Origin of the sequence: Polaromonas sp. LjRoot131 (assembly GCF_964252805.1) — a bacterium.
Lineage (GTDB): Bacteria > Pseudomonadota > Gammaproteobacteria > Burkholderiales > Burkholderiaceae_C > Polaromonas.
Genome location: NZ_CAXUPF020000004.1, coordinates 166,802 through 220,727, shown reverse-complemented (window position 1 = coordinate 220,727; position 53,926 = coordinate 166,802). Strand labels below are relative to the sequence as shown.

Here is a 53,926-nt window from a genome sequence, read left to right as displayed (position 1 = left end):
GCGCGGCCGCACGGCTGAAACAAAAAGCGGTTGACGTCCCGGCCCAGCGTTGCACAATGAAGACGCGAGCCGGGCCGTCCAGCCGCCCCGCTTAGCCGCAATCACGCACAACATGCCAGGAGACATTCATGAGTGACGCAGACAATTCTTCTTTCCCCGGTTTCGGCAAGCTGGTGCCCGGCTTTGATTTCCTGCAGAACCTGGCCAAGCAGGCGGCCGGCAGCGCCACGCAGAGCATCCCGCAGCTGCCCAACCTCGGCAACTGGGTGGCGCCCACGCTCAATGTCGAGGAGCTCGACAAACGCATCGAGGAGCTCAAGGCCGTGCAGTTCTGGCTGGACCAGAACGCCACGGCGCTCAAGGCCACCATCCAGGCGCTGGAAGTGCAGAAGATGACGCTGGCCACGCTCAAGGGCATGAACTTCAACATGGGCGACGTGGCCAATGCCTTCAAGCTCAAGGTTGCCGACAGCGTGGCCGGCGGTGTGCAGCGCGTGGCCGACAAGGCCAGGACGTTTTCGGGACTGGAAGTGCCGCCCACGAGCTTTGGGACGGGCAAGCCCGCCGCCAAGTCCACGGCCAGTAAGGCCAAGACGCCCGCCGCCGCCCCGGCCGGCGTGGTCGACCCCATGCAGTGGTGGGGCGCGCTGACCCAGCAATTCCAGGCGATCGCCACCGACGCGATGAAGGATGCGGCCAAGAAGACCGCCATGGACACCACCAAGAGTCTGGCCACGGGCCTGGCCAAGGACGCTATGAAAACTGCGACCGGCATGGCGACGGGCATGGCTCGCAACATGGCCGAAACGGCGGGCAAGACCGTGGCGGGCGGCGCGCGCGCGGCCATGAACACGGCGCTGCGCAGCAGCCAGGGCTGGCCCACGCCGGCCGCCGGAAAAACCGCCGCCAAGCCCGCCGCCAAAACGAAACCCAAGGCCAAGGCGCCGGCGCGCAAGGCCGCGCGCAAAACCTCGCGCTGACGTTTCCCCACCTTCGATCAGGCTCCCATCGACTTTTTCACCGGAATCCCATGAAGCTTTTCCCCTACGGCCACGCCACCCATCCGCAATGGCAGATGGCGGCCGGCCTGGTGCTCGCGCAGCTGCGCGCCTACCTGGCGCTGCCCGGCTATGCCAAGTCGCCCACGCTGGCGCTGCTCTACATCACCGACCACTACGCGCCCCATGCGCAGGACATCCTCGACCACCTGAGCGCCGAGCTGCCCGACGTCACCGACTGGAGCGGCACGGTGGGTGTGGGCATCGCCTCCAACAACGTCGAGTATTTCGACGAACCGGCCCTCACGGTGATGCTCTGCGAATTGCCGCACGACCAGTACCGGGTGTTTTCCGGCGTCTCGCCGCTGCCGCCGGCCAGCAGCGGGCGCTTCAAGGCGCACACCGCGCTGGTGCATGCCGATGCCGGCACGACCGATGTCGCCGAGCTGATCGCCGAGATGGCCGAGCGCACCGACAGCGGTTATGTGTTCGGCGGCCTGGCTTCCAGCCGCTCCGGCACGCTGCAGTTCGCGCTCAGCGGGCACGGCAACGTCAAGGGACAGGGGGCTGCCGGCGGGGTGTTCAGCGGCGGCCTGAGCGGCGTGGCTTTCGGCCGGGGCGCGGCCCTGATGTCGCGTATCACCCAGGGCTGCCGGCCGGTGTCGGCGGACCATGAAATCACCGCCTGCGAGTCCAATGTGGTGACCGGGCTGGACGGCAAGCCGGCCCTGGATGTCATGCTGGCGGACCTCGATGTGTCGCTGGACCAGCCGCGCGAGGCCCTGGCCAAGGTGCGCACCACGCTGGTCGGCCTGAGCCGGCCTGCAGACATTCCCGATGACGCCGCAGTTCATGCCCCCAGCCGCCGTGCGGGCCAGTTCGGTGCCGAGGTACGGGTGCGCCACCTGATAGGGCTGGACCCGGCGCGCCGCGGCATCGCGATCGCCGAGGTGCCGGCCGTGGGCATGAAGCTGGCTTTCTGCGAACGCAATATGGAAGCCGCGCGCGCCGACCTGGTCCGCGTCTGCGCCGAAATCCGCGAAGAGCTGGAGCCGGAGGAAGTCACGCTGGAAGTCGCCAGCGCCTTGAGCGCATCGGAAGCCGAATCGGCCCCGCATGCCGCGCGCCGCATCGCCGGCGCGGTGTACGTAAGCTGCTCAGGCCGCGGCGGGCCGCACTTCGGCGCGCCCAGCGCCGAGATGCAGATCGTGCGGCGCGCGCTGGGCGATGTGCCCTTGGTGGGGTTTTTTGCCGGCGGCGAAATCGCGCGCCACCACCTTTATGGCTATACCGGCGTGTTGACGGTGTTTACTGCGCCGGCCTAGAGAACCTGCGCTTCCAGCAACTCGATCGGGTCACCGTAGCGGGCTGCCAGCGCCACCACCGACGGGTCGCGCAGCGCGCACAAAAAGCCGTCCTTGATCAGGATCTGTTCGCCGGCGGTGACCGTCGCGTCCAGCGTGATCAGGTCCATGTGCACCGGCGGCTCCTCCCAGTCGGGCATCACGCGGCGTATGTAGTCGCTGGGCTGGGCCAGGTCTATGCCGAAGTGCAGCGCGCCGGGCGCGTTGGAGCCGGCCGGGTAGACCGTGTGGCGTGGCGCCTTGGGGTTGAAGCCGCAGCCGCCGCCTTCAATCATGCGGCCGCCCACCAGCATCTCGCGCAGGATCTGGGCTTCTTCCGAGATGCCGTCGACCGAGGAAATCGTGTCGCCCTCAAAATGCACGGCGATTTTTTCCTCGAAGGGCTTTGCAAAACCGACCGCCCACTGCGGGTACAGCACGCCGGCCATGGGCACCACGGCCTTGAAGTCGTTCTTGACCGAGTTGTGGTCCCAGAGGTTGGGGCCGTGCGTCGGCAGGTAGTGCACATAACAGCCGTCTTCCTCGGCCGTCATCTGGCCGCGCCAGCGGTTGGTGGCCAGCTGGTTGGCGCGCATTTCCTGCGTGAAGCTGATGCGGAAGTCGCTGCCGCGCGGGTCGGTGAAGCGCAGGTCGAAGCCACCTTCGGTCGGGTAGCGGGCGGCCGTGCCGCGAATGATCTCGCCGATGAGGTCGACCGGGAAACGCGCCTGCGGCGTGTGCAGCAGATCAAGATTGCGGAAGTAGGTGATCTTGACCCAGCGCTGGCCGCCGCGGCGCAGGTTGATGCACAGCGGATCCAGGATGGAGCAGAACCAGGTCGAGACGACAAAAGTGGCCTTCTTCAGCATGGCATGCACTTCTTCGGGCACGGCCGTCACCTGCGTGCTGGGCTCCATATAGATACGCACCTCGGCGCCGCGCGACTTGGCGATGCCGATCACCGCGTCGATCACTCGCGGGTCAAGCAAGGGGTCCGCCAGCATCAGCACCCGGTCCCCCGGGCGTATCGCCATCACGCGCGAGAAGTTGTCCAGCGCCTGGAAAAAGTACTTGGTGTCGGTCAGGTTGGCAGCCACGGGGACGGGCAGGCCGACATAGGTGGGGGTATGTGTCATCGCAGGTCCGAGGTAAATTGCATGCACGGAAGCCTTGTTTCAGACTTTGCATCGCCGAATATTAGCAGTAAACACGATATTTGCTTAGCTAGCTAATGTAATTGCATGCAATTGTCCCGCGCACGAAGATGCAAGTGGGGGCCGCGGGACTGGCTTTGCCAGACCGCAGGCGCCCGCCCCCTTGAGGGGGGAACAGGCTACACGCAGTGAGCCTGGACGGGGGTGCTATCGACGGAGCGCGGCAAAAGCCTCAAATTCCCAGCTGCGCATGGCCAGCAACAGGGTGAAGCCCTCCCGGTCCTTGTCGCCCAGCTTCTGGTCGGTCTGGTGTTGTTGCGCGAAGTCCTGAGCCACGCGCTGCATGCGTTCCAGGAAAGAGGGCGCCAGGCCGCGGCTGATGGCGCCATGCACCAGCAGCATGCCTTCGCCGGCGCCATCGAAGCCACCGGCGAAATAGTCGAGCAAGGCGTTTTCGCGGAAGTAATCCATCACCGCGCCGTGCGGGCGCCAGCGGAAGGTCTTGGCCAACTTGAGCCGGTAGCGGTTCAGGGGCTTGAGTTCGATGATGCCGATGCGGTCCAGTTGCGCCAGGTACTTGATGCACTCGACCTCGGTCAACCGGTAGGTGCTGGTGATCTGCTCCAGCGTCCATTGCGAGAGCACGCAGATGGCGGTCAGCAGCAGCTTTTTGTCGGCCACCACGGCTTTTTCCTGCGCCTCGCCCAGCTCGGCCAGCAGCGGCTGCGTGTCGGCAATGCGCCTGGCGAGGTCGGCAAAGTCCAGCTTGAGGGCGCGGCAGATCGCGTCGATGCGCGACAGCGGCATGTCCCCCTTGGCCAGCATGCGCTTGACGCTGGACTCGGCCATGCCCAGCTTGGCGGCCAGGTCGGCATAGGTCATGCGCGCGGCCTTGAGTTCTTTTTTGAGGACGGTGACGAGGTCGGCGGTGGTGCTCATGGGTATCGATTATGGGTACTTCCAGTCCAGATTGGGGCCACCGCATTGAATTTTGATGCCTTTGGACCTTTCCCGCCCGCACAGTGCGCTCACCCATATAGATAGACAAGGAGCTTCAGCATGCAGACCACCCCCTCCACGTTTCACCGCCGGGTTGAGCCGCTTCCCTGGCACGCGCGGCCGGCCGCCTTAGTCTGGCGCCGCGAATGCGCGCTCACCGGCGTCTTCTTTCTGCTGCTGGCCGCTGCGCTGCTGGGGCCTGCGGTGGCGCAATCCGCGCATTACCACGCCTTTGCCGACCAGCGCAGCTGGGGCTGGCTGCCGCACGCGATGGACGTCCTCAGCAACCTGCCCTTCGCGCTGTGGGGCATGGCCGGCGTTTGGGTGCTGTTGCGGGCTGTGCGTGAAGGGGCCGTCAGCGCCGCGGCTGCGGCCATGGCCGGCATATTTTTTGGCGGCCTGTGGGTGACGGCGGCGGTGTCCGCGGCCTACCACCTGCAGCCCGGCGACGCCGGCCTGGCCTGGGACCGCGGCGGCATGGTGCTGGCGTTTGCCGGTGTGCTGGGCCTGGCGGCTATACGGGCCGTCAGCACACGCGCCGGCATGGCGCTGGCCAGCGCCGTGCTGGTACTGGGACCGCTCTCGGTGTATGCCTGGTCGCTGACCGGCAATATGCTGCCCTGGGCCGTGTTGCAGGGCGGCGGCATGCTGCTCATCGTGGGTTTTGCCTGCCTGCGGCCTGCCCAGGCAGGGGAGCTGCCCGTCCGCTGGGCGCTGCTGATCGCGATCTATACGCTGGCCAAGCTGCTGGAACTGGGCGATCACGCGGTCTATGAATGGACGGGCCAGCTGGTGTCGGGCCACAGCCTCAAACACATGGTGGCCGCCTTCGCCGCCTGGCCTGTGGTCACGGCTCTGCTGGCCGCGCGCGAAAGCAAGGCAGAATCCAGTGCACCGTCCAGAAACAGAGCGGGTCCGTCGCTTAGGCGCGCAGCCCGCCGCACAACCACCGAAACGAGGAGTCAAGCATGAGTGTTGATAGGGCCATACCGGTGTCGCCACCGCCTGTGCAGGGGCACCCGAACCAGTTCGCGCTGCTCAAGCAGCGCCGCTTCGCGCCTTTTTTCTGGACGCAGTTCTCCGGCGCGGCCAACGACAACCTCTTCAAGTTTGCCTTCACCGTGATGGTGACCTACCAGCTCAGCGTGAGCTGGCTGCCGCCCGCGCTGGCCGGGCTGGCCATAGGCGCGCTGTTCATCCTGCCGTTTCTGCTGTTCTCGGCCACCAGCGGCCAGCTCACCGACAAGTTTGAAAAAACGCGCGTGATCCGTTTCGTCAAAAACCTCGAAGTGGTGATCATGCTGATCGCGGCCGTCGGCTTCATGAGCGACAACGCCAACGTCCAGGTGCCGGTGCTGCTGGGCTGCACCTTCCTGATGGGGCTGCACTCCACCATCTTCGGCCCGGTCAAGTTCGCCTACCTGCCGCAGGCGCTCAACGAGCGTGAGCTGACGGGCGGCAACGGCATGGTCGAGATGGGCACTTTTGTGGCCATCCTGCTGGGCCAGGTCGTGGGCGGGCTGATGGTGGCCGTGCCCCAGGTCGGGCCCGACTATGTGGCGATTGCCTGCGTGGCTTTAGCGCTGGTCGGCCGGCTGGTCTCGCAGTTCATCCCGCTCACGCCGGCGACCGACCCCGGCCTCAAGATCAACTGGAACCCGGTGACGGAAACCTGGCGCAACCTCAGGCTCGCCAGCGACAACGTGGTGGTGTTCCGCTCCATGCTGGGCATCAGCTGGATGTGGTTTTTCGGCGCCGTGTTCCTGAGCCAGTTCCCGAGCTTCGCCAAGGAAGTGCTGCACGGCAACGAACAGGTCGCGTCCCTGCTGCTGGTGGTGTTCTCCATCGGCATCGCCACCGGATCGCTGCTCTGCGAGGTGCTCAGCAAGCGCCACGTGGAGATCGGCCTGGTGCCGGTGGGTGCCATCGGCATGAGCGTGTTCGCGGTGGACCTGTATTTCGCTTCGCGCGGCCTGCCCGCCGTGGCCATCATGAGCATTGGCGAATTCATGTCGCAGCATGCGCACTGGCGCGTGATGATAGACCTCGCGCTGCTGAGCCTGTTCGCGGGCCTGTACAGCGTGCCCATGTATGCCTTGATCCAGCTGCGCAGCCAGCCCACGCACCGGGCCCGCATCATCGCGGCCAATAACATTCTCAACGCGCTGTTCATGATCGTCAGCGCCATCCTGGCCGGCGGCTTGCTCAAGGCCGGCTTCAGCATCCCGCAGATTTTCCTGTTTGTGGGCCTGGCCAACGCCGTGGTGGCCTTCTACATCTTCATGCTGGTGCCCGAGTACCTGCTGCGCTTCATCGCGCTGATCGCCTCGCGCCTGGTCTACCGCTTCAAGATCACCGGTGACGACAACATCCCGGCGCAGGGCGCTGCCGTGCTGACCTGCAACCACGTGAGTTTTGTCGACCCGGTGCTGCTGATGGCCGCCAGCCCGCGCCCCATCTACTTCGTGATGGACCACCGCATCTTCAAGATGCCGGTGCTGGGTTGGCTGTTTCGCCTGGCCAAGGCCATTCCGATCGCACCGCGCACCGAAGACCCGGCGCTGTACGAAGCGGCTTTCGAGGCGGCCGCCAAGGTGCTGCGCGACGGCGACCTGCTGGCCATCTTCCCGGAAGGCGGCATCACCAAAAACGGTGAACTCCAGGCCTTCAAGGGCGGCATCATGAAGATCCTCGAAAACGCCGAACGCGACGGGCTGCAGGTACCGGTCGTGCCCATGGCGCTGACCAATCTCTGGGGTTCCTTCTTCAGCCGCGTTGAAAAAGGCACGGCCATGGCCAAGCCCTTCCGGCGCGGGATCTTCAACCGCGTGGGCTTGAATGCCGGCACCGCCCTCGCGCCGGCCGAGGTGCAACCCGACGCCCTGCGCGCGCGCGTCGCCGCCCTGATGGAGGCCTGAAGTGCTAAAAAGTATCGAATTTCGATGCTTGATGGCCATTTGAAGGGAACTGTATCGCTATCTGTATAGGTTCGGGTTGGGGCGGCCGCACATTAGGGCCTCCTCAACAACCGCAAGGTTTTCTATGCAGACGCTGATACACCGTGACTCCAAACCCTGGCAATTGCAGGTCTGGATTTCTTTCCTGATCGCCGTTTTCCTCTGCGCCGTGGGCCTGTCGTGGCTGCCCGGCAAGGACCTGGACCGCGCCTTCATGGTCATGGGGTATTTCTTCTGCCTGTCAGCGGCCTTTGTGCTGGCCAAGTATGTGCGCGACCAGGAGCAAAGCAAGGCTGAAGGCAAGCTGGCCGACACGCCCATGTTCAAGTTGGTGGTATGGGGCGGCTTCTTCCTGGCCATGTCGCTGACGGGCTGGGGCCTGTGGCGCATGGAGATCAACGAAACCTACAAGGCTTTCCTGGGCGTGAGCTGGCTTTACCTGATCACCTGCAGCTTCACGCTGGCCAAGACCCTGCGCGACCGCCATGAGGCCGACCTCAGCGAAGCCCGCCTGGGCCGCGCCGCCCGCAGCCATGCGGCCAATGAATAAACACAGCGCCCCCCAACAAGGAGTCATCATGAAAAACCGATTTGCCGCATATGTGATCGCCGCCAGCCTCACCCTGGCGGGAGCCGCTGCTTCGTTCAACGCACAGGCCCAGTCCGAAGCCTCGGCCCTGAGTGCCGTCTCGGCCTTGCCGGTGGCCTCCGTCGTGGTCGGTGCCAGCGCCGCCGCGGGCGCCGTAGTGGCCATTCCGGTCGTGCTGTCCACGGCGGGCACGGTGCTGGTGGTCAAGGCCGTGGAAAGCACGGCCCGCGGAACCCTGTATGTGCTGGAGCGCGCTTCCGATGGTGCCCGCGCCAGCATCGAGGTGGTAGGCAGGGGTGTGGCCGGTGTGTCCATGATCGCCGGGACGGTGGTGGTGGTCAGCGTGGTGGGCGCGGGTGTGGTGCTGTCGGCGGCCGGGGAGGCGATTGCCTTTATTCCCAACGCCTTGGGCCGCGCCTTGTTGCACAACGAACGCCTGACGCAATAAGCCGGAGCCATCCCATGAAAATCTTTTTACCCTTGCTGCTGGCGGCAGCCGTTCTGGGCGCGGCGCCGGCCGCCCATGCCGGCCGTTCCTGCGAAGTGCGCAAGACCACGCCGCAGACCGTCGAACGCGCCATGGTGCTGGCCGAAAAGACGCTGGCCTCGCTGAACGCCAGCGGCGAGAAAGTCGTGCTGCTGGCACGGGCTGGGCAAGACCTCAGCAAATACGGCCTGCGCTATTCGCACCTGGGGCTGGCCTACCAGTTGCCCGACGGGCAGGGCGGCATGACCTGGCGCGTGGTGCACAAGCTCAACAGCTGCGGCACCAGCGAATCGGCGATCTACCGCCAAGGGCTGGGCGAGTTCTTTCTTGACGACCTGTGGCGCTTCGAGGCGGCCTGGGTCGCGCCCTCGCCGCAAGCCCAGACCCAGCTGCTGGCGCTGTTGCAGGACCCGGCCCGGCTCACGGCCATGCACCACAAGCCCTACAGCATCGTGAGTTATGCCTGGGGCCGCAAATACCAGCAGTCCAACCAGTGGGCCATTGAAACCCTGGCCGCCGCCGCGGAGCCCGGCGTGACGACACGCGAAAAAGCCCAGGCCTGGCTGCAGTTCAAGGGCTACGAGCCCACGGCGCTCAAGCTCGGCCCCTTGACCCGGCTGGGCGGCCGCATGACGGCCGCGAACGTTGCCTTTGACGACCACCCCGACAGCAAGCGCTTTTCCGACCGCATCGAAACCGTCACGGTGGACTCGGTGTTTGACTGGCTGCAGCGTGCCCGCATGACGGACGGCAAGCCCGTGACGGTCGTCAAGCTGTGATCCACTCGCTCGCCACTCTCACCAAACGGAGATAAGCATGGCCAATACCTTGCGATTGACGGAAAAATGGATGCACCGCGGCCTCTGGCTGGTGGCCTTTGTGTTCGCCGGTTTCCTGATAGGGCTGGGCGGCACCGTGGTGGGCGACCTGCCCAAGGTCGAGAAGCAGCTTTCGCTCGACGACTACATGGATGCGAATGCCAGCACTGCGCTGCGCAATACCATCAAGGCTGCCGATCGCGCCGGGCAGGATGCCCAGACGGCGCTCGAGCAGGCCCAGCTCAAGCGCCGGGTGGCGCAGGCCGACTCGGCCGCGGCACGCGAAACCTTTAACAACTGGCTGTCGACACGGCAGGCCACGCAGCTGGCCGACCAGAACCCGGAACTGCTGTCGCGCACGCGGGCACTGGATGCGCTCAAAGACCGTGAACGCGCGGCCGGCGTCGCCGTCGAGGCCCAGCAGCAGGCCGCGCTCGATGCGCGCCAGGGCGCGGCGCGCGAGCGCCGCAAGCTCAGGGAGATGGAGGAGGCCGCGCAAGTGCTGCTCAACGCCGAATACCGGCGCGTGGAACTGCGCGTCTTTTTGTACCGCCTGGCCTTGACGCTTCCGTTGCTGGTCGCGGCCGGCCGGTTGTTCGCGAAAAAACGCAAAAGCACCTATTGGCCATTTGTCTGGGGCTTTATCTTCTTCGCCTTGTTCGCCTTCTTTGTAGAACTGGTGCCCTACCTGCCCAGCTATGGCGGCTATGTGCGTTACATCGTCGGCATCGTCATCACCGCGCTGGTGGGCCGGCAGGCCATCATCGCGCTGAATCGCTACCTGGCAAAACAGAAACTCGCCGAGCAACTGCCCGACGCGCAGCGCCGAGAGGAACTGAGCTACGACACGGCCCTCACGCGCCTCTCAAAAAGCGTGTGTCCGGGTTGCGAGCGGGCGGTGGACCTCAAGAACACCGGGATCGATTTCTGCCCGCACTGCGGTATAGGCCTGTTTGACCACTGCTTCAAGTGCACGACGCGCAAGAGCGCCTTTGCCAAGTTCTGCCATGCCTGCGGCACCATTGCCGATAAAAAACTCAGGCTGCCGCAGACCAGCGCCGACGACGCGCCGACGCTCTGATCGCCGACTAAAGTGGGCGGCCGAAGAAGGGGTAGCCCGGGTCGTTGTAGCCGTGGCTGGATGCGTGGCCGGGCACCACCAGCTCGTTGACAAAGGCCTCGTCTTCCTTGTCCAGCACCAGGTCCACCGCGCCGTAGACGTCTTCCAGATGCGGCAGTGTGCGCGGCCCGACGATGACTGAGCTGACCAGCGGGTTGGCCAGCACCCACGCGGCGGCGAACTGGCCGGGGACCTGGCCTTTGGCTTCGCAGCGTGCCTTGATTTTTTGCGCGATCACCAGGGACTCTTCGCGGAACTCGGTCTCCAGGATGCGCTTGTCGCCGCTGCCGGCGCGCGTGCCTTCGGCCGGCGGCTGGCCGGGCGGGTATTTGCCGGTGAGTACGCCGCGCGCCAGCGGGCTGTAGGGCACGACGCCAAGGCCGTAGTGGCCGCAGGCCGGCAGGATCTCGACTTCCGGCCCACGGTTCAGCAGGTTGTAATAAGGCTGGCACACGGCGGGTTGCGGCACGCCCAGTTCCTTGCACAAGCGCACCACCTCGGCAATGCGCCAGCCGCGGAAGTTGGACAGCCCAAAGCTGCGCAGCTTGCCCGCGCGTATCAAATCACCGAGCGCGCACACCGCTTCCTCGAGGTTTTCCTCGTGGTAGTCGCGGTGCAGGTAGAGGATGTCCAGGTAGTCGGTCTGCAGGCGTGCCAGGATGGCGTCGGTCTGCTGGATCAGCCAGCGGCGCGAGTAATGGCTCTCGTTGACGTTCTCGCTGACCGCGTTGCCCAGCTTGCTGGCCAGCACCCAGTGCTGCCGCTGGCCGGCCAGCAGCTTGCCCACGTCTTTCTCGGACTGCCCCTGGTTGTAGACGTCGGCGGTGTCGATGAAGTTGAGCCCGTGCTCACGGGCCGAAGCCACGATGCGCGCCGCGTCCTCAAATGGCGTCTGCTTGCCGAACATCATGGTGCCCAGGCACAGGACGGAGACTTTGAGGTTGCTGTTTCCGAGGCGGCGGTATTGCATGGTGATCTTTGCGCGGAGGGAAGGAAGTTCTGATGGTGCCTGAGCCTGGATTTTTACGCTGTGCCTCGGCTATTCGCCGGCGGCCAGCCTCGGAAAATTTCGATGAAGTATCTTAATTTGATGCTTTTTGTATCTGTAATTTGATCTTGTGTCTTTTAATGCAACCTTTTGGGTCCATCGCCACACACTGCCGCCACAAGCATGTGCTTGGGCCTTCGGGTTATCTATGAAGATCAATTCTTCCCTGTTCCTTTTGTCACGCTTCACGCGCCGCACGGCTCTGGCCGCCGCGGTGCTGGGCGCCACGGCCTTGACGGGCTGCTACGTCGTGCCGGTCCAGCCCGGCCATCCGCCGGTCTCCTCCACGGTCTACGTCACGCCGGCCATGCCGGCCAGCACGACTTTTGCGGCGCGGCTGTACCCGGCCAACGACCTGGCCCGAAGCTACGGCATGGTGGGCGCGGTGGTGACCAACGACATGAACGGGCGCGGCACCTTCAGCACCAACATCAATGGCGAGAGCTTTACCGGGGAGGCTACGCGCATCGCGGGTTCACCCGTACGCGAAGGCGTCGCCAACGGAACCGGCAACCGCGGCAACTACATCAGCTGCCGCTACCAGATGAATTCGTCCACCCTGGGCACCGGGCAGTGCAAGCTGTCCAACGGCGCGCAGTTCACCATGCACGTGGGCGGTTAACGCTCCAGCTGCTCCGAGGCCACCACCTGCGGAGCGGCCTTGAGGTGGCCCACATACCGTAGCGGCTTGTGAATCATGATGGAGGGCACGTCGCCCTCCCGCATGTGCAGCAGGTCGCCGGGATTGATCAGGCGCGGGTCGGCGTCGGTGAGCGGCAGGCCCGCGCTGCGGTAGGCTTCCAGGATGAACTGGGAGCAGAAGAACTGGTCGTTGCGCCCCAGGCCCAGCTGCACGGCCGCGATGCCGCGTATGCAGAAGTCCCGCACCATGGACGGCACCAGCGGCAACTCGCACAGGCGCCGCTCCAGCGCGAACGGGGCCTGCAGCATCACACCGACGTAGTTGTATTTCTTGCCTTCGTGGCTGGCCACAAAGGTGTTGATCTTGACGGCCTGCCCGGCCGTGAGGTCGGGGTGGCGAAAGGCCACCACCGTCGCCTCGTCTTCCAGCAGGGCATTCACGCTGCGAATGCGTATGCCCGATCCTACGGCTTCGGCGATCTGCCGGTTGCCCATGTAGACCGCTGCATGGCTCACGGGTGAGAGGGTGATCAGGCGGATACCGACGGAATTCAGGCCGTTTTCGGCCGTGAGGATAATGTCGCCCGGCAGCAGCGCGTCGGCGGCGACCAGTTCCCCGCCATTGCCGGGATTGAGCGCCATGTTCTGGAAACCCAGCGTGGGTGCGCCGCTGGTTTCATGCGGCTTGATGGCCGTGGCGCAGCCGCCCAGCGCCAGCATGGCCACCAGGGCCAATGCCCCTGCAAGTCTCTGGAGTCGGGGCATGGGTGTTTCCTCAGTGAAGTTGCAGGGGTGAGATCAGGAATGGATTACGGCGCGGCCCGCTCAACCAGGTACTCTTTGGCGTACCAGAAGGTCTCGGGCGATTTGAACGCGCCGAGCGTACCTTCTTTTTCGTCCTGGCGCGAGCGCAGGTCCCAGCGCTCGTCGATGACACGGCATTGCTCGCAGGGCTTTTGCCCGGCGCGGCGCTGCACCAGAGCGTAGCGCGTGTTCTTGAAGAGCGCGTCCACGTCCTGGTAGTCCACCGGCTGTGCGGCGAAGTAGGGAACAATTTTGGCGCCGGGGATGATGAACTCGTAGCGCTCGAAATGCCCGTTGAAATTGCTGGGCACCGAGACGGCCTGGCCTTTGAGCAGTGCGCCGGTTTCCGCACGGAAGCGGCCCATGTCGCCGTTGAACGGTGCGGTGACCCAGGCCAGCGCGAACAGCACCGCAAAACTGCTGAGCGCGGCGACGGGACGCGTCCAGCCGGGCTTGGCCATGCCCGCGACGCAGGCGGCAGCCAGCACGCCCAGGAAAATCCAGTACAGCGGCGAGAACAGCCAGGCATCCTGCGTGGCGCGCACGCCGCCGTAGCCGATCAGGCCCATGGCCAGCGCACCTATGAGGCAGATCGCCAGGGTCAGGCTGAACCAGATGCGCGCGATGCGCTCCCAATACAGCGCGATCAGCACGGCCAGCGCCGGCATGGCGGGAATCAGGTAGCGCGTGGAACGCTGCGTGGGCACCATGAACACCAACGCGAAGGCCAGCAGCCAGATCCACAGGGCTTTTTCGGTATCACTGATGGACTGGCCTGTGCCTTTGCGCTGGCGCCAGGCTTTCCATGCCGCCCAGGTGCAGCCGACCGCGACGGGCAGCAGAAACAGCGCGTTGGAGTAGTAGCCCGTGAGAATGGTCAGGATGCCGCTGCTGCCGCTGAAGGCGATGGCGAAGTAACCTTTTGATGAATTCATCTTGCCGGCGTTCTCGCCGACGACGAATTCGCGCCAGACCTCACCCGGCTGAGGGTCTATGGCAAACCACAGGCCGAAAATCGCCAAGGCCAGCAAGCAGATGGCGACCACCTTCACCCCGTCGATTACGACGCCGCGCCGGAAAACCTCCCACGGCGCCTTGCGCGCGCCCAGCACCTGGTAACACAGCGCCAGCGCAAAGCCGACCGGCACCACCATGACGAAGGACTTGTAAAGGCAGCCTATGCCGATGGCAATGCCCGCCAGCAGCGGAAACGCCCAGCGCGAGGCCAGCAGCTTTGCCGGCGACCAGGCAATCGCGAACAACACACCGAACAGCCAGAAAGTTTCGGGGGCGCTGGTCAGGTAGGGCCGGCCGTAGCGGTAGGTGCTGAAGAAGGACAGGTAGACGATGGCCGCGATGGCGCCCATGGCCAGCGCGTGGCGGCGGCGGTCGGCCGGTGCGGTTTCGCCCTGGACGGTCTTCCAGGCCAGCAGCGCCGTCATCAGGGCGATGCCCCAGGTGTAGGCAATGCTGGGCAGGCGCAGATTGAGCAGCGTCCAGTGCTCGCCCCAGCCGCCGGCCACCATGGCCTGCCAGAACAGCACGGGCGGCTTGGTGTTGCGCATGAAGTCGTAGGAACTGACCAGCGGCAGCCATTTACCGGTTTCTGCGGTCAGCCGCGCAATGTGGGCGTAGACCAGCTCGTCGCCGTTGCGCGGGATGTGGTCGCCGCCCAGGCCGAACAGGTAGCCCAGGGCGACCAGGATGGCCAACCCTATCCAGATGCGGTGGGCGGGAAGGCGTGTTTTCAGGGGCTCAGGGCTTGTCATGGACGTCGTTGGGCGGTGGGTGCGCGGCGGCATCGGCCTCGATTTTGGCGCGGCGGCGGCGGAAAGTCATGCGGTCGTTGGCCACAAAATTGCAGACGCTGGACAGCACGATGGCCAGCACGTTGGCCAGCAGGTAGTGCATGTGCAGGGCCAGCCACTTGGTCAGAAGCGACTGCAGCACGATGGCCAGGCCGGCGGCCATCACGTACTTGGAAAACAGGAACAGCGCCGAATGGTGGACTTCGTGCTTGCGGTCGCGCCAGGTCAGGCGCCGGTTCCAGTAGAAGTTGCTGATGGTGGCGACGGTGATCGCCAAGGCGATGGAGTAGTTGAGCCGGTCATGGAAATCCGCGATCCAGTTGAACAAAAACTCCTGCGCGAGATACAGCACCGCGACGTTGACCACCGTGCCGCTGGCGCCCACCGCGCCGAACTTGATGAAGCGCCAGCGCACCATGGGCTGAAGGCGTTCGGGCAGGCGCCGGATCACGGCCTCGGCAAAGGATCGGAGTGTGGGCATCAGGGGGTGTGGGTCAGGGGGCTGCCAGGCACTCGCGCGCCTTGGCCAAAACGGTGTCCGGTGCGATCACTTTGAGGCACTGGTTGTCGCCGTCGCAGTAGGACGAGCGGTGGTTGTAGGCGGTCAGGCAGGGCGAGCAGGGCCACTGGCTATAGAAGGAGTGGCACTGCGGCGTGAGCGGCGCGTACAGGCCCGGGGTTTCGGGGCCGAACAGCATCAGCGTCCAGATCGGCGTGAGCGCCGCGAACTGGCCCGGCCCGCCGTCGTTGGTGACCAGCAGGCGCGCCACATGGAACAGCGCCAGCAGCTCGGAAATCGAGCGCGTGTAGCCCGTCAGGTCTATGACGGGGCCGGCCGGGAAAGCCGCCTGCACATTGGCCACCAGCTGCCGCGCCAGCGCCTGGTCGTCCTTGAGGCCGATCACGGCCACGGCGCAGCCGTCGGCCACCAGGCCCTGGCACAGCGCGGTATAGGAATCCAGAGGCCAGGCGCGTATCGGCAAAATGCCGCCGCCCGGGTAGACCAGCACCAAGGGCTTGCCGGCAATCGCGGGGAAGTCCTGGGAGAGGCGGGCCTCAATGCCGGGCACCAGCGACGGGTCCAGCCGCACGTGCGGCGGTGGCTTGGCGGTAGCGGCCGTAAGGTTGGCCGGCAGTTTGGACTTGGGCACGGCGGTCGAATCAATCGCGCGCGCCAGCGTCAGGAACTGCGCGCTGATATGGTGATAGGGGTTGTAGGGCACGGGCCGGTTGATGTGCGAGCCGCGGTACAGGCCTTCCTGCGTGTGGCGGTGGAAACCCACGCGGATGCGCGCGCCGCTGGCGTAAGACAGCAGGCTGCTGATGCGCGAGAACAGCTCGCAGTCGATGGCCACGTCGACGTGCGCGCGGCGCAGCTCGCCGATCGCCTTCCACAGGCTGGAGAGCAGGCCGCCCAGCGATTTGTCGTCCACCGTGTGCACATTGGCCGGGTCCACCACCTGCATGAGGTCAAGGATTTCGCGGTTCTTGCCGAACAGCAGGGCATGCAGCGGCGCATCGGGGTAGCGCTGCTTGAGCCGTGCGAACATCTCGTGGGCCAGCACCAGGCTGCCCATCTCCGACAGCAAAATCACCACGATGGCGCGCGGCGCGGCGTCGGAATTCTTGCGAAAGCGCCGCGCCACGGCGTCCACGGCCGAGACCGCCGCGCACAGCGGAATGCCGGCCCAGCGGTCTATCCAGCGTTGCAGGTTGATGTTCATCAGACGCCCCGTTGCCGGTCGGCGCGGAACTGCGCCGTGAACTCGCCGAAGCGGCCGGCATCCAGCGCGTCACGCACTTCCTGCATCAGGTTCAGGTAGTAGTGCAGGTTGTGGATGCTGGACAGCATGGGGCCCAGCATTTCGCCGCAGCGGTCCAGGTGGTGCATATAGGCGCGCGAGAAGTTTTTGCAGGTGTAGCAGCCGCAGGTCGCGTCCACCGGCTGGTCTTCGGTCTTGTAGCGCGCGTTGCGGATCTTCAGGTCGCCGAAGCGCGTGAACATGTGGCCGTTGCGCGCATTGCGGGTCGGCATCACGCAGTCGAACATGTCGACGCCGGCGGCCACGCCCTCGACCAGGTCTTCGGGCGTGCCCACGCCCATCAGGTAGCGCGGCTTGTGCGCCGGCAGGCGGTGCGGCGTGTGCGCCATGATGCGCTGCATCTCTTCCTTGGGCTCGCCCACGCTGACGCCGCCTATGGCGTAGCCCGGCAGGTCGAGTTCGACCAGGGCCTCCAGCGATTCCTGGCGCAGGTTTTCAAACATGCCGCCCTGCACGATGCCGAACAGCGCGTTGGGGTTCTCCAGCGTGTTGAACTCGGCGATGCAGCGGCTGGCCCAGCGCAGGCTCAGCTCCATGGAGCTGCGCGCTTCGCCTTCGGTGGTGATGTGGCCCTTGGTGTCGTAAGGCGTGCATTCGTCGAACTGCATCACGATGTCGCTGTTGAGCACGGTCTGGATCTGCATGGAGATCTCGGGCGTCAGGAACAGCTTGTCGCCGTTGACGGGCGAGGCGAACTTCACGCCTTCCTCGGAAATCTTGCGCATCTCGCCGAGCGACCAGACCTGAAAGCCGCCGCTGTCGGTCAGGATGGGCTTGTTCCAGCTTTCAAACTTGTGCAGGCCGCCGAACTGCTGCATCACATCCAGGCCGGGCCGCATCCACAGGTGAAAGGTATTGCCCAGGATGATTTGCGCGCCCATGTCGTGCAGCGACTGCGGCATCACGCCCTTGACCGTGCCATAGGTGCCCACGGGCATGAAGATGGGGGTTTGCACCACGCCGTGATTCAGCGTCAGCTTGCCGCGGCGGGCGTAGGAACCGAGGTAGGCGCCGGCCTTGTCGTCCGGGCTGGTGTCGGTCTTCAGAACTTCAAATTCGAGCATCGTGCGATTGTCGCAGGTGTAATTAACGGGACATTAGAGGGGTTTTCGCACCAGCAGCATGGCGTCGCCATAGCTGAAAAAGCGGTAGCGCTGGGCGATTGCATGCCGGTACAGCGCCATGATGTGCTCGTAGCCCGAAAACGCGCTGACCAGCATCATCAAGGTGCTTTTGGGCAGGTGGAAGTTGGTCAGCAGCAGGTCGACCACGGCGAACTCAAAGCCCGGCGTGATGAAGATGTTGGTGTCATTGCACGCGGGGCCGAATTTGGCCTGTGACTCCAGCGCGCGGACCGTGGTCGTGCCCACGGCCACCACGCGGCCGCCGCGCGCCTTGCAGGCGGCGATGGCCTCTCGCGTCGCCGGGGGCACTTCAAAGCGCTCAAAGTGCATGGTGTGGTCGGCGATGTTCTCGGCCTTGACGGGCTGGAAGGTGCCCGCGCCCACGTGCAGGGTCACGCTGGCGCGCTGGACGCCGCGCGCCTCCAGCCCGGCCAGCACGGCCTCGTCAAAATGCAGCGCGGCCGTGGGCGCCGCCACGGCGCCGGGGTTTTTGGCGAACACGGTCTGGTAGCGCTGCTCGTCGTCGGCGGAATCCGTATGGGTGATGTAGGGCGGCAGCGGCACGTGGCCGTGCTGCGCCATCAGGGCATAAGGATCGCTGCTCAGGCGAAAGCGGTACAGCGGGCCGTGTTCCTCGGGCCAGCGGCCCAGCAAGGTGGCGGTAAAGCCGCCTTCCATCTGCAGCACCGCGCCCGGCAGGGGCTTTTTGCTGACCTTCATGTGGGCGGCGACTTCATGGCCTTGGTCCGCATGCGGGGACAGCACCCGCTCTATCAGCAGCTCCAGCTTGCCGCCGCTGGCTTTCTGGCCGAAGAGGCGGGCCTTGACGACCTTGGTGTCATTGAAGACCAGCAGGTCGCCGGGCAGCAGCAGGCCGGGCAGTTCGGTGAAACGCCGGTCCACCGGCGGGCTTTCGCGGCCGTCAAGCAGCCGCGAGGCGCTGCGCTGGGCGGCGGGGTGTTGGGCTATGAGTTCTTCGGGCAGCGTGAAATCAAAATCGCTGAGGCTGAAATGGGTCTTCTTCATGAAGGCACAATTGTCCCATGTCGCCATCCGGTGCTTCCGCTCGCAAAACCGCCCCGCCAGAGGCCCCGGCCGGGGAGCAGGCCGCGCCGCAGGCCAAAGCTGAAAAAGCCCCGGCCAAATCTCCGGCCCAGAAAGCCCTCGAAAAACTGGGCTTGCGCCGCGACATCGACCTGGCCCTGCATCTGCCCCTGCGCTACGAAGATGAAACCCGCATCGTGCGCCTGGCCGACGCCCGCGACGGCGACCTGGTGCAGATCGAGGGCGTGGTGACGCACAGCGATATCGCATTCCGCCCGCGCCGGCAACTCAGGGTGACGGTGGACGACGGCAGCGACACCTGCGTGCTGCGCTTTATCAATTTCTACCCGGCCCACCAGAAGACGCTCAGCGTGGGCGCGCGCGTGCGCGTGCGCGGCGAGATACGCGGCGGTTTTGCCGGCCGCGAAATGATCCACCCGAGTTTCAGGCTGGCCGAAGGCGACCTGCCGGGCGCGCTGACGCCGGTCTACCCCACCGTGGCCGGCCTGCCGCAGAACTATCTGCGCAAGGCGGTGCTCAGCGGGCTGTTCCGCGCCGACCTGCGTGAGACCCTCCCCGGGGAGGTGCTGGGCAAAAGCCTGCCGCAACTCCTGTGGAGCTTGCGCGAGGCGCTGCAGTTCCTGCACCACCCGACGCCGGACGTGTCGCTTGCCACGCTGGAAGACCGCAGCCACCCGGCCTGGCAGCGCCTGAAAGCCGAGGAATTGCTGGCTCAGCAGCTGTCGCAGCTGCAGGCCAGGCGCATACGCGCGGCCATGCGCGCGCCGGCGCTCGCGGGCCCGGCCATGCGAGGCCCGCAATGCACGCTGGAGGAGCAGCTGCTGGAGCGCCTGCCCTTCCGGCTCACCGCCGCGCAGCAGCGCGTGTGCGCCGAAATTGAAGCCGACCTGAAAAAAAACATCCCCATGCACCGCCTGCTGCAGGGCGACGTGGGCGCCGGCAAGACCGTGGTGGCGGCGCTGGCCGCGGCCCGCTGCATGGACGCGGGCTGGCAGTGCGCATTGATGGCGCCCACCGAAATCCTGGCCGAACAGCATTTCCGCAAGCTGATCGGCTGGCTGGAGCCTATGGGCATCAAGACCGCCTGGCTGACCGGCAGCCAGAAGGCCAAGGAGCGGCGCGAGATGCTGGCGATGATCGAAAGCGGTGACGCGGGCCTGGTGGTGGGTACGCACGCCGTGATCCAGGACAAGGTCAGGTTCAAAAACCTCGCCCTGGCCATCATCGACGAGCAGCACCGCTTCGGCGTGGCGCAGCGCCTGGCCCTGCGCAGCAAAATGACCGAAGGCGGCGAAGAGCCTCATATGCTCATGATGACCGCGACGCCGATTCCGCGCACCCTGGCCATGAGCTATTACGCGGACCTCGACGTCTCCACCATCGATGAGTTGCCGCCCGGCCGCACGCCTATCGTGACCAAGGTGGTCAGCGATGCGCGGCGCGACGAGGTGATCACGCGCATACGCGGCCAGCTCGCCGAAGGGCGGCAGATCTACTGGGTCTGCCCGCTGATCGAAGAAAGCGAGTCGGTCGACCTGGTCAACGCGACCCAGACCCACGAAGCGCTGAGCGCAGCCTTGCCCGGCGTGATGGTGGGCCTGCTGCATTCGCGCATGCCGCTGGCTGAAAAAAAAGCGGTGATGGCACTGTTCACCGGCGGGGTCATGGGCGTGCTGGTCAGCACCACGGTGATCGAGGTCGGTGTGGACGTGCCCAATGCCTCGCTGATGGTGATCGAACACGCCGAGCGTTTCGGCCTGAGCCAGCTGCACCAGCTGCGCGGCCGGGTCGGGCGCGGGGCGGCGGCTTCGGCCTGCGTGCTGCTGTATTCCACGGGCGATGCGCCCCGGCTTGGCGAGATGGCGCGCGAGCGCCTCAAGGCCATGGCGCAGACCAATGACGGCTTCGAGATCGCCCGGCGCGACCTCGAGATCCGCGGGCCGGGTGAATTCCTGGGCGCGCGGCAATCGGGCGCCCCTTTGCTGCGGTTTGCCGACCTGGCGACGGATACCGAACTGCTGGCCTGGGCGCGCGGCCTGGCGCCCGCCATGCTGGACCGGCATGCGGATCTCGCACACCGGCATATCCTGCGCTGGCTGGGCGGCAAAGCCGAGTACCTGAAGGCCTGAGAGGGCCTGGGCGCCATTGCGCGGCACGGCGATTGAGAAAAGCAGCACAATAAGCCCATGACGCTGACCGAACTCAAATACATCGTCGCCGTGGCCCGGGAAAAGCATTTCGGCAAGGGTGCCGATGCCTGCCACGTTTCGCAGCCCACGCTCAGCGTGGCCATCAAGAAGCTGGAAGAAGAGCTGCAGGTCAAGCTCTTCGAGCGCAACGCCAATGAAATCACGGTCACGCCGCTGGGCGAGGAGATCGTGCGCCAGGCCCAGAGCGTGCTCGAGCAGGCCGACAACATCCGCGAAATCGCCAAGCGCGGCAAGGATCCGCTGGCCGGCCCGCTGCGCCTGGGCGTCATTTACACGATTGGGCCCTATTTGCTGCCCGACCTGGTGCGCCAGGCCATCGCGAAAACGCCGCAGATGCCGCTGATGCTGCAGGAAAACTTCACCGTCAAGCTGCTCGAAGAGCTGCGCACCGGCGAAATCGACTGCGCCATCCTGGCCGAGCCCTTTCCCGATGCCAACCTGGCGATTGCGCCCTTGTATGACGAGCCCTTCATGGCGGCCGTGCCCAGCGGGCACCCGCTGGCCGCGCTCAAGGGCGTGACGGCCGAGGAACTCAAGAAGGAAACCATGCTGCTGCTGGGCACCGGCCACTGTTTTCGCGATCATGTGCTCGAGGTCTGCCCCGAGTTCGCGCGCTTTTCCAGCAGCACCGAGGGCATACGCAAGAGTTTTGAAGGCTCGTCGCTGGAAACCATCAAACACATGGTGGCGGCCGGCATGGGCATCACGCTGGTGCCGCGACTGGGTGTGCCCAAGGAAGCGCTGCTGGAACCGGCTCCCGCCAAAAAAACCGCCAAGGGAAAGGCCGCCGCCCCCCGCAACGGTGTGCCGGCCGAGCAGCCCTCTTTCATCAAATACCTGCCCTTCGACGGCGAGGTGCCGAGCCGGCGCGTGGTGCTGGCCTGGCGGCGCAGTTTCACGCGCTATGAGGCCATTGCCGCGCTGCGCAATGCCATCTACGCCTGCGAACTGCCCGGCGTCATCCGCCTGTCTTGAATCCCGTCTATGACGGGTATAGATGGCGGCTGTTGCGGCCATCATCCCGATTTCGTTAAAGTTGTCCCTGAATTTTTAAAAAAAGGAAACACCATGGCCAAGTCTTCCGCCAAACCCAATGGCAAAGCCGCACCTTCCATCAACATCGGCATCAGTGAAAAAGACCGCGCGGCGATCGCCAAGGGCCTGAGCCGTCTGCTGGCCGACACCTATACGCTGTACCTGACCACCCACAACTTCCACTGGAACGTGACGGGTCCCATGTTCAACACGCTGCACCTGATGTTCATGACGCAGTACACCGAACTCTGGGCCGCGGTCGACCCGGTCGCCGAACGCATCCGCTCGCTGGGCCATCCCGCGCCGGGCTCTTATGCGCAGTTCAGCAAGCTGGCCTCGATTCCCGACGTGCCGGTGGTGCCGCCCAAGGCGCTGGAAATGGTGCGCATCCTGGTGCAAGGCCATGAAGCCGTGGCGCGCACCGCACGCGAACTGTTCCCCCTGGCCGACAAGGCCAGCGATGAGCCGACGGCTGATTTGCTGACGCAGCGACTGACGGTGCACGAACAGACAGCCTGGATGTTGCGCTCCTTGCTCGAAGAGTAAGTGTCCCCGGCTTGTTAAGGCAAAAACTCGACCTCTACCTGCAGCTGATCCGCTGGAACCGCCCGGCGGGCTGGCTGCTGCTGCTGTGGCCCACGCTGTCGGCGCTGTGGGTGGCTTCGCACGGCTTTCCGGGCTGGCACCTGATCGGGGTATTCACGCTGGGAACCATCCTGATGCGCAGCGCGGGCTGCTGCGTCAACGACGTGGCCGACCGGGACTTTGACCGCCACGTCAAGCGCACGGCCCAGCGGCCGGTCACCAGCGGTGCGGTCTCGGTGCGCGAGGCGCTTTTCGTCGGCGCGGTGCTGGCGATGCTGGCCTTCGGCCTGGTGCTGACCACGAATATCGCCACCATCGCCTGGTCGTTTGCCGCGCTGGCGATCGCGCTGGCCTACCCTTTTGCCAAACGCTATGTGTCCATGCCGCAGGCGGTGCTGGGCGTGGCTTTCAGTTTTGGCATTCCCATGGCTTTTGCCGCCGTGCAGTCGCGCGTGCCGCTGCTGGCCTGGGTGCTGCTGCTGGGCAACCTGTTCTGGGTGGTGGCTTACGACACCGAATACGCCATGGTGGACCGCGACGACGACCTCAAGATAGGCATGAAAACCTCGGCCATCACGCTGGGCCGTTTTGACGTGGCGGCGGTGATGTTCTGCTACCTGGCCTACCTGACGATCTGGGCCTGGGCCCTGTTGGACGCGGTGGGGCAGTCGCCCGTTTATTGGATCGCCATGGCTGCGGCCTTGTTGCAGGCCCTGTGGCACGGCTGGCTGATCCGCAAGCGCGAGCGTGAGGATTGCTTCAAGGCTTTTCGCATCAACCACTGGCTGGGTTTTGCGGTGTTTGCGGGCATCGCGCTGTCTTATCTGGGCCGCTGAGCCGCAAGTCCGGAAGGCGCCCATAAAAAAGCCCGCTGGAAGCGGGCTTTTTTGCGTCAGCGGGGGCTGATCAGACGGCGGCTTTTTTGGCCTTTGCCTTGCGCTTGGTCTTCTTGGCCTTTGCCTTGGCGGGAGCGGCGGCCTTTTTCTCAGGAGCTGCTGCGGGAGCTGCCGACGGGGCGGCGGCGGGAGCGGCGGCTTGGGCCGATGCGGACGTGGAAATCACGGCCAGGGGCATGGCGAGGACGGCTGCGCTGATGAGGGTGGACAGAAGTTTGTTCATGTGAAGCTCCGGATGTTGGAAAAGTTGTAAAGCGGATGCCGCCGGGGTGTCCCACAGTGTGGATCAAGACAAGCTGCACGTACGCCCGTGTTCAACGTTCGCCCGGGCCGGGCGGTTGACGCCGCTTGGGGGGGGGCGAGCAGCGCTCAGGCACCGCCGAATTCGTCGCCCAGTTCGGCGGCGCGCTGCCGCGCGGCGTGGATGGCGCGCATGAACTGCATCTTGACACGGTCCTGCTCCATGGATGTCAGCGCAGCGTAAGTGGTGCCGCCTTTGGAGGTGACCCGCGCGCGCAGCTCTTGCGGCGGTTCGTCCGAGGCCTGCGCCAGCGCGGACGCACCCACAAACGTGCCGATCGCGAGCTGCCTCGCCTGCTCGGGGGGCAGGCCCATATCGGTGCCGGCTTCGATCATGGCCTCGATGAAATAAAACACATAGGCCGGGCCCGAGCCGGACAGCGCGGTCACCGCGTCGAGCTGGGCTTCTTCGGCCAGCCACAGGGTGGCGCCCGTGGGTTTGAGCACTTTTTCAATCGCCAGCCTGTCGGCGCCGGTGGCGGCCTCGCGCGCGAACAGGGCCGTCATGCCCTTGCCGACCAGCGCCGGCGTGTTGGGCATGGCGCGCACCACGCGCTCGGTGCCCAGCCAGTGCGCGATGCTGCTTGAGCGCACGCCGGCCGCCACGCTCAGGTGCAGCGCGGTTTTGGTGTGAAAGCGCGTTTGCAGGGCCGCGTCCTTGAAGACCTGCGGCTTGACGGCCCAGACGACCAGGCCGGCGCCGGCCAGCCAGGCGCCCGGGCCTTCGTGGACCTGTACACCGAACTGCTGCGTGAGTTTGGCGCGCTGCTCGGCGAAAGGTTCGGCCACCTGGATCTGGCCGGCGGGCAGGCCCTGCTTGATCAGGCCGCCGATGATGGCGCTGGCCATGTTGCCGCCGCCTACGAAGGCGATGTGTTCGGTGTTTGCGCGGGAAGTGGAAGTCATGCGTTGTCAGTCCAAAAATTCAAAGGCCAGCCACTGGCTGATTTGCCGGGAACTGAAATTGTCGTCGCTAATGAAGACCAGGCTGCGGTTTCCGTTGGGCAGCACCGGGCCCCAGGCCAGGCCTTCCGTATTGTCCAGGCGCTCCAGCCGGCGGCCGGGCCCCGGGCCGGTGAAGGCCGAGAAGTCGGCGATCAGTGTTTTGTCCACCGCGCGATACGCGCCCGCCCGCAGGACGGGTGTTGCCAGGGTGTCGGAACCCTGCCGTGTGTCGATGAGGTACAGGCGCAGCGAGTTACCCGCTTGCGGGCCCCAGCCGGCCATGTAAGCCCGCTCCAGCACCAGCATGCGGTCGGCATCGAGCATCAGGATTTCCACGACGCCGTTGTCGGCCTGGGTGGCCGGCGCGACAGGTGCGCGCGGAATGGCGTCGGGCATGTAGGCTATTTGCCGCAGGATCTGCCCGCTGGCCAAGTCCAGCTGGGTGAAGCGGCACGGCCCGCCGGCGGCCTGTACGGTCGGTGGCGGGCCGTCCTGGCGCATGGCGTTTTCCATGGCGATCCAGGCCCGGTTGCCGTCCAGGCTCAAGGCCAGGCCCTCCAGGTTCAGATTGATGCGCGGTCCCCGGGTGAGATGAAAATCAAACATGGCCGGCAGCGTGAAGCTGCGAACCAGGGTGCCGTCAAGCCGGCTTTCGCACAGCTCCGGCGCTACGCCCGTCAGGGCATGCCCCTCGCTGGTCCACAGCAAGGTCTGGCTGCCGGGGCGCCAGCGAATCGCCTCCGGGTCGGGAGCCTGGACGCCCCGCAAGGTTGCCGCGTACGTGCCGTCATCGGCCGGGCGCAGGGCGGTGACGCCCAGCAATTCCGCAGGGCCCAGGCCGTTCATATCCAGTGCGATGCGTGCGGTGTAAAACCGCGCGGGGTTGATGTTGGAGCCATCGTCGCTGACCAGGTAATACCGGTCGTTGGCGGCGTCGTAGTCAATGCCCGAGAGCCCGCCCACCGTGGTGCCCTGGAACTGCAGGCGGTGCGCAAAGCGGGACTCACCAATCAGGCGCAGGCGTGTGCGGGCCGGCTGGGCCGCTGCGGACACAGGCTGCGCTGCCCAGCCGCCCAGGCCCAGCACGGCGGCCGCTCCGGCACCCAGGACAAGGCGGCGCCTGGAGACGGAGTTGGCAGGAGGTTTCATGCTGCCAGTCTAGCGGCCGCGCCTGTGGGGAATGTGACGGTGCCCGCGCCGTTCGTTATTGCAAGACGGTCTGCCGCACCGCCTGCTCCCAGCGTGCCATCAGTTCCGCGGCCCGGTCCGCGCCCAGCGTGGGCAAAAACTTGCGCTCGGCGCGCCACATGCCCGACAGCTCGTCGATGCTGCCGTAGACGCTGCTGGACAGCCCCGCCAGGTAGGCGGCGCCCAGCGCGGTGGTTTCGATCACGGCCGGGCGAATCACCGGAATGCCCAGCAGGTCGGCCTGGAACTGCATCAGCAAATCGTTGACGCAGGCGCCGCCGTCCACGCGCAACTCGGCGACGGGCGCGGCGCCGGCGCTGACCGCGTCGCGGCTCATGGCCTGCAGCAGGGCGGCGCTCTGGTAGGCGATGCTTTCCAGCGCGGCGCGCGCGATGTGGGCCACCGTGGTGCCGCGCGTGAGCCCGGTGATGGTGCCGCGCGCGTCGGGTTTCCAGTAGGGTGCGCCCAGGCCGGTGAAGGCCGGCACCATCATCACGCCACCCGAGTCGGGCACGCTTTCAGCCAGCGCCTGCACCTCGGCGCTGCCCTTGATGGCATGCAGGCCGTCGCGCAGCCACTGCACCACGGCGCCACCCACGAACACGCTGCCCTCGATGGCGAACTGGGTTTGTGGAGTCGCCTGCGCCGCGCTGGTGGTCAGCAAGCCGTTGTGCGAAGTCTGGAACTGGCCTCCCGTGTGCATCAGCATGAAGCAGCCGGTGCCGTAGGTGTTCTTGGCCATGCCTGCCTTGAAGCAGGCCTGGCCGAAGAGTGCGCTTTGCTGGTCGCCGGCAACACCGCCGATGGCGATGGCATGGCCCAGCAGCTCAGGCCGCACGTCGCCGTAATGCGCGCTCGAAGGCAGCACCTTGGGCATCAATGAGGGCGGGATGCCGAGCAGTTCGAGCAGTTCATCGTCCCACTGGTTGGTGTGCACGTTGAACAGCATGGTGCGAGAGGCGTTGCTGACGTCGGTGGCATGCAGCGCGCCGCCCGTGAGCTGCCACATCAGCCAGCTGTCGATGGTGCCGAAAGCCAGCTCGCCGCGCTCGGCCTGCGCGCGCGCGCCGGGCACGTTGTCGAGCAGCCATTTGAGTTTGGTGCCGGAGAAATAAGCGTCGATCAGCAGGCCGGTCTTGGACTGGATCAGGCTTTCCTTGCCTTGCTCACGCAAGGCGGCGCAGGTGGCTTCGGCGCGCCTGTCCTGCCAGACAATGGCATGGTGAACCGGCTGGCCGGTCTTGCGGTTCCACAAGGCAGTGGTTTCGCGCTGGTTGGTGATGCCCAGTGCGCGGATGTCGCCGGCCTTGATGTTGGCTTTGGCCAGCACCTCGCGCGCCGTGGCCAGCTGGGTGCGCCAGATTTCCATCAGGTCGTGTTCGACCCAGCCGGGTTTGGGATAGATCTGCGGCAGCTCCTGCTGCGCCAGGGCCACGATGTGGCCATGTTCGTCGAACACGATGCTGCGGGAGCTGGAGGTTCCCTGGTCAAGGGCGAGGAGGTAGGTCATGCGCTGGAGTGTATGAAAACCGCCCGGCCGCGCGGGCGCTCAGGAATGTGCCACCTCGCAACTGACGTCCGCTTCCTCCAGCAGGGCCGGGAAGGGTTCGGGCGGCGGCATGTCGGTGAAGAGCCGGTCGATCTGCGAGAGCCTGGCGAGTTCGACCATGGCCGGACGGTTGAACTTGCTGCTGTCGGCGGCCAGCCAGACTTCGCGGGCGTGCTCAATGATGGTCTGGGCGACCTTGACCTCTCGGTAGTCGAAGTCGCGCAGCGAGCCGTCGGGCTCTATGCCCGAAATGCCGATCACCGCGATGTCGACGCGAAACTGGCGCATGAAATCGACCGCTGCCTCGCCCACGATGCCGCGGTCGCGCGCGCGCACCACGCCGCCGGCCACGATCACCTCGCAATCGGTGTTGCCGCAGAGGATGGCCGCCACATTGAGGTTGTTGGTGATGACACGCAGCCCCTTGTGGTTCAGCAAGGCCTTGGCGATGGCTTCGGTGGTCGTGCCGATGTTGAGGATCAGTGAGCAGTCGTTGGGGATGCGCCTGGCGACGGCCCGGGCGATGCGCGCCTTGCCCTCGGCGTTGAGGCTTTCGCGCTGGCGGTGCGCGATGTTTTCAATGGTGGAGCTGGGCATGCGCACGCCGCCGTGAAAGCGTGTCAGCAAGCCGGCTTCGGACAGGCGCTGCACGTCCCGCCTGACGGTCTGCAAGGTCACGTCGAGCTTGTCGGCAAGCTGCTCGACGGAGGCCGAGCCGTGGGCACGGACCACGTCAAGAAGCTTGATTTGCCTGGGATTGGAGTTCACGCGGATCCGTGTTTGGGATGTCGGGAGTCAAAAGGACTTAAAGGATGAGGGATAGAAGGCCTGAAAGAAACTTTATATCGAAACAAAAGGAAACAGATAAGGGAAAACAATTAGATAAAACAATCACAAAGGAAGAAAAATAGAAAAAAACCGAACTTCATCAAAGTTTCGTTCCAAAAAATTCGTCGGGAGTTTCCTCTTGCTGACCGTCTCAAGTTCTTTGCCTGTCGCAGCCCTCGCTGGAGCGCGGGCTTGCCCATTTCAGCCCCTGCCGGGCGGGGGAGCGGCGTGATGCAGCTGTCCCTGGACCAGATCAGCAAAAAAGTCGGCGCCGAGCAGTGGCTTTACGACATGAGCCTGGCGCCGCGCAGCGGGGAGGTCACGGTCCTGCTGGGCGCCACGCAGGCCGGCAAGACCAGCCTGATGCGCATCATGGCAGGGCTGGACGTTCCCACGCAGGGCAAGGTGCGGGTCAACGAGGCCGACGTGACCGGCATGCCGGTGCGCGAGCGCAACGTCGCCATGGTCTACCAGCAGTTCATCAACTACCCGTCGCTGCGCGTGGCCGACAACATTGCCTCGCCGCTCAAGCTGCGCGGCGAAAAAGACATAGACCAGAAAGTGCGCAGCCTGGCCGCGCGCCTGCACATCGACATGTTCCTGGACCGCTACCCGGCCGAGCTCTCGGGCGGGCAGCAGCAGCGTGTGGCCCTGGCGCGGGCGCTGGCCAAGGGTGCGCCGCTGATGCTGCTCGATGAGCCGCTGGTTAACCTCGACTACAAACTGCGCGAGGAATTGCGCGAAGAGCTGACCCAGCTGTTCGCCGCCGGCGACTCCACGGTCATCTATGCCACCACCGAGCCGGGCGAGGCCCTGCTGCTGGGCGGCTACACCGCCGTGATGGATGGCGGCGAGCTGCTGCAATACGGCCCGACCGCCGAGGTCTTTCACGCGCCGCAGTCGCTGCGTGTGGCGCGCGCCTTCAGCGACCCGCCGATGAACCTGATGGCGGCCCTGCCCGCGGCGCAAGGCCTGCAGCTGAAGGGCGGCCCGGCCGTGAACCTGGCGCTGCCCGACGCGCCGGCCCAGCGCCTGGCGTCCTTCACAGCGGGGGTTCGCGGCAGCGCGCTGCGTGTCACGGCGCGTGAAGGCGACGTGGCGCTGCCGGGCAAGGTCGAGTTGGCCGAAATTTCGGGCTCCGACACCTTTGTCCACGTCGCGACGCCTGTGGGTGAGCTGGTGGCCCAGCTTACCGGCGTGCACTATTTCGACCTGGGCGCGCCGGTCACCCTGTACCTGGATCCGGCGCAGGTTTATGTGTTTGATGCGGACGGCGCGCTGCTGCTGGCCCCACGGAGGTCTTATGGCGCGCATTGACCTGGAACTGGCCCACGCCTACCGGCCCAACCCCCGCGAAGACAGTGACTACGCGCTGTTGCCGCTCACGATGAGCTTCCGCGACGGCGGCGCCTATGCGCTGCTGGGCCCTTCGGGTTGCGGAAAAACCACCATGCTCAACATCATGTCCGGCCTGCTGGTGCCCTCGCAGGGCACGGTCAAGTTCGACGGCGTCGACGTGACGCACGCGACGCCGCAGCAGCGCAACATCGCGCAGGTGTTCCAGTTCCCGGTGATTTACGACACCATGACGGTGGCCGAAAACCTGGCTTTCCCCCTGCGCAACCGCAAGGTGCCGGAAGAGCAGATCAAAAAACGCGTGGGCGAAATCGCCGAGATGCTGGACATGAGCGGCCAGCTCAACCAGCGCGCGGCCGGGCTGGCGGCGGACGCCAAGCAGAAAATCTCGCTGGGCCGCGGCCTGGTGCGGCCCGATGTGTCGGCCGTGCTGTTCGACGAGCCGCTCACCGTGATTGACCCGCACCTCAAATGGCAGCTGCGGCGCAAGCTCAAGCAGATCCACCACGAACTCAAGCTCACGCTGATCTATGTCACGCACGACCAGGTGGAGGCGCTGACCTTTGCCGAAGAGGTGGTGGTGATGACACGCGGCCGCGCGGTGCAGACCGGTTCGGCCGATGCGCTGTTCGAGCGGCCCCGGCATACCTTTGTGGGCCACTTCATCGGTTCGCCCGGCATGAACTTTTTGCCGGCCACGGTGACGGGCGGCGCTTTGCGTGTCGCGGACCGGCCGCTGGCGCTGCCGCCCGGGCGCGCCATGCCCGATGGCGATCTCAAGCTGGGCGTGCGCCCCGAATACGTGGTGAAGACCGCGCCCGGCGACCCGGCGGCGCTGCCCTTTACCGCCACGCTGGTGCAGGACATAGGCACCCACCTGATGCTGACGGCCCGGATCGGCGAACACACGCTCAAAGCCCGGCTGAACCCGGCCGCAAGGCCGCCCCAGGTAGGCGAGGAAGTCTGGCTTCAGGTCATGGGGCCGCACACCTGCCTGTACCTCAATGACGAACTGGTGGACGCATGAGCACGACGACGAAACCGGTCAATCAAAAGGCCTGGCTGCTGGTGCTGCCGGTCATCATTTGCGTGGCGTTTTCCGCCATCCTGCCGCTCATGACGGTGGTCAACTATTCGGTGCAGGACATCATCTCACCCGAGCGCCGCGTGTTTGTCGGCACCGAATGGTTTGCGTCCGTGATGCGCGACGAGGAGCTGCATGCCGCGCTGTGGCGCCAGCTGACTTTCTCGCTGGCGGTGCTGGCGGTCGAGATTCCGCTGGGCATCGCGCTGGCGCTGTCCATGCCGGCCCAGGGCTGGAAGGCATCGCTGGTACTGGTGCTGGTCGCGCTGTCGCTGCTGATCCCCTGGAACGTGGTGGGCACCATCTGGCAGATCTACGGCCGGGCCGACATCGGCCTCCTGGGCGCGATGCTGCAGAAGATGGGCTTTGATTACAGCTACACCGGCAATGCCACCCATGCCTGGGTGACGGTGCTGATGATGGACGTCTGGCACTGGACGCCGCTGGTGGCCCTGCTGTGCTACGCCGGCCTGCGCTCGATCCCGGACGCCTATTACCAGGCCGCGCGCATCGACGGCGCCAGCAAGTTCGCGGTGTTCCGCTACATCCAGCTGCCCAAGATGCGCGGCGTGCTGATGATCGCCGTGCTGCTGCGCTTCATGGACAGCTTCATGATCTACACCGAGCCCTTTGTGCTCACGGGCGGCGGACCGGGCAATGCCACGACCTTTCTGTCGCAATACCTCACGCAAAAAGCCGTCGGCCAGTTCGACCTGGGCCCGGCGGCGGCTTTCTCGCTGATTTACTTTTTGATCATCCTGCTGTTGTGCTTCATCCTCTACAACTGGATGCAGCGCGTGGGCACGCAAGAGAAGGAGGGGGTGGAATGAACTCACCGAACACACCCAGGTTCCAGGCGCGTACGCTGTTCCTGATCGCCTACATCCTGTTTGCGCTGCTGCCCATCTACTGGATGGTCAACATGAGCTTCAAGACGAACAGCGAAATTTTGTCGAGCTTTTCCTTCTTTCCCCAGCAGTTCACCTGGGACAACTACAAGACCATCTTCACCGACCCGTCCTGGTATTCGGGTTACATCAACAGCCTGATCTATGTCGCCATCAACACGGTGATCTCCATCACCGTGGCCCTGCCGGCCGCCTACGCGTTTTCGCGCTACAGCTTCCTGGGCGACAAGCATGTGTTCTTCTGGCTGCTGACCAACCGCATGACGCCGCCCGCGGTGTTTCTGCTGCCTTTCTTCCAGCTCTACACCACGGTGGGCCTGATGGACACCCACATCGCGGTGGCGCTGGCCCACCTGCTGTTCAACGTGCCCCTGGCGGTGTGGATCCTGGAGGGCTTCATGAGCGGCATCCCGCGCGAGATCGACGAGACGGCCTACATCGACGGCTACTCCTTCCCGCGCTTTTTTGTGCGCATCTTCCTGCCGCTGATCAAGGCCGGTGTCGGCGTGGCGGCGTTTTTCTGCTTCATGTTCAGCTGGGTCGAGTTGCTGCTGGCGCGCACGCTGACCAGCGTCAACGCCAAGCCCATCGTCGCGACCATGACGCGCACGGTGTCGGCCTCGGGCATGGACTGGGCCACACTGGCCGCGGCCGGCGTGTTGACCATCGTGCCGGGCGCGATCGTGATCTGGTTTGTGCGCAACTACATCGCGAAGGGTTTCGCGATGGGCAGGGTCTAGAAAGGATCAACATGTTTGAGTGGATGGCCTGGACCACGCCGGTGGCGATTTTTTTCAGCTGCATCGTGCTGATGCTGGTGGGCATGACGGTGTGGGAGCTCAAGTCGCCGACGACGCTGCGGCGCGGCTTCCTGCCGCTGGAGACCACGCGCGGCGACCGGCTCTTCATCGGCCTGCTCAGCGCGGCTTATGTGAACCTAATTTTTGTCGGCATCAGCGGCAAGCTGGCCGGCTGGCTGGGGTTGGAGGCCGACCCCTCGATCTGGATCAGTTTTCTGCTGTCCCTGGTCTTGCTCGCATGGATCATGCGCAAGGGATAGCGGGCGGAACGCGAAGAAAAGAGAAGTTCGGAGAAAAAGGAACCCGGCTCATATTCCCCGGAGCCGAACAAGCCTTCAACCACGGGGAGTGAACCAATGAGGAGACAAGTCATGAAGATGCGTTATACGGCGCTTGCGGTGGCCGCGGTGTGTGCCATGGCCAGCCCCGGCTGGGCCGGCGAAGCCGAGGCCAAGAAGTGGGTTGACAGCGAATTCCAGCCCTCCACCCTGGCCAAGGACAAGCAACTGGCTGAGATGAAGTGGTTCATCGACGCGGCCAAGAAGCTGCAGGCCAAGGGCGTGAAGGAAATCTCGGTCGTGTCCGAGACCATCACCACGCACGAGTACGAATCGAAGACGCTGGCCAAGGCCTTCGAGGAAATCACCGGCATCAAGGTCAAGCACGACCTGATCCAGGAAGGCGACGTGGTCGAGAAGCTGCAGACCTCCATGCAGTCCGGCAAGTCGATTTACGACGGCTGGATTTCCGACTCCGACCTGATAGGCACCCACTACCGCTACGGCAAGGTGATGAACCTGACCGACTACATGGCCGGCAAGGGCAAGGAATACACCAACCCGGGCCTGGACCTGAAGGATTTCATCGGCACCAAGTTCACCACCGGCCCGGACGGCAAGCTGTACCAGCTGCCCGACCAGCAGTTCGCCAACCTTTACTGGTTCCGCGCCGACCTGTTCGCGCGCAAGGACCTGCAGGACAAATTCAAGGCCAAGTACGGCTACGAGCTGGGCGTGCCGCTGAACTGGAGCGCCTATGAGGACATCGCCGAATTCTTCACCAACGACGTGAAGACCATAGACGGCAAGCCCATCTACGGCCACATGGACTACGGCAAGAAGGATCCGTCACTGGGCTGGCGCTTCACCGATGCCTGGCTGTCCATGGCCGGCACCGCCGACATCGGCACGCCCAACGGCCTGCCGATCGACGAATGGGGAATTCGCGTGGCGGCCGACAAGTGCACGCCGGTGGGCGCCTCGGTGGCGCGCGGCGGCGCGACCAACTCGCCGGCCGCTGTCTACGCACTCACCAAGTATGTGGACTGGATGAAAAAGTATGCGCCCAAGGAAGCCACCGGCATGACCTTCGGCGAAGCCGGGCCTGTGCCGGCCCAGGGGCAGATCGCCCAGCAGATCTTCTGGTACACGGCCTTCACCGCCGACATGACCAAGAAGGGCCTGCCGGTCGTGAACGCCGACGGAACGCCCAAGTGGCGCATGGCACCCGGCCCCAACGGCCCCTACTGGAAGCAGGGCATGCAGAACGGCTACCAGGACGTCGGGTCATGGACCTTCTTCGCCGCGCATGACGAGAACCGCACGGCGGCCGCCTGGCTGTACGCGCAGTTCATCACCTCCAAGACCACCTCGCTGAAAAAGACCATCGTCGGCCTCACGCCTATCCGCGAATCGGACATCCAGTCCAAGGCCATGACCGACATGGCGCCCAAGCTGGGCGGCCTGGTCGAGTTCTACCGCAGCCCTGCCCGTGTGGCCTGGTCGCCGACCGGCACCAATGTGCCCGACTACCCCAAGCTGGCCCAGCTGTGGTGGAAGAACGTGGCACAGGCGGTGACCGGTGAAAAGACGCCGCAGGCCGCCATGGACACGCTGGCCGGCGAGATGGACGACGTGATGGGCCGCCTGGAGCGCGCCGGCATGGCCAAGTGCCCGCCCAAGCTCAATCCCAAGGGCGACCCGGCGAAATGGCTGAGCGACAAGTCCGCCCCGTGGGCCAAGCTGGCCAATGAAAAGCCCAAGGGCGAGACCATCAACTACGACAAGCTGTTGCAGGCCTGGAAAGACGGCAAGGTGCGTTGATCCCCGCAGGCCGTGCGCGCATCGCTGCCGCACGGCCTGTTTTTTGCTGAGGCTGGAGGCGGCCCATAGGGGCTGCTGCCATGGCGCTGGGGTAAGCTCGGGCGCACTTTAAAAAATGGGTTTGTATGGAACGGGAATCAAAGCCCATGACAACTGAATCAGCGCCTGCGGCGACGCGGCGCCAGGATTTGATGGCCAGGCTCGCCGAGCCGCGGCACTATGACATTGCGATCATCGGCGGTGGCGCCACCGGACTGGGCGTGGCGCTGGACGCCGCCGCGCGCGGCTTTTCTGTCGTGCTGGTGGAATCGCACGACTTTGCCAAGGGCACCTCCTCGCGCGCCACCAAGCTGGTGCACGGCGGTGTCCGCTACCTCGCGCAGGGCAATATTTCGCTGGTGCGCGAGGCTTTGCACGAGCGCACCACGCTGCTGGCCAATGCGCCGCACCTGGCGCAGCCGCTGCCTTTTGTCATGCCCTCCTACAAGTTCTGGGAGGCGCCGTTTTACGGCATAGGGCTCAAGATGTATGACGCGCTGGCCGGCAAGGCGGGCCTGGGCGCGACAGAGTTTCTCAATCGCCAGGAAACCCTGGCTTGTCTGCCGACGGTGCAGCCGCAAGACCTCAAGGGCGGCGTCAAATATTGGGACGGCCAGTTCGACGATGCGCGGCTGGCGCTGGCGCTGGCGCGGACGGCCGCACGCCAGGGTGCGCTGCTGGTGAACTATTGCCCGGCCACCGGCCTGATCCATGAGGGGGGCAAGTTGGTCGGCCTGCATGCGCGCGACCAGGAGACCGGGCGGGCCTTCGAAATCCGGGCGAGCTGCGTGGTGAATGCCGCCGGCGTCTGGGTGGACCAGCTGCGCATGCAGGACGGCCAGGCCATAGGCCGGGACGCCAAACCCATGGTGGCGCCCAGCCAGGGCGTGCACATCGTGGTCGACCGCTCGTTTTTGCCCACCGACCATGCCCTGCTGGTGCCCAAAACGGCCGACGGCCGGGTGCTGTTTGCCGTGCCCTGGCTGGGCAAAACCATCCTGGGCACCACCGACACGCCGCGCCACGACCTGGCCCGCGAACCGCTGCCTTTCCGGGAAGAGGTCGATTTCATCCTGCGCGAATCCGCGCGCTATCTGAGCCGGGCCCCGGGGCCGGCGGATATCAAGAGCATCTGGGTGGGGCTGCGGCCCCTGGTCAAACCGCCGGACGATGATGCCGGCAGCACCCAGGCGCTGTCGCGCGAGCACACGGTGCTGGTCAGCAAAAGCGGGCTGGTCACGGTGACGGGTGGGAAATGGACGACCTACCGCGCGATGGCCGAAGACGTGCTGGACAAATGTTTTGGCGCGGCGCTGCTGCCGGCGCGGACCGCAAGCGCCACCACGCACTTGAAGTTAGTTGGCGCTCACAACTCCAGCCACAAGATCAGCGAGGCGCCCGGGGCTCACTTATATGGCAGCGAGGCGCCGGCCCTGGATGGCCTGCCCGGGGCGAGCCGCGAACTGGGTGGCGGCCTGACGGAAGCCATGGTGCGTTTTGCCGCCCGCCATGAATATGCGCGCACGGTGGAAGACGTGCTGGCACGCCGCTCCCGCCTGCTGTTCCTCGATGCCGCGCTGGCCAGGACCCTGGCGCCGGACGTGGCGGCCCTGCTGCAGCAGGAAAATGGGGTGGATCCGCAACTGGACGCGTTTTTGGCGCTTTGCGGCCAGTACTTGAGCCTGCCTGACTGATCCTTTTCGGCGAGCCTGGGCGAAAAGTTGAGCGCTGCCGGCAGGAAGGCCGGCCACAGCGGCGCTCTACTTTTGATAGCTGTCCGTGCTTTCCTGTATTGGGGTGGGGTCCGATTGCAGCCTCGAGACGTTCCTCCCCTCCATTCCGTTTCGGGGGGCTTTTTGGGGCTGCCAAGCCGCTTGCCGAGGCGCCAGGGGAATATTTTCACAACAGCCGGTTGACAGTACCGGATGATTTAGTGATAATCGTGGGCTTCGCTCTAAAAAGGCGAGGAATTCTGCCTAACGGAAGCATCGCAAGTGGTTTGCGGTGTGGACGACAGGCCCAAGACTGATTGGCTGGTGATCCCAAGGGGTTGCCTTCCGGTGCAAGTTGGGAACACATTTAAATGATTCAAACGCAATCCAAGCTCGATGTTGCTGACAACACGGGTGCCAAGTCCGTGATGTGCATCAAGGTTCTGGGCGGCTCCAAGCGCCGGTACGCCAGCGTTGGTGACGTCATCAAGGTGAGCATCAAAGAAGCCGCTCCGCGTGGCCGCGTCAAAAAAGGCGAGGTTTACAGCGCAGTGGTCGTTCGCACCGCCAAGGGCATCCGCCGCGGTGACGGCTCCCTCGTTAAATTCGATGGCAACGCAGCAGTGTTGCTTAACGCCAAGCTGGAGCCTATCGGCACCCGCATCTTCGGACCAGTGACGCGCGAACTGCGCACTGAAAAGTTCATGAAGATCGTGTCCCTGGCTCCTGAAGTTCTGTAAGGACGCGCCATGAACAAGATTCGTAAGGGCGACGAGATCATCGTGATCGCCGGTCGCGACAAAGGCAAGCGCGGCAAGATTTCGCTGCGCAAAGACGACAGCCATGTCGTGGTCGAGGGCCTCAACCTGGTGAAGAAACACACCAAGCCCAACCCTCTCAAGGGCACCACCGGCGGCATCGTCGAAAAAAGCATGCCGATTCACCAGTCGAACGTGGCAATCTTCAATGCCGCAACCGGCAAGGCGGATCGCGTTGGCATCAAGCTTCTGGCAGACGGCAAAAAAGTGCGCGTCTTCAAGTCCAGCGGCGAAGAAATCAAGGCTGCATAACATGGCAAAGACCGCACCCGTACAACAAGCCGCTTCGCAGGCTCGCCTGCAAGCCCAGTACCGCGAAAAAATCGCCCCCGGCCTGATTGAAAAATTCGGCTACACCTCGCCCATGCAGGTTCCCCGTATCACCAAGATCACGCTCAACATGGGTGTGAGCGAGGCTGTTGCCGACAAGAAGGTCATGGACAACGCCGTCGGCGACATGACCAAGATTGCCGGCCAGAAGCCCGTTGTGACCAAGGCCAAGAAGGCTATCGCCGGTTTCAAGATCCGCGAAGACCTGCCCATCGGCTGCATGGTGACCCTGCGCGGCGTGAAGATGTATGAGTTCCTCGATCGTTTCGTCACCGTGGCCCTGCCGCGCGTGCGTGACTTCCGCGGTATTTCCGGCCGGGCCTTCGACGGCCGCGGAAACTACAACATCGGCGTGAAAGAGCAGATCATTTTCCCTGAGATCGAGTACGACAAGGTTGACGCCCTGCGCGGTCTCAATATCAGCATCACCACCACGGCAAAGACCGATGAAGAGTGCAAGGCGCTCCTCACCGCTTTCCGTTTTCCGTTCAAGAACTGAGGCGGGACATGGCAAAACAAGCTTTACTGCAACGTGAACTGAAGCGCGAGAAACTCGCGGCCAAGTTCGCCAAAAAATACGCTGAACTCAAGGCGACGTCCAACGACGCCAAGCGGTCCGATGAAGAGCGCGCCCTGGCTCGCCTCGAGCTGCAAAAGTTGCCCCGCAACTCCAACCCGACCCGCCAGCGCAACCGCTGCGCGATCACGGGCCGCCCGCGCGGTACGTTCCGTCAATTCGGCCTGGCTCGCGCCAAGATTCGCGAGTTGGCTTTTGCTGGTGATATCCCTGGTATCACCAAGGCAAGCTGGTAAGCATAGGAGAACCACAAAATGAGCATGAGTGATCCTATTGCCGACATGTTGACCCGCATCCGCAATGCACAAATGGTTGAAAAAGCCGTTGTGCTGGTGCCGTCGTCGAAAGTCAAAGTTGCCATCGCGCAGGTACTGAAGGATGAGGGCTACATCGATGGCTTCTCCGTCAAGACCGATGAGGGCAAGTCCCAGCTGGAAATCGCCCTGAAGTATTACGCAGGCCGCCCCGTGATTGAGCGCATCGAGCGCGTCAGCCGCCCCGGCCTCCGTGTCTACAAAGGCCATGGCGCCATCCCCCAGGTCATGAACGGCCTTGGCGTGGCAATTGTCACGACCCCGCAAGGCGTCATGACTGATCGTAAAGCCCGCGCTACCGGTATCGGTGGTGAAGTGCTTTGCTACGTGGCCTAACGGCGGCATTGAGGAGAAACTGAAATGTCTCGTGTAGGAAAAATGCCCGTGACCGTGCCCCAGGGCGTGGACGTGGCCATCAAAGAAGACCAGATCAATGTCAAGGGCGCCCTTGGCACCCTGGCGCTGACACAAAACGTGCTTGTCACCATCAAGAATGATGCCGGCAAGCTGACCTTTGTGCCGGCCAACGATTCGCGTGAAGCCAATGCCATGAGCGGCACGATGCGTCAGCTCGTGAACAACATGGTGACCGGCGTGACCAAGGGCTTCGAGAAGAAGCTCAGCCTGATCGGCGTGGGTTACAAAGCCCAGGCCCAGGGCGCCAAGCTGAACCTGACGGTGGGTTACTCCCATCCGGTGGTGATGGACATGCCGGCCGGTATCAAGGTGGAAACGCCTACGCCGACCGAAGTCATCATCAAGGGTTCCGACCGCCAGCGTGTGGGACAGATCGCCGCTGAAGTGCGCGCCGTCCGTCCTCCCGAGCCTTACAAGGGCAAGGGCATCCGTTATTCGGATGAAAAAATCACGATCAAAGAAACCAAGAAGAAATAAGGAGCTGCATCATGTTGACCAAAAAAGAGCAGCGCCTTCGTCGTTCACGCCAGACCCGCATCCGCATTGCCACGCAAGGTGTTGCCCGTCTGACCGTCAACCGCACCAACCTGCACATCTACGCCACGGTTATCTCTGGCGACGGCACCAAGGTGCTGGCTGCCGCTTCCACCGCGGAAGTCGAAGTGCGCAAGGATATCGGCGCCTCGGGTAAAGGCGGAAACGTTGCTGCCGCGCAAGCCATTGGCAAGCGCATTGCCGAGAAGGCAAAAGCGGCAGGTGTAGAAAAAGTGGCGTTTGATCGCGCCGGTTTTGCGTACCACGGCCGCGTTAAAGCGCTGGCTGATGCGGCCCGCGAAGCTGGCTTGCAGTTCTAAGCAGACTGGAATTAAGTATGGCTAAGTTTCAAGCAAAATCGAACAACGACGCTCCAGACGATGGTCTGAAGGAAAAAATGATCGCGGTCAACCGCGTGACCAAAGTCGTGAAGGGCGGCCGTATCCTCGGTTTCGCCGCACTCACGGTGGTTGGTGACGGTGACGGCCGCGTCGGCATGGGCAAGGGCAAGTCGAAAGAAGTGCCTGCAGCCGTGCAGAAGGCCATGGAAGAAGCGCGCCGCAACATGACCAAGGTCTCGTTGAAGAACGGCACCATCCACCACAATGTCTTCGGCCACCACGGTGCGGCCAGCGTCATGATGGCGCCGGCTCCCAAGGGTACCGGCATCATTGCCGGCGGCCCGATGCGCGCTGTTTTCGAAGTCATGGGCATTACCGACATCGTGGCCAAGAGCCATGGTTCGAGCAATCCCTACAACATGGTGCGCGCCACCATGGATGCACTGAACAACTCCACGACCGCTTCTGAAATTGCGGCCAAGCGTGGTAAATCAGTCGAAGAAATCTTCGGCTAAGGCGGCATTGAAATGACCAAAGAAACCAAAGTAAAAGTCCAGCTGGTTCGCAGCCCGATTGGCACCAAGGAATCGCATCGCGCCACCGTGCGCGGTCTGGGCCTTCGTGGCGTCAACAGCGTCAGCGAACTGCAGGACACGCCCGCAGTGCGCGGCATGATCAACAAGATCAGCTATCTGGTCAAGATTGTCTGAGCGGAGACTCATCATGGAATTGAACGGAATCAAGCCTGGCCAAGGCGCCAAACATGCCAAACGACGTGTCGGTCGCGGCATCGGCTCTGGCCTTGGCAAAACGGCAGGACGTGGTCATAAAGGCCAGAAGTCCCGCTCCGGTGGTTATCACAAGGTGGGCTTCGAAGGCGGTCAAATGCCTATGCAGCGCCGCTTGCCCAAGCGCGGTTTCAAGTCGCATCTGCTGAAGTTCAACGCTGAGGTAACTCTCGGCGCGCTGGAACAACTCGGCTTGGCCGAGGTGGACCTGCTGGCACTGAAGACCGCCGGCCTGGTGGGCCAGCTCGCCAAGAACGTCAAGGTCATCAAGACCGGCGAACTGACCAAGGCTGTGAAGCTGAACGGCATTTCCGCCACGGCGGCTGCCAAGGCCGTGATCGAAGCCGCCGGCGGCTCCGTCGCTTAATACCTGACTGGATACATCAGTGGCAACCAACTCGGCTCAAATTGCGAAAACCGGCAAGTACGGTGACCTGCGCAACAGGCTTGTGTTTTTGCTGCTGGCCCTGGTGGTGTACCGCATCGGCGCGCACATCCCGGTGCCGGGGATTGATCCTGGCCAGCTGAAAGAGCTTTTCAAGGGCCAGCAAGGCGGCATATTGAACCTGTTCAATATGTTCTCGGGTGGTGCCCTGTCGCGATTCACGGTGTTTGCCCTGGGCATCATGCCGTACATCTCGGCCTCGATCATCATGCAACTGATGACCTACGTCGTTCCGACGTTCGAGCAGATGAAAAAAGAGGGTGAAAGCGGCCGCCGCAAGATCACCCAGTACACGCGCTACGGCACGCTGGCCCTGGCACTGTTCCAGTCCATGGGCATTGCCGTGGCGCTGGAAAGCTCGCCGGGTCTGGTCCTGGCGCCCGGTTTCGGTTTCCGCATGACGGCGGTTTTCAGCCTGACGGCCGGCACCATGTTTTTGATGTGGCTGGGCGAGCAGATCACCGAGCGCGGTTTGGGCAACGGTATTTCGATCCTGATCTTTGCGGGTATCGCAGCCGGCCTGCCGAATGCGATGGGCGGTTTGCTGGAGCTGGTGCGAACCGGCGCCATGAGCATCGTGATCGCGATCGTGATCGTCGCTGTCGTCGTGCTGGTAACGTATTTCGTGGTGTTCGTGGAGCGGGGGCAGCGCAAGATTCTTGTGAACTATGCGCGGCGCCAGGTGGGCAACAAGGTCTACGGCGGTCAGTCATCGCACTTGCCGCTGAAGCTGAACATGGCGGGCGTGATCCCTCCGATCTTCGCTTCGTCGATCATCTTGTTGCCGGCGACGGTGGTGGGTTGGTTCAGCGCCGGTGACAGCATGCGCTGGTTGAAAGACATCGCCAGCACGCTGACGCCCGGCCAGCCGATCTACGTGATGCTCTATGCCAGCGCGATTGTGTTTTTCTGCTTCTTCTACACGGCCCTGGTGTTCAACAGCCGTGAAACGGCGGACAACCTGAAGAAGAGCGGTGCTTTCATTCCCGGCATTCGGCCAGGGGACCAGACGGCTCGCTACATTGACAAAATCCTGGTGCGCTTGACGCTGGCAGGTGCGGTTTACATCACATTCGTGTGTTTGCTGCCCGAGTTTCTGATTTTGAAATACAACGTGCCTTTCTATTTCGGCGGCACGTCGTTGATGATTATTGTCGTGGTGACCATGGATTTCATGGCCCAGGTGCAGAACTACATGATGTCGCAACAGTATGAGTCGTTGCTTAAAAAGGCGAACTTCAAGACGTCACTGGGCGGTTAACTGGATATTTGATGGGATATGTCTAAAGACGATGTGATCCAGATGCAAGGCGAGGTTGTAGAAAACCTCCCCAATGCGACTTTCAGGGTGAAGCTGGAAAATGGACATGTTGTACTGGGGCACATCTCGGGAAAAATGCGTATGCACTACATCCGCATTCTCCCCGGTGACAAGGTAACGGTTGAATTGACGCCTTACGATTTATCGCGCGCACGCATTGTTTTCCGTGCCAAGTAAGCACAGAGTGAAAGTTTAGGAGTAATAGAAATGAGAGTTTCAGCTTCGGTCAAGAAGATTTGCCGCAACTGCAAGGTTATCCGTCGCAAGGGCGTTGTCCGTGTGATCTGCACGGACCCACGCCACAAACAGCGTCAAGGCTGATTTCAAGAGTTTTAGAGGACGAACATGGCTCGTATCGCTGGTATCAATATTCCGCCGCAGCAGCACGCCGAAATCGGCTTGACTGCTATCTTTGGCATCGGTCGCACGCGCGCTCGCAAAATTTGCGAAGCATGCGACATCGCCTACGCCAAGAAGGTCAAAGACCTGACCGACGGCGATCTGGAAAAAATCCGTGAGCAGATCGCCCTGTTCACCATCGAAGGTGACTTGCGTCGTGAAACCACGATGAACATCAAGCGCCTGATGGACATCGGCTGCTACCGCGGCTTCCGCCACCGTCGTGGCTTGCCCATGCGCGGCCAGCGCACCCGGACCAATGCCCGCACCCGCAAGGGTCCGCGCAAGGCCGCTGCAGCTTTGAAGAAATAATTGAGAGGTCGTCATGGCAAAATCACCAAGCAATAACGCCGCACAGCGCGTTCGCAAGAAAGTTCGCAAGAACGTGGCCGATGGCATCGCCCACGTGCACGCTTCTTTCAACAACACGATCATCACCATCACGGATCGCCAGGGCAATGCCTTGTCCTGGGCTTCCTCCGGTGGCCAGGGCTTCAAGGGCTCGCGCAAATCCACTCCTTTCGCGGCGCAGGTCGCTTCGGAAGTGGCAGGTCGCGCCGCCATTGAACAGGGCATCAAGAACCTTGACGTTGAAATCAAGGGTCCTGGTCCCGGCCGTGAATCGTCTGTTCGCGCTCTGGGCGCACTCGGCATCCGGATCAATTCGATTGCCGACGTGACCCCGGTTCCGCACAACGGCTGCCGCCCGCAAAAGCGCCGCCGCATTTAATCCCCCGTGCCTGGCTGTCCGACGGGTTGTTTCCAGTCCGTCAGATACCAGGCATTTTTACCAAGCCCACCGCCGGCAGGTCACGACCTCCGGCTCCTGCATGTAAATGCAGCAGATGACAAAAGGACACTCAAGTGGCACGTTACCTAGGCCCCAAGGCCAAACTATCCCGCCGTGAAGGCACCGACCTGTTCCTGAAGAGCGCACGCCGCGCCATCAGCGACAAGGCCAAATTCGATTCCAAGCCGGGCCAGCACGGCCGTACCTCCGGTACCCGTACTTCCGACTTCGGCCTCCAGCTGCGCGAGAAGCAAAAAGTCAAGCGCATGTACGGCGTGCTCGAAAAGCAGTTCCGCCGCTACTTCGAAGAGGCCGATCGCCGCAAGGGCAATACCGGCGCCAACCTGTTGTTCATCCTGGAATGCCGCCTGGACAACGTGGTGTACCGCATGGGCTTCGGCTCGACCCGCGCTGAAGCGCGCCAGCTGGTGTCGCACAAGGCCATCACGGTCAACGGCGGTTCGGTCAACATCCCTTCGTACATGGTCAAGGCCGGCGACGTCATCGCCGTGCGCGAGAAGTCGAAGAAGCAGACCCGCATCACCGAAGCCCTCGAGCTTGCAAAACAGGTCGGTCTGCCCGCCTGGGTCGATGTGAACGCCGACAAGGGCGAAGGCACCTTCAAGAAGGTTCCTGACCGCGACGAGTTTGCCGCCGACGTCAACGAATCGTTGATCGTCGAGTTGTACTCACGCTAATTTTTCGTTCCTGCGATACGGGGCACCGTATCGCCAGGGTGTGCTTCGCCGGCCTTATCGGTGTAACGAACCGAGGGTATTGAGAGGAAGACTGCATGCAGACCAATTTGTTGAAACCAAAAACCATCAATGTTGAGCAGCTTGGCGCCAACCGCGCCAAGGTGACTCTGGAGCCGTTCGAGCGTGGCTACGGCCATACGCTGGGCAACGCGCTGCGCCGCGTACTGTTGTCTTCCATGGTCGGCCATGCCGCCACCGAAGTCACCATCGCGGGTGTCCTGCACGAGTACTCGTCCATCGACGGTGTGCAGGAAGACGTCGTCAACATCCTGTTGAACCTCAAGGGCGTGGTGTTCAAGCTCCACAACCGCGACGAAGTCACGCTGAGCCTGCGCAAGGACGGCGAAGGCCCTGTCACCGCCGCCGACATCCAGACGCCGCACGACGTGGAAATCATCAACCCTGAGCACGTGATCGTGAACCTGTCGCACGGCGGCAAGATCGACATGCAGATCAAGGTTGAAAACGGCCGCGGCTACGTGCCCGGCAACCAGCGTCGCTACGGCGACGAGTCGCCAAAGTCCATCGGCCGCATTGTGCTGGACGCGTCGTTCTCGCCCGTCAAGCGCGTGAGCTACATTGTCGAAAGCGCCCGCGTTGAGCAGCGCACCGACCTCGACAAGCTCGTGCTGGAAATCGAAACCAACGGCGCCGTGACGGCTGAAGATGCTGTCCGTGCCTCGGCCAAGATCCTGGTTGAGCAACTGGCGGTGTTCGCGCAGCTCGAAGGCAACGAACTGGCTGCGTTTGACGCACCCGTTCAGCGCAGCTCGCAGCAGTTCGACCCCATCTTGCTGCGCCCTGTCGACGAGCTCGAGCTCACCGTGCGCTCGGCGAACTGCCTCAAGGCGGAAAACATTTACTACATTGGCGATCTGATCCAGCGCACTGAAAACGAGCTGCTCAAGACCCCCAATCTGGGACGTAAATCGCTCAACGAGATCAAGGAAGTGCTGGCCTCCCGCGGCCTGACGCTCGGAATGCGCCTGGAAAGCTGGCCTCCCGCCGGCCTCGATAAGCGATAATTGAAACAAGACCCCTGAACGGGTCTCGCACGGGCAGTACCTGATACGGCTGCCTGGATTTTAAAAAAGGAAACACATCATGCGCCACGGACACGGACTACGTAAACTCAACCGCACCAGCGAGCACCGCCTCGCCATGCTGCGCAACATGATGAACTCGCTGCTGCAGCACGAAGTCATCAAGACCACCCTGCCGAAGGCCAAGGAATTGCGCCGTGTGGTGGAACCCATGATCACCCTGGGCAAAGAACCCACGCTGGCCAACAAGCGCCTGGCATTCGACCGCCTGCGCGACCGCGACATGGTCGTCAAACTGTTCGCTGAAATCGGCCCACGCTACAAAGCTCGTCCAGGCGGCTACACCCGCATCCTGAAGATGGGTTTCCGCGTTGGCGACAATGCGCCCATGGCTTTGGTCGAACTGGTGGACCGTCCTGAAGTGTCGGAAGACACTACCGCCGACGCGGCCAAGGCAGAGTAAGCTACAATACAGATATACCGCGCGGTGGAGCAGCCTGGTAGCTCGTTGGGCTCATAACCCAAAGGTCGTAAGTTCAAATCTTGCCCGCGCAACCAACACGTGAATCTCCGGACTCACAGCAAAACGCCTGCATCAGCAGGCGTTTTGCTTTCCGGCTCACATTCATGCGTGCCGTGATTCATGGTCCCCGAACGGCGATGCCAGCATCGCCACTCGACCGACCGAACACACTCAGTCCGGCACCACCGCCGTCACTTCAATCTCCACCCGTGCACGGTCCTCAACCAGGCCCGACACCTCGACGCAGGTCATAGCCGGGAAGTTCTTGCCCATGACCTCGCGGTAGGCGCCACCCAACTCCTTGAGCCTGGCCACGTATTCCACGCGGTCCACCACGTACCAGGTCATGCGCACCATGTGTTCGGGGCCGGCGCCGCCGGCCTGCAGCACTGCCAGGATGTTCAGCAGTGCCTGCTTGGTCTGCGCGATGAAGTCATCGCTCTCGAACTCCTGCTTCGCATTCCAGCCGATCTGGCCGCCCACGAACAGCAGCGCGCCGCGCGCGAGCATGCCGTTGGCGTAGCCCTTGGGCTCGGCCCAGCCGGGCGGTTGTAGTTTTGTGATCATGTGTCTCCAGGGGATGTTGTTTGTTGCAGATAAGGCAGCAGCGCGCTGCGCAGCGCTTCAGGAATGCGCACCGGCTTGCCGTGGGGAACTTCGGAATAAACCACCACGCCATGCGCCCTGAGCCTGATGTCGCCGGCCTCGCCGTGGATCTCGTACTGCATGCCCATGCTCGAGTTGCCGATGCGCGTGAGTTCCAGCGTCATCACCAACGCATCGCCATTGCGGCACATGCCCAGGAACTCGGTCTTCAGGTCCACGATGGGCACGCCTGTGCCGCCGGCGATCAGCTTGTGTTCGGGAAAGCCGATGTGCGCCAGGAAGTCTTCCTGCACCTCATGCAGCAGGTAAAAGAACTGCGGGTAAAAAACAATGCCGGCCGGGTCGCAATGGTGGAAGCGGACCAGTTTGGGAACGCTGAACTTCATGGCTGGCGCAGCTTGAAGCGTTGCAGCTTGCCGGTCTCGGTGCGCGGCAGCTTGTCGACGAACTCGATCTGGCGCGGGTACTTGAAAGGCGCCAGCGTGGCCTTGACGTGGTCTTGCAAGGCTTTGGCCAGCGCGTCGCCGGCGGCCTCGCCGGGCTTGAGCACGATGAAAGCCTTCACCACCATGCCGCGGTCTTCGTCGGGCAGGCCGACCACGCCGCACTCGGCCACGGCCGGGTGCTTGAGCAGCGCGTCTTCCACCTCGGGGCCGGCCACGTTGTAGCCGGCGGTGATGATCATGTCGTCGGCGCGCGCCTGGTAGAAAAAGTAGCCGTCGGCGTCCTGCATGAAGGCGTCGCCGGGGTGGTTCCAGCCGTTCTTCACGTAGTTGCCCTGGCGCGCGTCCTCCAGGTAGCGGCAGCCGGTCGGCCCCACCACGGCCAGCTTGCCGATGGTGCCGCGCGGCACTTCGGCGCCCGTGTCGTCCACCACCCTGGCGGTGTAGCCCGGCACCACCTTGCCGATGGCGCCGCGGCGCACGTCGGCGCCGGCCGCGGAGATGAAGATGTGGAACATCTCCGTCGCGCCTATGCCGTCAATCATCTCGATGCCGGTGGCGTCCTTCCACAGCTGGCGCGTGGCGTCCGGCAGGCTTTCGCCGGCGCTCACGCACAGTCGCAGGCCGGGCACGCCATGCTGTTTGGCAAAAGGGGCCATCTGCCGGTAAAACGTCGGCGCCGTGTAGCAGATGGTCGCGCCGACCTGCTTGATCAGCTTGACCATCGCCTCCGGCGTGTAGCCTATGGAGGGGTAATACACGGAGGCACCCGCCCACATCGGGAAAAGCAGCATGCCGCCCAGGCCGAAGGTAAAAGCCAGCGGCGGCGATCCCACCACGATGTCCTCAGGTTTGGCCTTGAGCACATGGCGCGGCCAGGCCTCGCAGGCGGCCAGCACGTCGCGGTGCGTGTGCACCGCGGCCTTGGGCTTGCCCGTGGTGCCTGATGTAAAGGCCATCAGCGCGATGTCGTCGGCCGCGACCGGGCAGGGCGTGAACTTTCCGTCCTTCTGCGCCGTCAGCACGGCCAGCCATCCCGGCGCGTCCGTCACGTTGAAGGGCACGATGGTCGGCAACGTGGTGCTTTGCGCCTGCGCCGCCTGCAATTCATCCAGCAGGCAGGCATCGCACAAGGCCAGTGCGGGTTGGGCTTTTTCGATGATCTCGCCGAGCTCCTTGGCGCGCAACAGCGGCATGGTGGCCACCGCCACCAGCCCGGCCTGCACCACGCCCAGCCAGGCCAGCGCCATGCCGATCGAATTGCCGCCGCGCAGCAGTACGCGGTTACCGGGCTGGAGGCCGAAATCTTCGGTCAGCACTTGCGCGACGCGGTTCACGTACTCCAGCGCCTCGGCATAGGTCAGCGTGATCTTGTCCGAACGCAGCATCGGCTTGTCCGCGCGCCCCTCGCGAAAGGCCTTGTCGAACAGGGTCTGCACGAGGTTGGCGCGCGCCGGGATGCGCAGCTCGGGCATGGCATACACCATGCGCGGAAGCTGTTCGGGCGGCGGCAGGCGGTCGTGCACAAAGCGGTCCACCTGCGCGGAGGGCGCTGCGGGCATCGCTTCGGCGGATGAAAGCCCAGGGTCGGAGAGGTCGTCGGAAACTGAGGTGCTCATGATTGCAATACCGCCTTTCCAATGATGAGTTGCTGCACTTCGGTCGCGCCTTCATAAATGCGCAGCGAGCGTATGTCGCGGTACAGGCTTTCCACCTTGGTGCCCACCTTCACGCCCAGGCCGCCGTGCATCTGCAGCGCCATGTCGATGACCTTCTGCGCGTTCTCCGTCGCCGTCATCTTGGCCATGGCCGCCTCGGCGGTGATGCGCGCGCCGCTGCCCAGGCGCTCGCTCTCGTCGCGCATCCAGGCCGCGCGGTAGGTCAGCAGCGCGGCCGCGTCGACCAGCGCCGCCATCTCGCCGAGCTTGGCCTGTGTGAGCTGGAAGTCGGCCAAAGTCTGGCCGAACATCTTGCGTTCTTTGGAGAAGCGCACCGCCTCGGCCAGCGCGCGGCGCGCCATGCCCAGCGCTGCGGCCGCAACCGAGGCGCGAAAGATGTCCAGCGTCTGCATGGCCAGCTTGAAGCCACCGTGCAGCGCGCCGAGTTGCGCATCCTTCGACAACTTGCAATGCGCGAACTTCAGCGTGGCCAGCGGGTGCGGCGCCATCACGGCGATGTGCTCGCTGCTGTCCAGGCCCGGGCTGTCGGCGTCCACGATGAAAGCCGTGATGCCGCGCGTGCCGGCCTGCGGGTCGGTCTTGGCGAAGGTCACGTAAAAATCCGCGATGCCGCCGTTGCTGATCCAGGTCTTGCTGCCGTTCAGCGCCCAGCCTTCGGCGGTGTCCGTGGCCGCGGTCGCCATGGCGCCGGCGTCAGAGCCGGCATCAGGCTCGCTCAAGGCGAAGGCCGCGATCTTTTTCCCGCTGGCTACCAGCGGCAGATACGCCGCCTGCTGCGCCGGCGTGCCCGCGAGTGTGATCGCGCCGCTGCCCAATCCCTGCATCGCAAAGGCGAAGTCGGCCAGCGGTGAATGAAAGGCCAGCGTCTCGCGCAGGATTACCAGCGCGCGTGAATCGAGTTTTTCGAGTGCACCGCCCAGCGCGCCATCCTTGCCCGCTGGCACGCAGTAGCGCAGCCAGCCTTCGGTACCCAGCAGGCTCACCCACTCCTTGCAGGCCTTGCGGTCGTCGCTCTCGTCGATGTGTTGTTGCGGCGTCCATTCAGCCAGGCGTGAACCCAGCTCGCGGTGAACCTCGTCAAAAAAAGGCAGTGCCAGGTGGGCGGTGGTCGATTTCATTTTTTAATCACCCTGGAACACGGGTTTCTTCTTGGCCGAAAACGCCTTGTAGGCGCGCGTGAAGTCCTGCGTCTGCATGCAGATGGCCTGCGCCTGTGCCTCGGCTTCAATCGCCTGGTCCAGCGTCATGGCCCATTCCTGGTGCAGCATGGTCTTGGTCATTCCGTGCGCGAAGGTCGGGCCCTCGGCCAGTTCTTGCGCCAGCTTTTGTGCTTGCGCCAGCAGGTCTTGCGGCTCATGCAGCGCATTGAAGAATCCCCAGGCCAGGCCTTCCTGCGCGCTCATGGACCTGCCGGTGAACAGCAGCTCCGAGGCGCGCCCCTGGCCTATCAGGCGCGGCAGCAGCGCGCAGGCGCCCATGTCGGCGCCGGCCAGGCCCACGCGCGTGAACAGGAAAGCCGTCTTGGCCTGGGCCGTGCCCAGCCGCATGTCGGCCGCCAGCGCCATCATGGCACCCGCGCCGGCACAGATGCCGTCAATCGCCGCGATGATGGGTTGCGGGCACAGGCGCATGGCCTTGATCAGGTCGCCGGTCATGCGCGTGAACTCCAGCATTTCCGGCATCGTCATCTTGGTGAGCGGCCCGATGATCTCGTGCACGTCGCCGCCCGAGCAGAAATTGCCGCCCGCGCCCGTAATCACCACCGTCTTCACATCCGTCGCGCTGTTCAGCGTGCGGAACAAATCGCGCAGCTCGGCATAGGAATCAAAGGTCAGCGGGTTCTTGCGCTCGGGCCGGTTCAGCGTCAGCGTCGCGACACCGGCGTCGAAGGAATAGGCGAAATGCTCCGCCTGGTAATGGGCCATCGCATCAAAGTGCGCACGCATGGGGTTGGCCAGGCCGATGTAGTGTTTCATGTCGTCTCCAGTTTGGTGTCGGCGAGTTGGTTGTGGTGCTGCTTGACTTTGCCCAGCAGCTTGTGAAGTGATTCGACCTCGCGCGGCGACAGGGCCTCAAAAGCCGCGACGATCCAGGCTTCATGCTCGCTCGCCATCTCGTCGAAAAGCTTGCGCCCGCGCGGCGTCAGGCGCACGCGGTAGGCACGGCGGTCGCCCTCGACGTCCACGCGCTCCACCAGCCCTTCGGCCACCAGCTGGTCGGTGATGCCCGTGACGTTGCCGCCCGTCACCATCATGCGGCGCGACAGCTCGTTCATCTTCAGGCCCTCGGGGCTGCGCTCAAGCTGCGCCATCAGGTCAAAGCGCGGCAGCGTGGTGTCGAACTGCTCGCGCAGCTGGGTGCGCACCTGCTTTTCCACCAGCTGTGTGCAGGTCAGCATGCGCAGCCAGAGCCGCAATGCTTCGGGGTGTTCGCTGTGGCCTCGTGCTTCCATGTCCATGGTGGCGTCTCCTGGTTGTGTTGGCGTTTACCTGTTGTCTATTTATTGGCCGTGGCCTGGCCGCGCTCGGCCTGCGCGGCCATTTCCTTCTGTTTGGCGACTTCGCGGTACAGCTGGTCGCGCCCGCTCAGGTAGGGCTGGGGCCAGTTCACGTGGCGGCTTTGCAGTTTGGCGGCCTCGTGCAGCGTCCAGGCCGGGTCGGCCAGGTGCGGGCGCGCGATCGCGCACAGGTCCGCGCGGCCCGCCGCGATGATGCTGTTGACGTGATCCACTTCCGAGATCGCGCCCACGGCGATGGTCTGTATGCCCACCTCGTTGCGAATGCGGTCGGCAAACGGTGTCTGGTACATGCGGCCATAGACAGGCTTGGCCGCCCGCGTGGTCTGGCCCGAAGACACGTCGATGAAATCGCAGCCCGCGGCCTTGAACATGCGCGCAATCGCCACCGCGTCGTCCGCCGTGTTGCCGCCCGGCACCCAGTCGTGCGCCGAGATCCGCACGCTCATGGGCAGCTGCGCCGGCCACACCTCGCGCATGGCGCTGAACACCTCGAGCGGAAAGCGGCAGCGGTTTTCCAGACTGCCGCCGTAGTCGTCCGTGCGCTGGTTGGTCAGCGGCGTGATAAAGCTCGACAGCAGGTAGCCGTGCGCGCAATGCAGCTCCAGCCAGTCAAAGCCGGCCTCCGCCGCATAGCGGGTGGACTGCACGAACTCCGCCTTCACGCGGTCCATGTCGGCGCGCGTCATGGCTTGTGGAACCTGGTTGGTCGGGCCGTAAGCCACCGCGCTGGCGGCCAGCAAGGGCCAGTTGCCGGTCGGCAGCGGTTCGTCGGGTGCTTCCCATCCCACTTGCGTCGAACCCTTGGGTCCGCTGTGGCCCAGCTGCAGGCCGATCTTGGCGCCCGCGCCGGAGGCATGTACAAAATCCACAATGCGCTTGAAAGCCTTGGCCTGCGTGTCGTTCCACAGGCCCGGGCAGCCCGGGGTGATGCGGCCTTCGGGGCAGGGCGAGGTCATTTCCACAAACACCAGCGCCGCGCCACCCAATGCGCGTGCGCCCAGGTGCACCAGGTGGAAGTCCTGGGGCACGCCATTCACCGCACTGTAGGTGGCCATGGGCGACACGACGATGCGGTTCTTGAGTGCAAGCTCGCGCACCTTCAGCGGCAGCAGCATGGGCGGCGGCGCGTGGGCAGCATTGCTCTTGGCCAACCACTGCTCATAGCCTTGTAGCCAGGCAGCATCGCGCACCCGCAGGTTTTCATGGCTGATGCGCTGCGAGCGCGTCAGCAGCGAATAAAAGAACTGCTCGGCCTCCATGCCGCTGTAGCGGTCCACGTTCTCGAACCACTCGGTCGAGTTGCGCGCCGCGTTCTGGATCTTCAGCACTTCCACCGAACGCAGCGCTTCATACGCCTGCAGCGCCGCGGTCGCATCACCATGCTGTGCGAAACAATTGGTCAGCTCGATCGCGTCTTCGAGTGCCAGCTTGGTGCCGCTGCCGATCGAGAAATGCGCCGTATGCGCCGCGTCGCCCATCAGCACGATGGGCACCTGCTTGCCATTGATGGCGGCTTCATGCACCCAGCGCTCGCAGACCACGCGCGGAAAACGTATCCAGATCGCCGAGCCGCGCACATGCGTGGCGTTGTTCATCAGCGGGTTGCCGTCCAGGTACTTGGCGAACAGGCGCTCGCAGAACGCGATGCCGTCCTCCTGGCTCATCTGGTCCAGGCCGTGGGCCTTCCACACCGCTTCCGGCGTCTCGACGATAAAGGTCGAGGTGTTTTCGTCAAACTTGTAGGCATGCGCGGCGAACCAGCCGTGCTCGGTCTGCTCAAACGCGAAGGTGAAGGCGTCAAAGGTTTTGTGCGTTCCCAGCCAGACAAAGCGGCAGGCGCGCAGCTCTACGTCGGGCTTGAAGGTCTCCGCATAGCGGTTGCGGATGCGGCTGTTCAGGCCGTCGCTCGCGATCACCACGTCGGCGTTGTACTGCGCCGCAATCGCCTGGTCGTCCTGCACGTCGGTCTCAAACACCAGGTCCACGCCCAGTTCCATGCAGCGCTCCTGCAGGATGTTGAGCAGGCGCTTGCGCCCAATGCCGCAAAAACCATGGCCGCCGGAGCGCACGGAGCGCCCTTTGAAGAAGACCTCGACGTCATCCCAGTGGTTGAAGGCATCGCCGATCAGCTGCGCGCTGACCGGGTCGGCCGCGCGCAGGTTGCCCAGGGTCTGGTCCGACAGCACCACGCCCCAGCCGAAGGTGTCGAAAGGCCGGTTGCGCTCCACCACCGTCACCTGGTGGGCCGGGTTCTGCAGTTTCATCAGCAGGGCGAAATACAAACCTGCGGGACCACCGCCCAGGCAAAGAATGTGCATGAAAGCGTACTCTCTGGATTAATCTTGCCTTAATTGTTTAGGTTTAAACTAAATTCGTCAAGCGGGTTTTACCGCAAGACTGGAAAGTAGATGTGAACAGGGAGCAGCCGGCCGTCCGGCCCCGGTTCAAGGCGCCTGGAAAGCCGCTGCCCGGTAAGTGAGCACCAACGTGTCGCGGAATCCGGCGCCCGGCTGGTCGTCGGCTGGCAGTATCGGCGTGGTTTCGTGGATCACCCGCGCGTCGTCCAGCAGCAGCGCCGTCAGCGGCTCCTGCATCACAAAACGCACGCCGTGCGGGCCGTTGGCGTCGAACACCCGGGTCTCGCCGCCCTTCACGCCGTGGCGCGCCACCATCATCACCACCACAAAATCCACGCCGTCGCGGTGCGCACCCTCCGGCGTCGGCCGGCCCACGCCGCCGGCCGTGTCGATGCGGAACTGGTGCGCCTCGATGTGCCAGCGCGCCGCCGGCTGCACCTGGGCAAACAGCTTGCCCAGGCCGGCAAGCAGGTCCGTCCACGCCGGGGCGGTCGCCACCGCCGGCTCCACCGGCTCGAACCAGCGCTCAAAACCGCCGTGCAGCGCGTTGTAATCCGTCGGCTGCCAGTGCGCGCGGTGCGGCGTCTGCACCAGCGTGCCCGTGGCCAG

The 53,926-nt window shown here is 64.1% G+C and carries 60 protein-coding genes and 1 tRNA gene (1 of these 61 only partly in view); 39 read left to right on the top strand and 22 right to left on the bottom strand.

All coding sequences use genetic code 11. From position 1 onward, the window contains the following. Positions 1–128 precede the first annotated feature (128 nt). Together ACSQ27_RS18605 and ACSQ27_RS18600 are read left to right on the top strand one after the other, a co-directional pair. On the top strand, positions 129–980 hold the full coding sequence (locus ACSQ27_RS18605; protein ID WP_436156968.1) for a PhaM family polyhydroxyalkanoate granule multifunctional regulatory protein: 852 nt from the start codon (positions 129–131) through the stop codon (positions 978–980). A gap of 50 nt (positions 981–1,030) precedes the next feature. Next, positions 1,031–2,323 carry an FIST signal transduction protein gene (locus tag ACSQ27_RS18600; RefSeq protein ID WP_436156967.1) on the top strand — a complete coding sequence of 431 codons (1,293 nt, stop codon included), beginning with the start codon at positions 1,031–1,033 and terminating at the stop codon, positions 2,321–2,323. On the opposite strand, the gene ACSQ27_RS18595 is transcribed toward ACSQ27_RS18600, so the two are convergent. Together ACSQ27_RS18595 and ACSQ27_RS18590 are read right to left on the bottom strand one after the other, a co-directional pair. Next, the gene (locus tag ACSQ27_RS18595) at positions 2,320–3,477 is read right to left on the bottom strand and encodes a hypothetical protein (protein ID WP_436156966.1); all 1,158 of its coding nucleotides are present in this window, start codon (positions 3,475–3,477) and stop codon (positions 2,320–2,322) included. The two genes, ACSQ27_RS18600 and ACSQ27_RS18595, sit on opposite strands and share 4 nt — an antisense overlap. 225 nt (positions 3,478–3,702) lie before the next feature. Further along, positions 3,703–4,434, bottom strand: a complete 732-nt coding sequence (locus ACSQ27_RS18590) for a helix-turn-helix domain-containing protein (RefSeq protein WP_436156965.1) — start codon at positions 4,432–4,434, stop codon at positions 3,703–3,705. Between the two features lie 120 nt (positions 4,435–4,554). Between ACSQ27_RS18590 and ACSQ27_RS18585 the strand changes: the two genes are divergently transcribed. From ACSQ27_RS18585 to ACSQ27_RS18560, 6 genes are all read left to right on the top strand, one after another. Beyond that, complete coding sequence (locus ACSQ27_RS18585) at positions 4,555–5,466, top strand: hypothetical protein (RefSeq protein ID WP_436156964.1); 912 nt, start codon at positions 4,555–4,557, stop codon at positions 5,464–5,466. Next, positions 5,463–7,412: an MFS transporter gene (locus ACSQ27_RS18580; RefSeq protein ID WP_436156963.1), complete on the top strand. Its 1,950-nt coding sequence runs from the start codon at positions 5,463–5,465 to the stop codon at positions 7,410–7,412. Before ACSQ27_RS18585 ends, ACSQ27_RS18580 begins: the two co-directional genes overlap by 4 nt. A gap of 124 nt (positions 7,413–7,536) precedes the next feature. Next, positions 7,537–8,001 (top strand): YiaA/YiaB family inner membrane protein, encoded by a 465-nt coding sequence (locus ACSQ27_RS18575; protein WP_436156962.1) that lies wholly within the window; start codon positions 7,537–7,539, stop codon positions 7,999–8,001. Between the two features lie 28 nt (positions 8,002–8,029). After that, positions 8,030–8,488, top strand: coding sequence for a hypothetical protein (locus ACSQ27_RS18570; protein ID WP_436156961.1), 459 nt, complete (start codon positions 8,030–8,032; stop codon positions 8,486–8,488). A gap of 14 nt (positions 8,489–8,502) precedes the next feature. Next, the gene (locus tag ACSQ27_RS18565) at positions 8,503–9,306 is read left to right on the top strand and encodes a DUF2145 domain-containing protein (protein WP_436156960.1); all 804 of its coding nucleotides are present in this window, start codon (positions 8,503–8,505) and stop codon (positions 9,304–9,306) included. A 37-nt stretch (positions 9,307–9,343) separates the two neighbouring features. Continuing rightward, positions 9,344–10,426, top strand: a complete 1,083-nt coding sequence (locus tag ACSQ27_RS18560) for a serine endopeptidase (RefSeq protein ID WP_436156959.1) — start codon at positions 9,344–9,346, stop codon at positions 10,424–10,426. A 7-nt stretch (positions 10,427–10,433) separates the two neighbouring features. On the opposite strand, the gene ACSQ27_RS18555 is transcribed toward ACSQ27_RS18560, so the two are convergent. Next, complete coding sequence (locus ACSQ27_RS18555) at positions 10,434–11,435, bottom strand: aldo/keto reductase (protein WP_436156958.1); 1,002 nt, start codon at positions 11,433–11,435, stop codon at positions 10,434–10,436. A 226-nt stretch (positions 11,436–11,661) separates the two neighbouring features. On the opposite strand from ACSQ27_RS18555, the gene ACSQ27_RS18550 reads away from it, so the two are divergent. Next, positions 11,662–12,135: a hypothetical protein gene (locus ACSQ27_RS18550; RefSeq protein WP_436156957.1), complete on the top strand. Its 474-nt coding sequence runs from the start codon at positions 11,662–11,664 to the stop codon at positions 12,133–12,135. Here the strand turns inward: ACSQ27_RS18550 and ACSQ27_RS18545 are convergent. From ACSQ27_RS18545 to queA, 6 genes are read right to left on the bottom strand one after another with little or no spacing between them, the layout of a single operon-like run. Then, a complete protein-coding gene (locus ACSQ27_RS18545) occupies positions 12,132–12,920 on the bottom strand; it encodes a distant relative of cell wall-associated hydrolase (protein WP_436156956.1) in 789 nt (262 codons plus the stop codon). The two genes, ACSQ27_RS18550 and ACSQ27_RS18545, sit on opposite strands and share 4 nt — an antisense overlap. Before the next feature lie 44 nt (positions 12,921–12,964). Then, positions 12,965–14,728 carry an ArnT family glycosyltransferase gene (locus ACSQ27_RS18540; RefSeq protein WP_436156955.1) on the bottom strand — a complete coding sequence of 588 codons (1,764 nt, stop codon included), beginning with the start codon at positions 14,726–14,728 and terminating at the stop codon, positions 12,965–12,967. Beyond that, positions 14,715–15,248 (bottom strand): GtrA family protein, encoded by a 534-nt coding sequence (locus ACSQ27_RS18535; RefSeq protein ID WP_436156954.1) that lies wholly within the window; start codon positions 15,246–15,248, stop codon positions 14,715–14,717. The genes ACSQ27_RS18540 and ACSQ27_RS18535 overlap by 14 nt, the downstream gene beginning before the upstream one ends. Before the next feature lie 13 nt (positions 15,249–15,261). Then, entirely contained in the window at positions 15,262–16,491 is a 1,230-nt protein-coding gene (locus ACSQ27_RS18530) for a glycosyltransferase family 9 protein (protein WP_436156953.1), read from the bottom strand. Then, the gene (tgt, locus tag ACSQ27_RS18525) at positions 16,491–17,654 is read right to left on the bottom strand and encodes a tRNA guanosine(34) transglycosylase Tgt (RefSeq protein WP_436156952.1); all 1,164 of its coding nucleotides are present in this window, start codon (positions 17,652–17,654) and stop codon (positions 16,491–16,493) included. The genes ACSQ27_RS18530 and tgt overlap by 1 nt, the downstream gene beginning before the upstream one ends. Positions 17,655–17,687: 33 nt before the next feature. Beyond that, positions 17,688–18,740, bottom strand: coding sequence for a tRNA preQ1(34) S-adenosylmethionine ribosyltransferase-isomerase QueA (gene queA, locus ACSQ27_RS18520; protein ID WP_436156951.1), 1,053 nt, complete (start codon positions 18,738–18,740; stop codon positions 17,688–17,690). 17 nt (positions 18,741–18,757) lie between these two features. Here queA and recG point away from each other — a divergent pair, with 17 nt between their 5' ends. The 4 genes from recG (at position 18,758) to ubiA (ending at position 23,445) form a co-directional block, all read left to right on the top strand. Further along, complete coding sequence (gene recG / locus ACSQ27_RS18515) at positions 18,758–20,908, top strand: ATP-dependent DNA helicase RecG (protein WP_436156950.1); 2,151 nt, start codon at positions 18,758–18,760, stop codon at positions 20,906–20,908. Between the two features lie 57 nt (positions 20,909–20,965). Further along, the gene (locus ACSQ27_RS18510; RefSeq protein WP_436156949.1) at positions 20,966–21,964 is read left to right on the top strand and encodes a LysR substrate-binding domain-containing protein; all 999 of its coding nucleotides are present in this window, start codon (positions 20,966–20,968) and stop codon (positions 21,962–21,964) included. A gap of 93 nt (positions 21,965–22,057) precedes the next feature. Continuing rightward, complete coding sequence (locus ACSQ27_RS18505) at positions 22,058–22,570, top strand: Dps family protein (RefSeq protein WP_436156948.1); 513 nt, start codon at positions 22,058–22,060, stop codon at positions 22,568–22,570. Between the two features lie 11 nt (positions 22,571–22,581). Then, positions 22,582–23,445, top strand: coding sequence for a 4-hydroxybenzoate octaprenyltransferase (gene ubiA, locus ACSQ27_RS18500; protein ID WP_436156947.1), 864 nt, complete (start codon positions 22,582–22,584; stop codon positions 23,443–23,445). A 70-nt stretch (positions 23,446–23,515) separates the two neighbouring features. Here ubiA and ACSQ27_RS18495 read toward each other — a convergent pair whose 3' ends face one another. The 5 genes from ACSQ27_RS18495 to ACSQ27_RS18475 all read right to left on the bottom strand — a co-directional run bounded on the left by ACSQ27_RS18495 (position 23,516) and on the right by ACSQ27_RS18475 (position 28,255). Next, the gene (locus tag ACSQ27_RS18495) at positions 23,516–23,728 is read right to left on the bottom strand and encodes a hypothetical protein (RefSeq protein ID WP_436156946.1); all 213 of its coding nucleotides are present in this window, start codon (positions 23,726–23,728) and stop codon (positions 23,516–23,518) included. A 146-nt stretch (positions 23,729–23,874) separates the two neighbouring features. Then, positions 23,875–24,711 carry a pyrroline-5-carboxylate reductase gene (gene proC / locus ACSQ27_RS18490; protein WP_436156945.1) on the bottom strand — a complete coding sequence of 279 codons (837 nt, stop codon included), beginning with the start codon at positions 24,709–24,711 and terminating at the stop codon, positions 23,875–23,877. A 6-nt stretch (positions 24,712–24,717) separates the two neighbouring features. Beyond that, positions 24,718–25,899 (bottom strand): esterase-like activity of phytase family protein, encoded by a 1,182-nt coding sequence (locus ACSQ27_RS18485; RefSeq protein ID WP_436156944.1) that lies wholly within the window; start codon positions 25,897–25,899, stop codon positions 24,718–24,720. A 55-nt stretch (positions 25,900–25,954) separates the two neighbouring features. Then, entirely contained in the window at positions 25,955–27,448 is a 1,494-nt protein-coding gene (glpK, locus tag ACSQ27_RS18480) for a glycerol kinase GlpK (RefSeq protein WP_436156943.1), read from the bottom strand. Positions 27,449–27,487: 39 nt separating this feature from the next. Next, positions 27,488–28,255, bottom strand: coding sequence for a DeoR/GlpR family DNA-binding transcription regulator (locus ACSQ27_RS18475; RefSeq protein ID WP_436156942.1), 768 nt, complete (start codon positions 28,253–28,255; stop codon positions 27,488–27,490). A gap of 291 nt (positions 28,256–28,546) precedes the next feature. Between ACSQ27_RS18475 and ACSQ27_RS18470 the strand changes: the two genes are divergently transcribed. From ACSQ27_RS18470 to ACSQ27_RS18345, 26 genes are all read left to right on the top strand, one after another. Beyond that, positions 28,547–29,632 (top strand): ABC transporter ATP-binding protein, encoded by a 1,086-nt coding sequence (locus ACSQ27_RS18470; RefSeq protein ID WP_436157257.1) that lies wholly within the window; start codon positions 28,547–28,549, stop codon positions 29,630–29,632. Next, positions 29,619–30,698, top strand: a complete 1,080-nt coding sequence (locus ACSQ27_RS18465) for an ABC transporter ATP-binding protein (protein ID WP_436156941.1) — start codon at positions 29,619–29,621, stop codon at positions 30,696–30,698. The genes ACSQ27_RS18470 and ACSQ27_RS18465 overlap by 14 nt, the downstream gene beginning before the upstream one ends. Continuing rightward, complete coding sequence (locus ACSQ27_RS18460; protein ID WP_092130243.1) at positions 30,695–31,585, top strand: carbohydrate ABC transporter permease; 891 nt, start codon at positions 30,695–30,697, stop codon at positions 31,583–31,585. The genes ACSQ27_RS18465 and ACSQ27_RS18460 overlap by 4 nt, the downstream gene beginning before the upstream one ends. Further along, entirely contained in the window at positions 31,582–32,403 is an 822-nt protein-coding gene (locus ACSQ27_RS18455) for a carbohydrate ABC transporter permease (protein ID WP_436156940.1), read from the top strand. Before ACSQ27_RS18460 ends, ACSQ27_RS18455 begins: the two co-directional genes overlap by 4 nt. 11 nt (positions 32,404–32,414) lie before the next feature. Next, positions 32,415–32,723: a DUF2160 domain-containing protein gene (locus tag ACSQ27_RS18450; RefSeq protein WP_436156939.1), complete on the top strand. Its 309-nt coding sequence runs from the start codon at positions 32,415–32,417 to the stop codon at positions 32,721–32,723. Positions 32,724–32,834: 111 nt separating this feature from the next. Then, positions 32,835–34,565, top strand: coding sequence for an ABC transporter substrate-binding protein (locus ACSQ27_RS18445; protein WP_436156938.1), 1,731 nt, complete (start codon positions 32,835–32,837; stop codon positions 34,563–34,565). A 146-nt stretch (positions 34,566–34,711) separates the two neighbouring features. After that, positions 34,712–36,298, top strand: coding sequence for an FAD-dependent oxidoreductase (locus ACSQ27_RS18440; RefSeq protein ID WP_436156937.1), 1,587 nt, complete (start codon positions 34,712–34,714; stop codon positions 36,296–36,298). 389 nt (positions 36,299–36,687) lie between these two features. Continuing rightward, positions 36,688–37,056: a 50S ribosomal protein L14 gene (gene rplN / locus ACSQ27_RS18435; RefSeq protein WP_007869247.1), complete on the top strand. Its 369-nt coding sequence runs from the start codon at positions 36,688–36,690 to the stop codon at positions 37,054–37,056. Positions 37,057–37,065: 9 nt separating this feature from the next. Beyond that, on the top strand, positions 37,066–37,386 hold the full coding sequence (gene rplX, locus ACSQ27_RS18430; RefSeq protein ID WP_436156936.1) for a 50S ribosomal protein L24: 321 nt from the start codon (positions 37,066–37,068) through the stop codon (positions 37,384–37,386). A gap of 1 nt (position 37,387) precedes the next feature. After that, complete coding sequence (gene rplE, locus ACSQ27_RS18425; protein WP_411878485.1) at positions 37,388–37,963, top strand: 50S ribosomal protein L5; 576 nt, start codon at positions 37,388–37,390, stop codon at positions 37,961–37,963. 8 nt (positions 37,964–37,971) lie between these two features. Then, positions 37,972–38,277 (top strand): 30S ribosomal protein S14, encoded by a 306-nt coding sequence (gene rpsN, locus ACSQ27_RS18420; protein ID WP_436156935.1) that lies wholly within the window; start codon positions 37,972–37,974, stop codon positions 38,275–38,277. Between the two features lie 18 nt (positions 38,278–38,295). Then, on the top strand, positions 38,296–38,691 hold the full coding sequence (rpsH, locus tag ACSQ27_RS18415) for a 30S ribosomal protein S8 (RefSeq protein WP_122954342.1): 396 nt from the start codon (positions 38,296–38,298) through the stop codon (positions 38,689–38,691). A 24-nt stretch (positions 38,692–38,715) separates the two neighbouring features. Further along, positions 38,716–39,249 (top strand): 50S ribosomal protein L6, encoded by a 534-nt coding sequence (gene rplF / locus ACSQ27_RS18410; protein WP_436156934.1) that lies wholly within the window; start codon positions 38,716–38,718, stop codon positions 39,247–39,249. Between the two features lie 11 nt (positions 39,250–39,260). Continuing rightward, on the top strand, positions 39,261–39,626 hold the full coding sequence (gene rplR / locus ACSQ27_RS18405; protein ID WP_411884579.1) for a 50S ribosomal protein L18: 366 nt from the start codon (positions 39,261–39,263) through the stop codon (positions 39,624–39,626). A gap of 17 nt (positions 39,627–39,643) precedes the next feature. Beyond that, positions 39,644–40,162, top strand: coding sequence for a 30S ribosomal protein S5 (gene rpsE, locus ACSQ27_RS18400; RefSeq protein WP_092130234.1), 519 nt, complete (start codon positions 39,644–39,646; stop codon positions 40,160–40,162). A 12-nt stretch (positions 40,163–40,174) separates the two neighbouring features. After that, the gene (gene rpmD, locus ACSQ27_RS18395) at positions 40,175–40,357 is read left to right on the top strand and encodes a 50S ribosomal protein L30 (RefSeq protein WP_122954340.1); all 183 of its coding nucleotides are present in this window, start codon (positions 40,175–40,177) and stop codon (positions 40,355–40,357) included. A gap of 13 nt (positions 40,358–40,370) precedes the next feature. Continuing rightward, complete coding sequence (rplO, locus tag ACSQ27_RS18390; protein ID WP_436156933.1) at positions 40,371–40,802, top strand: 50S ribosomal protein L15; 432 nt, start codon at positions 40,371–40,373, stop codon at positions 40,800–40,802. 19 nt (positions 40,803–40,821) lie between these two features. Continuing rightward, positions 40,822–42,141: a preprotein translocase subunit SecY gene (gene secY, locus ACSQ27_RS18385; protein ID WP_436156932.1), complete on the top strand. Its 1,320-nt coding sequence runs from the start codon at positions 40,822–40,824 to the stop codon at positions 42,139–42,141. 18 nt (positions 42,142–42,159) lie between these two features. After that, on the top strand, positions 42,160–42,378 hold the full coding sequence (infA, locus tag ACSQ27_RS18380) for a translation initiation factor IF-1 (protein WP_007869286.1): 219 nt from the start codon (positions 42,160–42,162) through the stop codon (positions 42,376–42,378). Between the two features lie 30 nt (positions 42,379–42,408). After that, positions 42,409–42,522, top strand: coding sequence for a 50S ribosomal protein L36 (gene rpmJ / locus ACSQ27_RS18375; protein WP_028820150.1), 114 nt, complete (start codon positions 42,409–42,411; stop codon positions 42,520–42,522). A gap of 24 nt (positions 42,523–42,546) precedes the next feature. Further along, positions 42,547–42,912, top strand: a complete 366-nt coding sequence (rpsM, locus tag ACSQ27_RS18370; RefSeq protein WP_074579313.1) for a 30S ribosomal protein S13 — start codon at positions 42,547–42,549, stop codon at positions 42,910–42,912. Between the two features lie 13 nt (positions 42,913–42,925). Next, positions 42,926–43,330 carry a 30S ribosomal protein S11 gene (gene rpsK / locus ACSQ27_RS18365; RefSeq protein WP_007869288.1) on the top strand — a complete coding sequence of 135 codons (405 nt, stop codon included), beginning with the start codon at positions 42,926–42,928 and terminating at the stop codon, positions 43,328–43,330. Between the two features lie 134 nt (positions 43,331–43,464). After that, complete coding sequence (gene rpsD / locus ACSQ27_RS18360; protein ID WP_436156931.1) at positions 43,465–44,088, top strand: 30S ribosomal protein S4; 624 nt, start codon at positions 43,465–43,467, stop codon at positions 44,086–44,088. Between the two features lie 95 nt (positions 44,089–44,183). Next, positions 44,184–45,173, top strand: coding sequence for a DNA-directed RNA polymerase subunit alpha (locus ACSQ27_RS18355; RefSeq protein ID WP_122954336.1), 990 nt, complete (start codon positions 44,184–44,186; stop codon positions 45,171–45,173). 79 nt (positions 45,174–45,252) lie between these two features. Next, complete coding sequence (gene rplQ / locus ACSQ27_RS18350) at positions 45,253–45,654, top strand: 50S ribosomal protein L17 (protein WP_007869297.1); 402 nt, start codon at positions 45,253–45,255, stop codon at positions 45,652–45,654. 18 nt (positions 45,655–45,672) lie between these two features. Continuing rightward, a tRNA-Met gene (locus tag ACSQ27_RS18345) sits at positions 45,673–45,749 on the top strand. A gap of 136 nt (positions 45,750–45,885) precedes the next feature. Here ACSQ27_RS18345 and ACSQ27_RS18340 read toward each other — a convergent pair. From ACSQ27_RS18340 to ACSQ27_RS18305, 8 genes are all read right to left on the bottom strand, one after another. Then, positions 45,886–46,281: a RidA family protein gene (locus ACSQ27_RS18340; protein ID WP_436156930.1), complete on the bottom strand. Its 396-nt coding sequence runs from the start codon at positions 46,279–46,281 to the stop codon at positions 45,886–45,888. Beyond that, a complete protein-coding gene (locus tag ACSQ27_RS18335) occupies positions 46,278–46,706 on the bottom strand; it encodes an acyl-CoA thioesterase (protein WP_436156929.1) in 429 nt (142 codons plus the stop codon). The genes ACSQ27_RS18340 and ACSQ27_RS18335 overlap by 4 nt, the downstream gene beginning before the upstream one ends. Next, positions 46,703–48,325 carry a benzoate-CoA ligase family protein gene (locus ACSQ27_RS18330; protein WP_436157256.1) on the bottom strand — a complete coding sequence of 541 codons (1,623 nt, stop codon included), beginning with the start codon at positions 48,323–48,325 and terminating at the stop codon, positions 46,703–46,705. The genes ACSQ27_RS18335 and ACSQ27_RS18330 overlap by 4 nt, the downstream gene beginning before the upstream one ends. A gap of 53 nt (positions 48,326–48,378) precedes the next feature. Beyond that, positions 48,379–49,560, bottom strand: a complete 1,182-nt coding sequence (locus ACSQ27_RS18325; protein ID WP_436156928.1) for an acyl-CoA dehydrogenase family protein — start codon at positions 49,558–49,560, stop codon at positions 48,379–48,381. A 3-nt stretch (positions 49,561–49,563) separates the two neighbouring features. Further along, complete coding sequence (locus tag ACSQ27_RS18320; RefSeq protein WP_436156927.1) at positions 49,564–50,418, bottom strand: enoyl-CoA hydratase family protein; 855 nt, start codon at positions 50,416–50,418, stop codon at positions 49,564–49,566. Further along, positions 50,415–50,900 (bottom strand): MarR family winged helix-turn-helix transcriptional regulator, encoded by a 486-nt coding sequence (locus ACSQ27_RS18315; RefSeq protein ID WP_436156926.1) that lies wholly within the window; start codon positions 50,898–50,900, stop codon positions 50,415–50,417. The genes ACSQ27_RS18320 and ACSQ27_RS18315 overlap by 4 nt, the downstream gene beginning before the upstream one ends. Before the next feature lie 38 nt (positions 50,901–50,938). After that, positions 50,939–53,278 (bottom strand): bifunctional salicylyl-CoA 5-hydroxylase/oxidoreductase, encoded by a 2,340-nt coding sequence (locus ACSQ27_RS18310; protein ID WP_436156925.1) that lies wholly within the window; start codon positions 53,276–53,278, stop codon positions 50,939–50,941. 126 nt (positions 53,279–53,404) lie between these two features. After that, positions 53,405–53,926: the 3' portion of a 2OG-Fe dioxygenase family protein gene (locus tag ACSQ27_RS18305; protein ID WP_436156924.1), read on the bottom strand. Its footprint extends 225 nt past the window's final position; only the last 522 of its 747 coding nucleotides appear in the window; its start codon lies off the right edge, out of view; the stop codon is at positions 53,405–53,407.

Bases quoted from the DNA above. Each gene is read 5' to 3' on its own strand.
- rpsH (WP_122954342.1), top strand. From the start codon at position 38,296: ATGAGCATGAGTGATCCTATTGCCGACATGTTGACCCGCATCCGCAAT.
- ACSQ27_RS18470 (WP_436157257.1), top strand. From the start codon at position 28,547: ATGCAGCTGTCCCTGGACCAGATCAGCAAAAAAGTCGGCGCCGAGCAG.
- rplE (WP_411878485.1), top strand. From the start codon at position 37,388: ATGGCAAAGACCGCACCCGTACAACAAGCCGCTTCGCAGGCTCGCCTG.
- rpsE (WP_092130234.1), top strand. From the start codon at position 39,644: ATGGCTAAGTTTCAAGCAAAATCGAACAACGACGCTCCAGACGATGGT.
- ACSQ27_RS18445 (WP_436156938.1), top strand. From the start codon at position 32,835: ATGAAGATGCGTTATACGGCGCTTGCGGTGGCCGCGGTGTGTGCCATG.
- ACSQ27_RS18565 (WP_436156960.1), top strand. From the start codon at position 8,503: ATGAAAATCTTTTTACCCTTGCTGCTGGCGGCAGCCGTTCTGGGCGCG.
- ACSQ27_RS18355 (WP_122954336.1), top strand. From the start codon at position 44,184: ATGCAGACCAATTTGTTGAAACCAAAAACCATCAATGTTGAGCAGCTT.
- rpsN (WP_436156935.1), top strand. From the start codon at position 37,972: ATGGCAAAACAAGCTTTACTGCAACGTGAACTGAAGCGCGAGAAACTC.
- ACSQ27_RS18320 (WP_436156927.1), bottom strand. From the start codon at position 50,418: ATGAAACACTACATCGGCCTGGCCAACCCCATGCGTGCGCACTTTGAT.
- ACSQ27_RS18595 (WP_436156966.1), bottom strand. From the start codon at position 3,477: ATGACACATACCCCCACCTATGTCGGCCTGCCCGTCCCCGTGGCTGCC.
- rpsK (WP_007869288.1), top strand. From the start codon at position 42,926: ATGGCAAAATCACCAAGCAATAACGCCGCACAGCGCGTTCGCAAGAAA.
- proC (WP_436156945.1), bottom strand. From the start codon at position 24,711: ATGACTTCCACTTCCCGCGCAAACACCGAACACATCGCCTTCGTAGGC.
- rplO (WP_436156933.1), top strand. From the start codon at position 40,371: ATGGAATTGAACGGAATCAAGCCTGGCCAAGGCGCCAAACATGCCAAA.
- ACSQ27_RS18545 (WP_436156956.1), bottom strand. From the start codon at position 12,920: ATGCCCCGACTCCAGAGACTTGCAGGGGCATTGGCCCTGGTGGCCATG.
- ACSQ27_RS18450 (WP_436156939.1), top strand. From the start codon at position 32,415: ATGTTTGAGTGGATGGCCTGGACCACGCCGGTGGCGATTTTTTTCAGC.
- rpsM (WP_074579313.1), top strand. From the start codon at position 42,547: ATGGCTCGTATCGCTGGTATCAATATTCCGCCGCAGCAGCACGCCGAA.
- ACSQ27_RS18570 (WP_436156961.1), top strand. From the start codon at position 8,030: ATGAAAAACCGATTTGCCGCATATGTGATCGCCGCCAGCCTCACCCTG.
- ACSQ27_RS18535 (WP_436156954.1), bottom strand. From the start codon at position 15,248: ATGCCCACACTCCGATCCTTTGCCGAGGCCGTGATCCGGCGCCTGCCC.
- ACSQ27_RS18505 (WP_436156948.1), top strand. From the start codon at position 22,058: ATGGCCAAGTCTTCCGCCAAACCCAATGGCAAAGCCGCACCTTCCATC.
- ACSQ27_RS18530 (WP_436156953.1), bottom strand. From the start codon at position 16,491: ATGAACATCAACCTGCAACGCTGGATAGACCGCTGGGCCGGCATTCCG.
- ACSQ27_RS18325 (WP_436156928.1), bottom strand. From the start codon at position 49,560: ATGAAATCGACCACCGCCCACCTGGCACTGCCTTTTTTTGACGAGGTT.
- ACSQ27_RS18440 (WP_436156937.1), top strand. From the start codon at position 34,712: ATGACAACTGAATCAGCGCCTGCGGCGACGCGGCGCCAGGATTTGATG.
- ACSQ27_RS18455 (WP_436156940.1), top strand. From the start codon at position 31,582: ATGAACTCACCGAACACACCCAGGTTCCAGGCGCGTACGCTGTTCCTG.
- ACSQ27_RS18600 (WP_436156967.1), top strand. From the start codon at position 1,031: ATGAAGCTTTTCCCCTACGGCCACGCCACCCATCCGCAATGGCAGATG.
- tgt (WP_436156952.1), bottom strand. From the start codon at position 17,654: ATGCTCGAATTTGAAGTTCTGAAGACCGACACCAGCCCGGACGACAAG.
- ACSQ27_RS18340 (WP_436156930.1), bottom strand. From the start codon at position 46,281: ATGATCACAAAACTACAACCGCCCGGCTGGGCCGAGCCCAAGGGCTAC.
- glpK (WP_436156943.1), bottom strand. From the start codon at position 27,448: ATGACCTACCTCCTCGCCCTTGACCAGGGAACCTCCAGCTCCCGCAGC.
- ACSQ27_RS18590 (WP_436156965.1), bottom strand. From the start codon at position 4,434: ATGAGCACCACCGCCGACCTCGTCACCGTCCTCAAAAAAGAACTCAAG.
- ACSQ27_RS18605 (WP_436156968.1), top strand. From the start codon at position 129: ATGAGTGACGCAGACAATTCTTCTTTCCCCGGTTTCGGCAAGCTGGTG.
- ACSQ27_RS18315 (WP_436156926.1), bottom strand. From the start codon at position 50,900: ATGGACATGGAAGCACGAGGCCACAGCGAACACCCCGAAGCATTGCGG.
- ACSQ27_RS18560 (WP_436156959.1), top strand. From the start codon at position 9,344: ATGGCCAATACCTTGCGATTGACGGAAAAATGGATGCACCGCGGCCTC.
- ACSQ27_RS18460 (WP_092130243.1), top strand. From the start codon at position 30,695: ATGAGCACGACGACGAAACCGGTCAATCAAAAGGCCTGGCTGCTGGTG.
- ACSQ27_RS18555 (WP_436156958.1), bottom strand. From the start codon at position 11,435: ATGCAATACCGCCGCCTCGGAAACAGCAACCTCAAAGTCTCCGTCCTG.
- rplQ (WP_007869297.1), top strand. From the start codon at position 45,253: ATGCGCCACGGACACGGACTACGTAAACTCAACCGCACCAGCGAGCAC.
- rplF (WP_436156934.1), top strand. From the start codon at position 38,716: ATGTCTCGTGTAGGAAAAATGCCCGTGACCGTGCCCCAGGGCGTGGAC.
- ACSQ27_RS18485 (WP_436156944.1), bottom strand. From the start codon at position 25,899: ATGAAACCTCCTGCCAACTCCGTCTCCAGGCGCCGCCTTGTCCTGGGT.
- ACSQ27_RS18495 (WP_436156946.1), bottom strand. From the start codon at position 23,728: ATGAACAAACTTCTGTCCACCCTCATCAGCGCAGCCGTCCTCGCCATG.
- rpmD (WP_122954340.1), top strand. From the start codon at position 40,175: ATGACCAAAGAAACCAAAGTAAAAGTCCAGCTGGTTCGCAGCCCGATT.
- rplX (WP_436156936.1), top strand. From the start codon at position 37,066: ATGAACAAGATTCGTAAGGGCGACGAGATCATCGTGATCGCCGGTCGC.
- ACSQ27_RS18330 (WP_436157256.1), bottom strand. From the start codon at position 48,325: ATGCCCGCAGCGCCCTCCGCGCAGGTGGACCGCTTTGTGCACGACCGC.
- ACSQ27_RS18335 (WP_436156929.1), bottom strand. From the start codon at position 46,706: ATGAAGTTCAGCGTTCCCAAACTGGTCCGCTTCCACCATTGCGACCCG.
- infA (WP_007869286.1), top strand. From the start codon at position 42,160: ATGTCTAAAGACGATGTGATCCAGATGCAAGGCGAGGTTGTAGAAAAC.
- ACSQ27_RS18310 (WP_436156925.1), bottom strand. From the start codon at position 53,278: ATGCACATTCTTTGCCTGGGCGGTGGTCCCGCAGGTTTGTATTTCGCC.
- ACSQ27_RS18465 (WP_436156941.1), top strand. From the start codon at position 29,619: ATGGCGCGCATTGACCTGGAACTGGCCCACGCCTACCGGCCCAACCCC.
- ACSQ27_RS18550 (WP_436156957.1), top strand. From the start codon at position 11,662: ATGAAGATCAATTCTTCCCTGTTCCTTTTGTCACGCTTCACGCGCCGC.
- rpmJ (WP_028820150.1), top strand. From the start codon at position 42,409: ATGAGAGTTTCAGCTTCGGTCAAGAAGATTTGCCGCAACTGCAAGGTT.
- queA (WP_436156951.1), bottom strand. From the start codon at position 18,740: ATGAAGAAGACCCATTTCAGCCTCAGCGATTTTGATTTCACGCTGCCC.
- recG (WP_436156950.1), top strand. From the start codon at position 18,758: ATGTCGCCATCCGGTGCTTCCGCTCGCAAAACCGCCCCGCCAGAGGCC.
- ACSQ27_RS18575 (WP_436156962.1), top strand. From the start codon at position 7,537: ATGCAGACGCTGATACACCGTGACTCCAAACCCTGGCAATTGCAGGTC.
- ACSQ27_RS18585 (WP_436156964.1), top strand. From the start codon at position 4,555: ATGCAGACCACCCCCTCCACGTTTCACCGCCGGGTTGAGCCGCTTCCC.
- ACSQ27_RS18540 (WP_436156955.1), bottom strand. From the start codon at position 14,728: ATGACAAGCCCTGAGCCCCTGAAAACACGCCTTCCCGCCCACCGCATC.
- rplR (WP_411884579.1), top strand. From the start codon at position 39,261: ATGTTGACCAAAAAAGAGCAGCGCCTTCGTCGTTCACGCCAGACCCGC.
- rplN (WP_007869247.1), top strand. From the start codon at position 36,688: ATGATTCAAACGCAATCCAAGCTCGATGTTGCTGACAACACGGGTGCC.
- ACSQ27_RS18580 (WP_436156963.1), top strand. From the start codon at position 5,463: ATGAGTGTTGATAGGGCCATACCGGTGTCGCCACCGCCTGTGCAGGGG.
- ACSQ27_RS18510 (WP_436156949.1), top strand. From the start codon at position 20,966: ATGACGCTGACCGAACTCAAATACATCGTCGCCGTGGCCCGGGAAAAG.